Below are 57,671 nucleotides of genomic sequence, written 5' to 3' on the forward strand. Positions count from 1 at the left end.
TTGTTAATTTCTCAACTAACGGATGCTCAGGAGACAAGACCATGAAAGAAGCACCCCACAAGGTATCTGGGCGAGTCGTAAAGACAACAATCTCGTCGCCTGCTTCTGTTGTGAAAGTAACTTGTGCGCCAGTAGACTTGCCGATCCAGTTTGCCTGCATCAACTTCACGCGATCGGGCCAGCCTTTCAGCTTGTCCAAATCGACTAACAATTGTTCGGCATAGTCTGTGATTTTCAAGAACCACTGCCGCAACAATTTCCGCTCGACTTTCGCACCCGATCGCCAAGATCTGCCATCCGCATCGACCTGCTCATTCGCCAAAACGGTTTGGTCGATCGGATCCCAATTGACGGTTGCTTCTTTCTGATAAGCCAAGCCTGCTTTGAAGAATTCTAAGAAAATCCACTGTGTCCAGCGATAATAATCCGGCGAGCAGGTTGCTAATTCTTTTGACCAATCGAAAGAAATGCCTAATTGCTTCAACTGGTCGCGCATCTGATCAATGTTCTGATACGTCCAATTTGCGGGTGCGACATTTCGCTCGATCGCTGCATTTTCCGCAGGCAATCCAAAGGCATCCCATCCCATCGGATTCAAGACGCGATAGCCCTGCATTCGTTTCAAACGGGCAATGACATCGACGATAGTATAGACGCGCACATGCCCCATGTGAAGATTGCCGGATGGGTAAGGAAACATCGACAGAGCGTAGAATTTCGGCTTGTCGCTCTGTTCTGGGGTCTGATCTAGATTCGTCTCTGACCAGACTTTTTGCCACTTTTCCTCAATTTCGGCGGGGGTGTAACGGGACTCCACGAATGCGTCTCCTAGCGATGTTAAAACCTTGTGCCTACTTATTCTAGTTGACGAGATCCCGTCTGTAGCTAGAATAGTTGTAGTATATTCTGTATTATATGGATACGACAAGGCGAGTCAAAATCAGTAAATATTTGAGTAAACATTTGCGACATACGCCGGAGCGTCTTGGAATTACGCTGGCTCCGGGAGGTTGGGTCGAAGTTGAAACGTTACTCAAGGCTTGTGCTGCGGCTCAGTTTTCGATTACTCGCACTGAACTGGATCAGGTTATTGCACTGTGCGATAAACAGCGTTTTGCGTTTGATGAAACTCGAACTCGAATTCGGGCAAATCAGGGACATAGCACGATCGTAGATTTGCAATTAGAACCCCGAATCCCGCCGGATATCCTTTATCACGGCACAGCAGAATCTTCAGTCGAATCAATTCTGCAATCTGGCTTGCTCAAGATGAATCGTCATCATGTGCATTTGTCGGAATCGATCGAGACTGCGAAAAAAGTCGGAATGCGTCACGGTCATCCTGTCGTGTTGAGCGTTGATACGATCGCGATGCAGCAAGCTGGCTTTATGTTCTATCGTTCAGAAAATGGGGTTTGGTTAGTCGATCGAGTTCCGCCTGAATTTTTGTTGCTAGACCATACCTCACAAGGAGTTGCTAAATGACGTTTGGCAAGGCATCAATTTTAACGGAGCCACCCTCAATGGTTTGAATCTGTAATTCGTAGCCTCGTAATAATCGCATTCCAATTAGAGGAACTGTCTCTGACTCGTTGATATAAATTTCGCGGTACTGCCCATTCCAGATGACAGACCCAAGATAAACCTCGAACGTACAGGAAGATCCATCGCCCAATGTTGCGAAATCTCGACCTTCCCAACTCAATCTCAATGTGGAGATGATTTCAGATGGCAAGGTTAGAAAGCCAGAAAATCCTGTATCAATTACGGCATCTATTAGTTGCGTTGTCGTATTGCTTCTGACGACGATCGATAATGTCGCTTCACAATTTTGATTTACCCGTCCCTCCATCATGGCTTCGGTCTCAAACTCCGTGCGCCAAAATGATCAACGGCTGGATGCCCAATGCGCACAAACCAGGTCTGAGCATCTGGTAATCTTGCGGTGAGTTGCTTAGATGCGGTCAGTAAATCATCAGCGACCTCAAAGGCTCCAGTTTCGATGTCGATCGCCACAATCTTGCCGTGATTGCCTTCCTCGACTTGCGATCGCACCTGAGATTCATAAATCTCATCGCCACGTCGAGCAAATTCTTCTTTGGGATAGCGGGGTTGTCGAACTGTCATTGTTTTGACCTCGTTTCAACGACTGCTTTCTAATTTTAACTTGAGCAACCGTAACCTGAAACCTGGAAAACTGTTGCCTCTTTTGCTCTAAAGAGCCTTACTAAATCAGTCTCCTGCTTTCCTTTTAGCGTTCAGAGAATTGGGTTTGGTTAGTAGATCTTCCGCCTGAATTTTTGACCTCACATTGTTTGCTGCAATATCTTTTTCTGCCTGAGCAATGAGGTGATCTAATTTTCCTGATGCTACATCCGTTTCAATTTGCCGATCCCACATCTCATCAAGATAGTTTTGAAGCCACTTTGCCAGATCGCGAACTTCACTCTCTGGCAATTGCTTGATAGCTGATTCAACTTCTAGCCGAGTAGTCATACGACAGTTCACATTTCAAGAGCATCTCTATATTATTGCCAATGATGGCTTTGAAGTCAGTGCCATTGGAACGCCCATTAGACATGCGTTTGATGAAACTCGAACTCGAAATTGACTGGGCTTTGTCTCGATCGAGAACTTGATATCGAAAAGCGATCAGAGAAAAGTTGACCTCAGGTACTCTTCTCCTTGATTAACTGTTTTGTTTGTCGCCGCACAACAGAATCGAAACACAAATGAAAAAGCTCTGTTCACTGCTCCAACAGAATTATCATCCCGCGCTATATGAGAAGAGCTAGTAGACTAAAAGGAGCTAACAGATTTATGAGTCTAACCATTCTTGAGTAAATTCAGCTTTTCTCGCCATTCACTATAGCCAACGCATGGCTCCAGAAATGTTGAACATACTCTAGATCTCTCTACATTCCAGCCCAAGACGCGAAGAATACAACGTTCTAGTGTCCATTTAAGATGGCTCCTAGCGTAAATTACAGCCTCATACTCTTCTCTTTCAAATCTTCCACCATGAATAAGTCTATTTCTAATCTTGGACAACGACGTAGAAACTTCTCCACCTCCCAACGACCATAAATCGCGAAGATCAACGCCATAATCATTACAGAAAGATTTGAATACTGTCCCAAAAGAAACTCTGTTTAATTCCAGTATCTTTTCATACATCAGCTGTCTATTTTCATTTCTACTTCTTACTTCATTACTCTCTTGATCTTTTTCAGCTTTGAAGAAGTCATGGGTTTTGATGAAGTCTTTCAAATCTTTAGAAAACTTTTTCCAAGAATCATTCTCTAGTATGTAGTGAAAGCTAGAAGCATCACGATAACCATTAACCAAATTTTCTAATGCGGAATAATAGCTTAAGTATTCACTTTCTAATGTGGAGCTTTCACGATAAGCAATCTTTCCAATTGCATCAAATAAATGCTCTCTGAACACACAATTCTCTGCGATTGGAGAGACTTGTGAAACAAATTCTTGAAAATCTCGTTTATCTATCAAAGTTTCACTCAATAAATGATCAAAATCCTCTTCAGGAACAAATATGTCTCCTCTATAGAAATCAGTTATTTCACCATCTGAAATTCCTCTGTAGCCGTAGCAAACAATTCTTCTTCGTTCTGCAAAAGAAACTAGCTTGAGAAATTTTTCTATATTGGGCAGAGTTGCTTCTCCAAGATCTTGCCCCGTAACACCAGTAAACTCAGCAGCTAAAATTGACCTTGATGATCGAACATTTTTTCTTTTGGGATCATCATAATGAATGTAGTAATTAACAAAATTGAATTGTAAGCCATTTAAGACTTCAAATCTTTTGGTATCAAATGTATTGATAGTTATATTGCCGTTATGGTGTAACTCGGGATAATAAGCAGGAGCAAGTAAGATGCTTTGAGTTAGCCAAAAATGAAAGCTCTTTTTCTGGCTATCAGCTTGCAGAATTCTCTTGCAAATTTTGAGATCGACTGGCTCTGCTCTCAAAATGCTAACACTTCGATTTGTATCGTAATAAGATGTCGATATTTCTAGCTTATAAACCTTGCTCGCAGAAATATAAATTAGTGGGTTACCCTTTAGGTCAGAAATTGTCGCATTTAATGCAAATATGAAAGGAATTTTTGGCACTGGGGAATCGATTGTATTAAATCGAGCTAATATCAAAACTTTTTCATCTTGCGTTTTTGGAAAAACAACTTCACAATGAATCGATTCAAGTTTTTCCGTCTCGAACGTTATATCAGCATCAAACTTTAGATTCTTTTCTTCCACCGTCTTTTAGCCAAAATATCTTTCGGTACTGAGTATTCTAACAGCAGTTTTGGGGTACTGTCTTACTGCTAACTTTATGGAACTTTTTCGACGCTTATTTCAAGCGGCATCCCTAGAGCACCCACTCTTAAATACTCACCATTAATCTTCCAATAACAAGTGGCAGCCCAAAACTCAAGCGGCATAACTTGTTATTGGATAGAGTTGACCTCTCGTATTCTGTCTATCTTCCGTGAATTGGGAGCTTAGGCAAACAAGGAGCCATATAACATCTCAAATCGGAACAATGTGCAGACAGGAGTCCCTTATAACACTCAAAAATGGAATTTTGTAACGATGTATTTTTTATAACGCCCCAAATCACAATGATATGCGGACAAAAAATTCACATAGCACTCTAAATTGAACGATTAGCAAAGATAGAGATGCGTGTAATATTCTCATACCAGTTTATACAGAATTTCATTTGCATATTAGCCTTATTGCTGGCGACAGGCTCTATTCCTTCAAGTCTCTAGTACCTGAGGTTAAGCACGATCTACATTCCTTTACCTTCAAGCCATTCGACGATATACCAACACGCTCATCGACAATCTAAATCGTCGTTTCGGAAGGTTTGAGCATCATTCCACTCAGCCAGATAGCTCAGCAATTAAGCCGTATACGTTGCACCAAGACCGAGCGCACTTAATCCTTTGCGATATGCGATCGACGTTTGATCCGCCCGAATATGAGATTCAGCCCTCAGTTCAAGGGGCAAATCTTCAGGATATTGAGCTTCGACTACCTCTTGATCTTCTGCGAATACTTGATAGTTAAATTCGTACACAGGTTCAAGAGACATGTCTTTATCGAAGTTCCGACAAATCGGGCAAAAGATGCGAGTTTTTCGGGCTGAAACGGGAGACGCAGCATTCAAAATACAAAGCCGTCCCTCATTCGGAAATAGCACCGTCAACCGCGCCGTAAAAGGTAAAAAGACTTCAAAAATTCGCATCCACTGAAAATCTGCCGGGGCACGATCTTGCATCGCTTTAGGAAAATTGCTGACATTGCTCAAATACTCAGCCCGCAACCCCGTTGGAGTTTTCGTCACTTCATAGTGCGGCACAATCGGATTACTGCGATCGCCAAACGATTTCTGATGTACCCAAGCAAAGTGAGCCACATCCAGAAATCCTTCCATCTGCCGCCCAGCCGCAGCATTGAGATCAACCGCTTCAGGTAAAATTTGCTGATAATCCGAATCGTCCCACTCGTGAAAATCAGGCAGGGGATGATCGCCCCCACCCAGCGAAGTCCAGACTAAACCGTAAGCCTCGATCGCCGGATAAGTCTTCAGACAAAGTTTTGCAGGAATCGAAGCATCAGGATCGGCAGGAACCAAAACACAGCGCCCGTCTGTTGAATAATGAAACCCATGATATTTGCAGATTAAATGATCGCCTTCCACAAAGCCCATACTGAGCGGAATGCCACGATGCAAGCAAATATCATTGGCAACTGAAACGCCTGCTGAAGTTCGCCATACCACCAATCTTTGATCCAAAAGCTTCGCAGCAATCGGCTGATCCGTGACCTCTCGACTAAATGCGATCGGATACCAAAATGGAGCTAACGCATCCCAATCCGAAGGAGCAAAGGTGCAATCTTTCGGATAAACAGTCGATCGAATCGTGCTGACCATTCGCCCCATCCTGAGTTCAAAATATCTAAATGGAATGGTAGCAAGCACACTCAATTGCGTTGTGTCTTGTACTACGAAACTCCATTTAGATTAATTGAGCTAATTTCTCAGGACATTAAAATCCCATTGCCTTCGCAAGAATTCGCAGGCTCACAGAAAATTCCTTCCTGCGATGCCAACATCCGATACGCATGGAGAATCTCTTCATCCGTCACCGCATTAAAACTGCCTTGGCTGGCATCTCGAACCGCGATCGCTTTATGCCAATTCGCCGGACTCCCAATCCGAATCGCAGTTGCCAACGTTTCTGGAGATAACTTGACTTAGTGAATCGCAGGGAAGATGTTAGACCATCGCTACAGGAATCTCAATGACAAACTCTGTGCCTTGTCCGAGTTCGGAGTCAAACTCAATCTTGCCACCGTGCTTCTCAACGATGATTTGTCGCGCGATCGCTAATCCTAAACCCGTCCCTTTACCCACGCCTTTCGTCGTGAACAGGTTATCAAAGACTTTATGCTTGATATCCTGCGACATCCCAATTCCATTATCTTGAATCTTAATGATTGCCCATTGCTGATCAGCCGATAGCTGCGTTGTAATTGTGATGCGATTTGGCTGTTCCTGGATTTCTAAAAAACCTTTCCCTTGATTGGATTCATCCAGAGCATCGATCGCGTTGGCTAGCAAGTTCATGAAAACCTGATTGAGTTGTCCTGGGAAGCAGAGAATGGGAGGTATTTCACCATAGTTCTGGGTAATCTGAATCGCTGGACGTTGGTCATTTGCCTTTAAGCGATGTTTGAGAATGAGTAACGTACTATCCAGCCCTTCATGGAGTTGAAAAGGAACTCGATGTTCTGTATCAGACCGAGAGAAAGTTCTGAGGCTGATGCTAATGCTAGAAATTCGTTTGATACCCTCTTGCATGGACTGCAAGAGTTTTGGCAAGTCTTCTCGTAGATAGTCTAAATCGATAATGTCAATTTTCCCTTTGATCGCTTGACCTGGATGGGGAATTGCTTCCTGGTATAAATCGAGCAACTCAAATAATTCCTTCACATGCTCTTTAGCAGGTTGTAGATTCCCTGATAGGAACCCAACAGGATTATTGATTTCATGAGCGATACCTGCGATCAAATTGCCCAAAGCCGACATTTTTTCCCGCTGGATAAGTTGCAGTTGGGATTGTTGTAATTGCTCTAGGGCTGCTGTGAGTTCAATCGTCTGCAACTCCAGTTTTTGATTCAATTCTTGTAAAGCAATTTCAGCCTGCTTGCGCTCTGTAATGTCTTGGTAGGTGCCCAGAATCCCAATGATTCGGCCATGACCATCATGTAGAGGAGCTTTATTCGTTTCCAGCCATGTCTGCTTGCCTTCACTATTAAACTGAGGTTCAGTAATGCCCAACTCAGCTTTACCGGATAGCATAACCCGACGATCGCATTCTCGATAAAACTCTGTTTCTTCCCTTTTCCAAGGCAGGTCAAAATCTGTTTTGCCGATAATCTCTTCAGGAGAATTTAGCCCAGCATCATCTGCAAAATTTTGGTTACAGCCCAAGTACACTGACTTTCGATCTTTCCAGAAAATCGCTTCAGGTAATGTATCCATCACAAGTTGCAGCATCTGCTGAGAGGCTCTCAAATCAAGCTCGATCTGTTCACGCTGTTGTTTTTCCTGAGCTTGAGCTTGCTTCAAGATTTCAATCTCTGCGCGAGCTTGATTAAGTTCTTGTTCTAAATAAGCAACTGCCTCATTTCGGGAAATAGCTGGTATGCTTGCTTTGTCCATCATCTAGTCTCCAGATAGAAATAGACCGTTTAATCTAGAATTCCCTAGCTAGAATGGCTATCTAACTGGATTATTGGACAGAGTTAGATCGTCAAAATGCTCATCGATCATCTAAATCGTCATTCAATGAAGTTTGATCGTCATATTGGGCAGTTCGATCGTCGTTCGGCAAAGATCGGCACTAGATGAACTTGATTCAGCAAAAATAAAGAGAAGGTTTTCAAGGCTCTCTACGCCCTTTAAACCTTCTCTCAAGCAGAACTTGGTTAAACGGATTGAATCAAGTGATTAAAATCCCATTGCCTTCGCAACTTCCTCCAAACCAGGTTCAATCCCCTGCTTAAAGTTATTCTCGCTAAACTTGATCGCCGAATCTGGATCTTTCAAGCCATTGCCTGTTAAAACACAAACCACGGTCGCACCTTCTGGCACTTGATCCTTCACCTTCAGCAACCCAGCAACCGAAGCCGCACTTGCAGGCTCACAGAAAATTCCTTCCTGCGATGCCAACATCCGATAGGCATGGAGAATTTCTTCATCCGTCACGGCATTAAAACTACTTTGGCTGGCATCTCGAACCGCGATCGCTTTATGCCAATTTGCCGGATTCCCAATCCGAATCGCCGTTGCCAAGGTTTCTGGATATTTAAATGGCTCACCTGTAACTAATGGAGCCGATCCCGCTGCCTGGAATCCCATCATCTTCGGCAATTTCGACGATCGACCTTCTTGGTGATACTGGTTAAATCCCATCCAGTACGCACTAATGTTTCCTGCATTTCCTACAGGAATACATAACCAATCCGGCGCATCACCTAATACATCAACGACTTCAAACGCCGCCGTTTTCTGTCCTTCTAAGCGATAGGGATTCACCGAATTAACCAGCGTCACCGGATAATTCTGAGACATCTCGCGCACAATTTCTAACGCGCGATCGAAATTCCCTTTAATCGCCAGCACTTCTGCCCCATACAGCAACGCTTGCGCCAACTTACCCAACGCCACATAGCCATCCGGAATCAGCACAAACGCTCGCATACCGCCACGCCGCGCATAAGCCGCCGCCGCTGCTGAGGTATTACCTGTACTCGCACAAATGACCGCTTCCGCGCCTGCTTCCTTCGCTTTCGAGATCGCCATCGTCATGCCACGATCCTTAAAGCTGCCCGTCGGATTCAGACCGTCGTATTTCACAAACACCTGCACCTGCCGACCAATCTCCCGCGCGATCGCAGGAACCGGGATGAGCGGCGTATTTCCTTCGTGCAGCGTGATCACGGGCGTTTGATCTGTCACGGGCAAATAGCGACGATAGCCATGAATCAAGCCGCGCCAAGGCTGTACTCTGGGCAATTCTTCGTTCTGAGCGGGGTTTGCGAGAGACAAGCGTAAAGTCACAGGAGTCAAAATGAATCACGATTAGATTTTCAGTTTACTGCGTTTGGTTCATCTCAAAGCAGCGATCGTCAAGGACATTTCGTTACGCTGCCCTCGCTGCCCTCCAAACTCCCGTCCACCTCACTTCATTCCGCTACAAAATTCAACCTTATCCAAAACTTTTGTATCTAATTTTATGTATCTATTTATGTCTGCAATGTGAATAACTCCTGACCGTTTTGCTATGGTAGAATTTCGTCAAATGAAACAAAGGCAAGGATTTTCAGGTAATGTCAGCAACCGCACAAGTTACAGATTCGTCGTTTGACCAGGAAGTGCTTCAGAGTGAAGTCCCAGTTCTCGTAGATTTTTGGGCTCCTTGGTGCGGTCCCTGCCGCATGGTTGCGCCTGTTGTCGATGAGATTGCAGCGCAATACGAAGGCAAGGTCAAAGTCGTTAAACTTAATACCGATGAGAACCCAGGTGTTGCCAGCAGATTTGGAATTCGTAGTATTCCGACGCTGATGATTTTCAAAGGCGGTCAGCGGGTTGATATGGTCGTTGGTGCTGTTCCCAAGACCACCTTATCGAACACTTTAGACAAACACCTCTAAGACCAGTTTCGACAAGTTTCTTGATTCGCCTGGATTCGTCTCATTTGTTAAATTCATTTGTCACAGTGCTGATAACGCCCTAGACTTGAGTGCTAGGGCGTTTTTCAGTGTCGATACGGGCATTCCCAGTGCGCCCTGTCTCGCTAAAATAGAATGCCCCTGTAAGGAAAATCTACATGACTGCTAACCCTTCGGATTTGCCTCAACCTTCTCGATCGATGCTGAATGTCCAGTCTTTACGATCGACGCTCAACGAGCTTCTGGATCATTTGCCTGAGATGCAACATGGCGCGCTGATTGCTCAAGCCCTGGGTCTGATTGCCCGAATTTCTCAGGACGAAATCGATCGCTTAGATTGGAAAATTCTGAATGCGTCGCTTCAGGACATGGAGCGGGCGTTTACCACCTTTTATCCCTATCGGCATATCCGAAAAGTTTCGATCTTTGGGTCAGCGCGGATTAAGCCTGGAACGGAAGAGTATGAGCAGGCGAAAGAGTTTGCGAAATGCGTGACTCAGCAAGGGTACATGGTGATCACGGGTGCTGGCGGCGGCATTATGGCAGCCGGAAACGAAGGGGCTGGCATGGACAAGTCATTTGGCTTGAATATTCAATTGCCGTTTGAGCAGGGCGCGAATCATTTTATTCAAGGCGATCCCAAATTAATTCCGTTCAAGTATTTCTTCACGCGCAAGGTCTTTTTCTTGAAAGAAAGTGATGCGTTAGCGTTGTTTCCAGGTGGGTTTGGCACGCAGGATGAAGCGTTTGAATGTTTGACGCTGACGCAGACGGGCAAATCGGCTCCGGTGCCATTGGTGCTGATTGACAAACCGGGTGGACATTATTGGCACGACTGGTCGGAGTACATTCACAAACAGTTGATGAAACGGGGGTTGATCAGTGCCGATGATCCGAGCCTGTATACCATTACTGATGATCTCGATGTAGCTTGTAACGCGATTTCGAGTTTCTATCAGGTGTATCACTCTAGCCGTTATGTCGGCAGCCAGCTAGTGCTGCGCTTGAAGACAGAATTGAGTGATGCAGCAGTTGATGAGTTGAACGATCGCTTTCGGGACATTTTAGTGACGGGCAGAATCGAGAAGACGAAGCCATTGCCACAAGAAGCCCAAGATGAGAGTTATGGCTTACCCCGATTAATTTTGAATTTTAATCAACGAGATTTAGGGCGACTCTATCAATTGATCGCAGCCGTGAATTTCCTAGGCAATCCACCGCCGGAGGTGTCGGCGCATCCAGAGCGTAAGTGATGGGGAGTGGGGAGTGGGGAGAGTGGGAGCAAAAATTATTTCTAGTCTTCCCCCCACTCCCCACCTCGACCAACTACGAGACCCACTCAACTCCTCCACACACAACTCCTCTCTCCGATAGATGATCCAGCATGTCTGAATCCGTTAGATCTCCAGAGGTTACTGTGAGGAAAGAATTCATGCGTCGATCGCTCAAGTTTCTCGGAGTCCTGATTGCACTCTCAGTCGTTACTATTCAACCGACTATTACACAGGCTCAACCTAGCTCAGAGCTGATCAATCCGGCTGTTCCTTATGTTCCAACGCCGGAAGAAGTTGTGATGGGAATGCTTAGTGATGTAGAAAACTTTTTGCTGTCTCACGATGAGAACGTGGTGACTTTGGAGAATAGAATCCTTTGATTTAAACGATCGCGCTTACTTTGAGAAGCACATGCCGTCGGTGGACTCCGACGTGGCAGAGGCTGAAATCGGGGCAAGGGTTGACCCAAATGACGAAGTTGTTTGAGATAGCGCAAACCAAGTTGCAGAAAACTCAAGCCTCGCTCTGGATGGGAATCGAGCCGTTTGCGTTGACCGCAACGCACGAGCAAAAAGCCTAAAACCAAAGCAATCAGCGTTGCCATATCGAGCAGCATGAACAGACGGGTAAGCCCTGTGGCATCGCGTAAATGAGAGCCAATGATGTCAAAGGCAGCAGATTTGTAGTCTTTAATGTGCGGTTCAATTCCGCCAAAGCGATGACCATAGCGCTCAAACGTCTGTAATGAAGGGGGTTGGCTACTGAGGACAGCCCAAGGCTCTTGTCCCCCTGGCAGTGTAGCAGTGGCGAGATGGCAGGGGATGTCTTCGAGAATTGTCACGTTCGGGAACAAGTAAGCCTGCTCGACTGGAGACAGCAATTGAGCAACAGACTGCGATACACCGGGAGCGAGGGTAATCGTGAGATTGCTTTTAGCCCGAATCAACCAGTCCCATGCGTGTCGATTGCACCACCGCATCAGTTCGCCATGCTCAAAGCCACGGTCTGCCAGCAGCGTCACCCGACAATCAGAGGGCAACAGGCTGAAAACTTGCTCTAAGACAGGAAGATAAGCTTCAAAAGCAACTGTTGCACTGCCATGTTCCAAAACCATCTGAGCTAAGGTGAACGAGCGTCCACCCCAAACAAAGCAGACCCCAATCCAACAGAACTGATCCCACAACACACTGGTATCGAGCGTCAGCAGCAAGTCTGTCCCGGCAAAGGCACAGAGCAATTGCTGCAATAATGGAACATAGAAGGTTTCAGCATTGACCTGCGGATTGGTCAGTAAGTAATTCAAGCGAGCATGGTGACTGCGGGCGGTACAACCGCGATGGCTCAAATAGGGCAACCAATGATTCAAGCAGGCGCTCTCGGATTGTAGAATTGCAGCAACCGCTTCGGATACGCCCTCTAAGTGCCGTTGGTCACGCGGTTGAATCCATTGACGGAATTGGTCGATTAGTTCACGATACAGATGGGGCAGTTGCATGAGATTGTTTTTGTGTAGGAACTTAAGCCTCTCACAATTTGCCCCGCCCAAGCCATTCTTGTCTCACATGAGACTCTCGATAAATCAGACGTTTCAGGACTTTTCTACATCACTAAGGATGGGAATGTTGGAATTAGCCAATGTTGGGCGAGAGGACATCGTTTATGACTTAGGTTCAGGCGATGGCAGATTAGTGATTACTGCGGCTCAGAAATTCGGCGCAAAACGAGGAGTCGGAGTTGAGATTAATCCAGGATTAGTCAATCGCAGTAATGCAAATGCAAGAGAAGCAGGCGTAAGCGATCGTGTTCAATTTATTCAGCAAGACCTCTTCCAAACCAATTTTAGTGAAGCCTCAGTCGTCACCTTGTATCTGTTGCCCAAGATCAATTTACAACTGCGACCGAAGCTATTAAGTGACCTCAAACCAGGCAGCCGTGTTGTTTCTCATGCGTTTGCAATGGGAGATTGGACACCGGATAAACGAGTGCTAGTTAACAATCGATCGGCTTATCTTTGGATCATTCCCGCACCTGTGGAAGGAACTTGGACAGGCACACTCTCTAGTGCTTCCGGACAATCTATCCCTTATACATTGCAGATGAAACAAACCTTTCAAAATGCGAGTGCTACTGGGGAAATTGCGGGAACAACAATGAGCCTGCCTCAGATCAAACTTGTAGGAGATCGTTTCACACTCGAACATCGGCAAAAATTTAAGGGTCAAGACATTCAGGTTCGCATCAATGCTCAAGTCGTTCAGAACACGTTAAAGGGAACTGCTGAAGTGTTAGATGGGACTTCAACTCAGACCTTCACACTGAACGGACAGCGAAGTTAATCGTATGGTCTTCTCAAAGCGCCGCACTGATGCTAGCTGGATTGGGATTGTTTTAGCATTCTACTCGTTTATCGCGATCGGAATTGCAGAAGGTGGATTGGGCGTTCTACTACCTTCGATTTTGAAAACATTTCAACTCAATCCGGCAAGTATCACTTTTTTGTTTCTCAGCCAAATTACAGGCTATGTGATCGCTGCATTGAATAGTGGCGCATTGGTGAGCCATCTCGGTTTAGCTCGCATGATTCTACTGGCAGCCATTTCTCTGACCAGTGCGCTTTCCATTTATGCTTCAACGACTCATTGGAGCATGATGGTCGCATCGGGCACGCTCTTAGGACTCGGAATTGGGCTAATCGATGCTGGTATGAATACGTTCATCGCAAGCAATCAGCAAAATGCGAATCAGATGGGTTTTCTCCATGCGTTCTATGGAATAGGTGCTTTATTAGGACCCGCGATCGCGACAACGCTCCTGGAAGCACAAGTTAATTGGCGCTATGTCTATTTGGTGTTTGCGAGCTTTGCCGGGCTTGTCATTGTTGGAATGATTTGGGCGATTGTGCATCACTATCGCCCTTTAACTCAGAGAATTGAAGCGACTGCATCGACTCGATCGAATCTTCGCATGATTTTTCGGACTCCGACGATCGTACTTTCGGCACTGCTTCTCGCTGTGTATGTGGGAACAGAAGCCTCGATCGGGAATTGGTCGTATACAGTGCAAACGGTCGATCGGGGTACTGTAACTTGGCTTGCAGGCTATAGCGTCAGCGGCTATTGGGCAGGTTTAACACTCGGTCGATTTTCGATGGGTCAGATGGTTCGTTGGTTTGGAGCAATCCGCACGATTATTTATTCACTCGGATTGTTATTGTTCAGTGCGGGAGTTTGGTGGCTTTTTCCAACGCAGCTTTGGAGTTTGTTTGTGATGGGATTTGCTTTGGCTGCAATTTTTCCGACTGTGATCTGGCTCGTTCCGCAGCGCGTGGAAGCTGCATTAGTTCCCTCTGCGATCGGGTTGATGACGAGTACGGCAAGTTTAGGAGCAGCAACCATTCCAACCTTACTCGGCTGGCTAGCTAATCAAACTGGTTTAGGAATTATTCCAATGGTAATCGTTGGATTAGCAGTTTTCATGATTGTTCTGCATCACTGGATCAACCAGTTTTAGCTCTTTAGTATCCAGCAGCAGTACCTTCGCCGCGTGGGTCAGCTGCACCTTCTAACCCGCCATCTGGACGAACGACGATCGCATTCGCATTGCCCCAATTTCCACGCTGATAAATTTGATGTCCTCGACGCTGTAAGTCTGAAATCGTCAAGGGATCAAGTCCCCGTTGTTCTACATTTAATCGATCCGGTTGCCATTGATGATGAATTCGAGGTGCGGCGATCGCTTGGCGGACATCCATCTCGTAAACCAACACATTCAGAATACTTTGCAGCACTGTTGTAATAATCGTGCTTCCGCCTGGTGCGCCTACTGCCATTCGGAGCTTTCCATTCTCAGTAATGATTGTGGGAGTCATGCTCGAAAGTGGCGTTTTGCGAGGCGCGATCGCATTCGCTTGCCCCCCGACTAAACCAAACGCATTCGGAGTATTCGGCGCGATCGCAAAATCATCCATCTCATTGTTCAAAACAATTCCAGTTCCTTTCGCAACAATTCCCGCCCCAAAACCCAGATTGATTGTAAAAGTAAGACTGACTGCATTGCGATCGCGATCGACCACTGTGAGATGACTCGTTTCCGTCGATTCTTTTGAAAGCTTTTGTAAAACTGCTGAATCGCCTGGTTTCACCGAAAGAGCAGCTTTTTTGGGATTAATTTCTGAACGCCGAAGTTTCGCGTAAGCAGGACTGATCAAGGCAGATACCGGAACTTTCACAAAGTCAGGATCGCCAAGATAAGTTGCACGATCGGCGTAAGCGATTCGCATCGATTCAGTCAGAAGATGCAATGAATCTGGATTGCGCCAACCCATTGTTTTAAGATCCGTATCACTCACCAAATTGAGCATCTGAATTAAATGCACTCCACCCGATGAAGGCGGCGGCATGGAGCAGACCCGCGCTTGGCGAAAATCTCCACATACGGGAGTACGCCAGATCGGACGATATTGTTTGAGGTCTTCGAGAGTAATTAGCCCCTTGTTGACTCGCATATCATTGACGATCGCATTGGCAATTTTGCCTTGATAGAAACTGTTTGGATCAACTGCGATCGCGCTTAAAGTGGCTGCTAAATCAGGTTGCTTGAAAATCTCACCCGGCTGGTAAGGCTTGCCCTGATGCGTAAAAATCTTCTGAGCCTCGGCATTTTGAAACTTCCGTGATGTCGTTGCTTCCGTAAACCGATGACTCACCGGAAAACCAGATTGAGCCAAGTTCACAGACGGAGCAACAACCGTCTTCCAAGGTAATTTTCCATATTGCCGATGCGCTTCGTAGAGTCCTGCAATTGTTCCAGGTGTAGCGACTGCTAAGTAACCATTAATGCTACTGTTCGGGCGAACTTTGCCCTGAGCATCTAAATACATGTTTTGAGTTGCTTTCAGGGGCGCACGTTCTCGAAAATCCAGGGCTTTCGTTTCATTTTTCTGCGCTTGGTAAAACATCAGAAAGCCCCCACCACCGATGCCAGCAGAGAACGGCTCTGCAACCGAAATCGCTAAGGTCGTAGCAACCGCAGCATCGATCGCATTTCCTCCCTGTTTGAGAATGCTCAAACCAATCTCGCTGGCGATAGGGTGCGCCGATGTCACCATGCCCTGTTGAGCGCGATCGAGATAAATAGTTTGCGCTTTGACCAGCGACGCATCAATGACAACAACAAGACTAACTGCAACGAGGCTACGAACTTTCATGAGCAATGCCACACTAGAAGCATTCATTATCATAATGCGATCAAGAGCATCTGCACTCTCAAATACAGTTCTAAGTTAGCCTCTTAGATTTTGCAGTTACGATGCCCGAGCAGGTTTGAGAGCATCTAACGCTAAGTTCAGCTTTAATACATTTACTCCGGGTTCACCAAAAATGCCTAAGAAGCGATTCTCAGTATTTTGGGTGATCAAAGCTTCAATCTGATTCGGTTGCAACCCTCGTGCTTTTGCGACTCGATCAATTTGTGCTTTTGCTGCTTCAGGTGTGATATGTGGATCAAGACTTGAACCAGAAGTATAGACTAAATCAGCCGTTGGCTTCACGCCTGCTTTTTGCAATCTGGGAATATCACCGACGATCGTCGTTTTGCCATCTGGATCAGATTGACCTCGAATGCGATCGAGCAAAGCGGGATTACTCGGAGCCAGATTACTTGCACCTGAAACCCCTGTTTTTAATACCCCTAGCGAATCTGCTTTTGGATCGGCAGTACTATAGTTTGTAGTACTAGGGCGACTATTGAAATAGCGATCGCTGGTAAACGGTTGACCAATTAAAGCTGAGCCAATCGGTTGCCCCTGAGCGTTGTTGATCAAACTGCCATTGGCTTGAAATGGAAAGGCAATTTGTCCGATCGCAATCATCACAAATGGATAAATCAAAGCAGTCAGAACCCAAAGAACGAAAGTAGAACGAACGGCTCTACCTGCCTCACGTACAAAGCTCATTTTAGAATTTCTCCGGCGCAAACATCACAAAAAACAAGTAGACAGACAACGCAACGATTAATAAACCGAGTAGTCCCAGTGACCAAGCTTGGGAGCGAGAAAGCTGAGAACTACTAGCAGCATAGACCACAGGTGCAAGAACAAGATTAAAACAAAGTGCCAAGAACAAATACAGAGGCAGTTTTCTTCTGCGCCATGCTAAAAGCATTTCGATCGTATCTTCAAACACTGGAGTGAGATTGTGAGGTAAATTGAATTTCATAGCGATTTACTAGGATAACGGCAAAATCAGGTCGATCGCTTTAATCGCAATAAAAGGTGCAACAATGCCACCCAAGCCATAGACCAACATATTGCGCTTGAGCAATTGATCGGCAGTGAGCGGACGAAATTGCACACCTTTTAGAGCTAATGGAATCAGTACAGGAATGATCAGCGCATTGTAGATTAAGGCAGATACGATCGCGGATTCTGCACTCTTTAAACCCATAATGTTCAATGCACCAATTCCAGCAGCAGCAAAGATAGTAGGAATGATTGCAAAATACTTCGCAATGTCATTCGCGATCGAGAATGTGGTCAATGCTCCTCGGGTAATGAGAAGCTGTTTGCCAATCGTCACTAAGTCAATCAGTTTAGTCGGATCAGAATCTAGATCGACCATATTGGCAGCTTCTTTCGCAGCCTGTGTGCCAGAGTTCATTGCTAAACCGACATTGGCTTGAGCAAGAGCAGGCGCATCATTGGTTCCATCACCCGTCATCGCAACGAGCTTACCTTCAGATTGTTCGCGGCGAATCACGTCAATCTTGTCTTCAGGAGTCGCTTCTGCAATAAAATCATCCACCCCTGCTTCTTGAGCAATGACTGAAGCTGTGATGCGATTATCTCCGGTTAGCATAATCGTCTTGACTCCCATGCGACGGAGTTGATCAAATCGTTCGCGAAGTCCCGGTTTTACAATGTCTTTAAGGTAGATCACGCCGTACATATCACTGCCTTGGCAGACCGCAAGCGGCGTTCCTCCGAATCGAGAGACACGCTCATATGCTTCGTCGAGTGCAGCAGGAACCTGTCCACCTCGAGATCGCACAAAGCCTTTCACAGCATCCACTGCTCCCTTACGATACTCAATGCCTTCAATATCTGTCCCACTCAGGCGAGTTCGAGCTGAAAATTCAACCCCTTCAGCCGCTTTTCCATTTAAGGCAAAATTCGCACCTAAATTTTGAGCGAGCTGGACAATTGATCGTCCTTCTGGAGTTTCATCGAATAAACTAGCGGCAAGACAAATATCAGCCATCTCTACGAGTGAATGGTCATTCACTGGAATAAACTCGTCAGCGAGACGGTTCCCAAGCGTGATCGTTCCAGTTTTATCAAGCACGAGTGTATTGACATCTCCACAAGCTTCAACAGCTCGTCCAGAAGTCGCAATCACATTGAACTGCGCCACTCGATCCATTCCCGCAATCCCGATCGCGCTCAACAAGCCCCCGATTGTCGTCGGAATTAATGCCACGAGCAGCGAAATTAAAATCGCGATGCTGGCTCCCGAGCGGAAGCTATTTGCGACCTCTCCTCCGAGCGTTGTTTCTAAAAAGTTTGCAACATGGTTTGCAATTGGGGAAACGGTCGCAACCACAATCAAAAACACCTGGGTCAGAACTGCAAGCAACACAGTTAAAGCAATTTCGTTCGGCGTTTTCGTGCGTGCTGCGCCTTCGACGAGGGCAATCATCCGATCGATAAAGCCTTGCCCCGGATCTTGAGTAATTTTGAGTAACAATTGGTCAGAAATAATGCGAGTCCCACCCGTAACCGAACTCATAATGTCTGTGCCGGGTTGCTTCAGCACCGGAGCCGATTCTCCAGTGATTGCAGATTCATCTACAGAAGCAATGCCTTCGATCACTTCCCCATCAGCTGGAATCATGTCTCCAGCTACGACTCGAACCAGATCACCCCGCCGTAGTGCAGTAGAACTTACTTTCTGAGTTGTACCATCGGGAAAAACTTTTAAAGCAGAAGTATCCGATCGCGTCGATCGCAGTGAATCTGCTTGAGCTTTTCCACGTCCTTCTGCAACTGCCTCTGCAAAATTCGCAAAAACAACTGTAAAAAATAGAATCAACGTAATGATGCCATTGAGCAGGCGTTGTTGATTCACATCAGCTTGCACGGTTCCAAATAAGTTTGGCTCCAGCGTGACGAGCAAAGTCACGATCGTACCGAGCCAAACCACAAACATCACCGGATTTTTAACGACAATCCGTGGGTCAAGTTTAACAAATGCCTCTTTGACGGCTTTTTGATACAAGCCATCCAGCTTGACTTTAGCGGTATGTTTGCGATTGTCACGAGATCCCTGAGGCAATTTTCCTGAATGAGACGGCATAGATTTCATAACAGTTGAAATGTTATCCTGAAGTAAATAACTCTAGTCGTTGATCAAACTAACCGCCTCTAGCAATTTGAAAGGCTTCAGCGATCGGTCCAAGTGCCAAGACAGGGAAGAATGTGAGTGCGCCGAGAATTAAAATCACACCTGCTGTCACACCAATGAATAATCCGGTATCAGTTCTCAATGTTCCACTCGTTAAAGGCACAGGCTGTTTGCGGGACATGCTATCAGCAAGCAACAGCAGTGAAACCATTGGAATATAACGACCTGCTAGTAGACTAAAGCAGCAACTCAAGTTCCACCACAATGCAGAGGATGCAGGTTGACTATCGAATAATCCTTCAAATCCAGATCCATTGTTTGCAGCAGCAGACGCATACTCATACAGGAGTTGAGTCATGCCATGAAAGCCAGGATTAGTAATACCGTTAAAAAAGCCTTGAGCCGTCGCACCATCGGGCGCACTGGGTAAAGATAATGCGATCGCACTAGGCAGGAGAATCGCGATCGGATGCACCAGCAAAATCAGAAAACTCGCTAGCACGACTTCCCGCTTTTCGATCTTGCGTCCCAAAAATTCTGGCGTTCTACCAACCATCAATCCTGTGACAAACACTGCCAGAAGCAAGTAAGCAAAAAGGTAAGCTGTTCCCGTTCCTTGTCCACCCCAGACAATTTGCAGCAGCATGTTGGAGAGCGTGACAAAGCCACCATTGGGCATAAACGAGTCGTGCAAGCTATTGACGGCTCCAGTCATGGTTCCAGTCGTCATCGTGGCATAAAGTGCCGATTGTGCCCAACCAAAGCGGACTTCTTTTCCTTCTAGATTCGGAGCCTGACCGCCAAGCAGTGTGTTAACTGCGGGATTGCCATTGTACTCCCCAATCCCATTGATAATGACGAAGCCAATAAATAGGAACATGACTAGCCCATAGACGAGCCAAGCTTGCTTACGATTGTTTGCAATCACACCATAGGCGTAGATGAAAGAAGCAGGTAAAGCAACCATGCTCATAATCTGGATGAGATTCGTGAGCGGATTGGGATTCTCAAATGGGTGTGCTGAGTTAATCGCAAAGAATCCACCCCCGTTTTCCCCAAGTTCCTTCATTGCCTCAAAGTGAGCGATCGGTCCGCGTGCGATCGCTTGACTGATTGCTGGATTTTCTAAAGTCGGAACGACAATAGGACTTCCGAGGGTTTCCGGAGTTCCAGCAGCAATAAGAACAATCGTGATCAAGATTGCGATCGGCAAATGAATCCGCGTAATCGTCCGAATCAGATCCACATAAAAATTACCAAGCGGTCTACCTGTCAGCCCTCGGATAAAAGCAGCACCCACTGCCATCCCTGTTGCTGCTGAGACAAAGAACATATAGCCTAAACCAGCAACCTGAGCAAAATAGCTATAGGTCGTTTCGCCAGAATAATGCTGCTGATTAGTATTCGTAATAAATGAAATGATTGTATGTAAATTCGTATCCCAAGTTGGCGAACTGAGATAAGTCGGATTCAACGGAAGCCAGCCTTGACCAAACAAAATAAAAGCCAGCAGCAATGACATCGCCACATTGCTAAACAATACGGCTCTAGCATACTGCCAGCCCGTCATGTTTTCCTGTGCTTGACAGCCACTCAAGCGATAAATTCTCGACTCGATCGCATTGAGCACGGGGTCAAGTAACGATCGCTGACCCAAGTAGACGCGCGCCATATACCCACCTAAAAAAGGGGTAATCACTACTACAATCAGCAGCGTTAACGCAATTTGAAACCATCCTTCCAGCATAATTTATCTCGAACTCCAACAGAAAAATTGAAGTAGTTGTTTTTGCTCAAACTTGATAGCGTGATGCAGCGAACACGCGAAGCATTTGAATCGTCTCTGAGAACTATCATGAACGATTTTGTCGATCTGACAAGGTATAACTTTGAAACGGGTCTCGTCTATATCTTCCACTGAGTCGTGTTTAGGAAAGCGCTATCAGCATAGATATAGATTGCATCTAAACGCGAATTGAAACATCCTTTTTCTCAAGCAGATCGCTTAAACTTTGAGAAAGGACTCCTCCGGATCAGCCCAATGTCACTCTTCAAGCTGTTTGTTAGTTCTAAAGATTGGCATCTTCACGCATTCTGGCTCATCGTATTTCTGTTCGCGATCGTATTTGTCCTAGAATATGCCACGCCTTCTGCCTATGTATTTGGCTATCTATACATTGGTCCTATTCTGATTGCGAGTCATCATTTGAGCCGACGCGCCGTTTTTACACTGACGGCGATCGCTTGCATTCTGACCATGCTCAACGTTTGGCTGCCCAATTTTGAGATCATCAATGCTGCAATGATCTCAAATCGAATCATCGCAACAATCGCGATCGTAGTAACAGGGATGTTGAGCGATCGCAATCGGTCATATCAGCAAACTGTCTTACAACAGCAGAGTCAATTAAAATCCCAAGAACAACTTGCACGTCTTCGAGAAGATTTTGCTTCTACTTTGACACATGATCTGAAAACTCCGTTACTGGGAGCAATTGAAACATTAAAAGCATTTCAACAGGGTAGTTTTGGCGAGGTGCAGTCTGCCCAACAACCTGTTCTAGCAATGATGATGAGAAGTCATCGAACCACCTTACAGATCGTTGAAACATTATTAGATGTCTACCGCAACGATAATGAGGGCATTCAACTCAATGCAGTTCCTGTCGATCTCGTAAAACTGACAGAAGAAGTCACAACCACTCTAAGAGAACTTGCAGCCAGTCGTCGCATTCATATTTCCCTGAATTATGGCACTTCTGATTTTCGCAAATTTCTCTGGGTCAAAGGTGATCCGCTACAGCTTCAGCGGGTGATTGCAAATTTGCTGACCAATGCCATTCATCATTCTTCTCGCGGTGGCAAAGTTGAAATTGCGCTAGAACCTGGCTCAATTTATCAAACGGTAAAAGTAATCGATACCGGGGCAGGCGTGCAGTCTGAAGAAATTCTGCATCTATTTGAGCGATTTTATCAGGGACAGAGCGATCGCCAAACCAAAGGGTCTGGACTCGGACTCTATCTCTCTCGTCAAATTATCGAGGCACATGGCGGTACAATTTGGGCAGAAAATGGTCAGGCAGGAGGAGCAGTATTTGCATTTCGCCTGCCAACTCTCCCTCACTCCCCTGTCGTGTAAGATGGCATCTCCACCGCTAAAAATTCTTCTTGTTGAAGATGATGAACTATTCCGTCTCGGTTTGCGAGTTCGTCTCGATCGAGAACCAAACTTAGAGGTTGTCGCAGAAGCAGAAGATGGAGAAACAGCACTCGATCTAGTTAAGTCGCAAGCGCTCGACATTGTTGTCTTAGATATTGGGCTATCAGGGCTTGGAGGAATTGAAACTTGTCGGCAAATTCGGCAGTGTGTACCGACACTACCTGTGCTAGTTCTCACGTCTCATACTCAAAAAGCGATCGTCAATCGGATGATCGAAGCTGGGGCACAAGGATATTGTCTGAAAGGATGCCCTTCTCAACTTTTGATTCTGGCGATTCAGTCAGTAGCAGCAGGTGCATCATGGTGGGATGCGACCGCGACGACTGAAATTCGAGCTGCTTTTGAACATCAAGGAACTTCTGATCCGGATCATCCTAAAGTGGCTCTGACTCAACGAGAGCAAGAAATTTTGGCATGGATCGCACGCGGAAAAACGAATCAAGAAATCGCTGAAATACTATACATTACACCCGGAACGGTGCGAGTTCATGTCCATGCTATCTTGCAGAAGCTAGAAGTTCGCGATCGCACTCAAGCCGCAGTTCTCGCGATGAAGCAAAAACTCATTGCTCCTGATGAATTTCCCAACTCAGAAGAATTGTTATAAGCCCATAAAATTGAGGTTTAAGCTGCAAAAACTGCTAGCCGAACGTGCTGGAGCAACAGTAAACATGCGATCGCTAACCAACTCAAAAAACAAACCCGCGTCAAACTGAGCGCTTGATAAATCGTATCAACTGTGATCTCTTGTAAAGGCTCTCCGAGCAGAGGTTTATGTTTTTCGACTCCTTGATAGTAATTCACACCACCGACTTGCACCTTCAAGATAGCTGCATAAATACATTCACTCCATCCAGAATTAGGACTTGGATCTTGAGGTGCATCTCGCTGGCAAAGCTTCCATACCTCAAACGGTCTGCCGGATATTAAACCCAATGTCAACACAGTCAATCGACAAGGAAACCAAGTCAAAACATCATCAGTTTTAGCACTAAACCAACCAAGATCCGTGAAAGGCGGTGCCTGATATCCAATCATTGAATCGAGCGTACTAACAGCTTTGTACGCGATCGCAAACGCAACACTTCCCACAGGCGTAAATGCCCCAATCAAGGCATAAAACAATGGAGCCATCACTCCATCGACTGAATTCTCGGTGACAGTTTCCAGAACTGCCCTAAGAATCTGAGGTTTTGACAAATGCTCTGTGTCACGCCCGACGTAAAGCCGAAGTTGCGATCGCGCTTCATCTAAATGATCCAATCTTGCAATCACATCTTCTGCTGCTCGTCTCAAACTCCGTCCAGCAAAACAGCTTGCAAGTAAAACGACCGCGATCGCACTTCCTAAAATCGGATGCAGTACCGTTCCAAGCTGAATCAACCCCCAACTGATACCAGCACTTCCAAATCCTAATCCAATCGTTAAAATCACGCCTGCAATTCGCAGCGCGATCGCATTTTTAGTAAGCCGAAAAGTAACTTGCTTAAAGTGCTCGATCACCCAACCCATCACCTGCACTGGATGCAACCAATTCCACGGATCACCAATCCAGAAATCAAGCAGTGCTGAGCAAATTAAAATTAAGGCAGACATTGTTTCAAATCATCGGGAGTATTGCAATTAAACAAGATTTGACGATCGGATACTACTAACTCTTGGACAACTTCAGCATCTAACCAATGCTGAAACGACCTCTGACCTTGTGCAATGTAGCGTTGCAAGCTTGGTAGACAATCGCGGCGGTAAAATCCACATAAAGGTTCCCATCTCTGCTCAGTTTTTGCAACTACGATCGATACTTCTGCGAGTTGAGTTGTCCACTGTTTCAACGTCTCACCCCGCAATCGAGGCAAATCGCAAGCGAGTAGTAAAACCCACTCAGTCGCAACCTGTTCAAGTGCTGCTGCAAAACCAACAATCGGCGATCGCGGACTGGATTCTTCAATCCATTGCACGTCAGACACCATTGGCTCATAGCGATTGCGCCACGAAGTCACAATATAAATCAAATCAGTACAGTGTCTTGCTGCATCACAAGTTCGTTTGAGCAGAGGAACTCCATCAATCTCAAGTAGAGCTTTGTCTTGCCCCATTCGAGAACTATTTCCACCCGCTAATACGATCGCACTCAGATTCATTAGAAATTACACTCTTTGGGTTCAGAATCCTCTGTCCAATTTTCCAGATTCATCGGTTTGAGCGTTGTTCTAAATTCTTGATTATTCTTCACACCTCTGCCTGTGAGCAAATTCACATCACAAGTGCCACCCACTGCAAGATCAAGCGTGTCGTGATAAGAGTAGGTATACCCTGCCACAACAAACTCTCCGTTTTCATACATCGCTGTGATCTTTTTGCTCCAGCGATCGCGACCAATCGCATCATTTGCAGAATTGATGACGAGAGAACCTTGAGGGTTTACGGACAGCGAAGGCTGTGTGCCATACATTGCACCACGCCAAGCAACATTTCGCTTACTCAGAGCAAGTCTAGACTTTTGAGACTGATCTGAAAGATAGATCAGCAGATCCGTCTCCGTAGCATCGGCTTCTGAAACAGTTAAGATTGCGCGATCGGCGATACTATCTCCATTCCAATCTGCTTTAACCGCGCTGATCACTTTATCTTGAGGAATATCCGGCATCGCAATTTCAGACGAGGCAGAAGTTTTTGAGGATGGGACAGACTGAGATTTGGGCTTTACTTCTGCTGTTGGTTGGGTACTAGCTGGAGCCTCGGTTTTTTCGGATTGAGCGCCTGCACTCTCCGATGAATTTGGGGTCTGCTTGGGTTGAGCTTCTGCGGTCGGGGTTGATCCGCTCTGTCCTGGTGGCGCAGAAGATGGAGTAGAACTTGCACAGCCGACCATTGTCAAGTTCATGTGACCGATGAGAAGCGCGCTCATCACAACACGGAGATTGGATCGTTGAAGCATCTGCAACCACCTAAACGGTAAAAATAGGATGTAGTCTTGCCATCCCAAAAGCATCGAGCCGAGATTTGAATTCTAGCTCAAATTCCAATTTTTTCATTTCTCAAATCCATTCAAAATCGAGATTATCCGCCTACGTGAATTCTAGGACGCTGTTGAGGGTCGCGTTCTGCTTTCCGCAATACCTCACGGGTCAACACTGGAATATCACCCTCACCAAATAGAATAAATCGTGCCAAATACTTCACGGGATTACCTTCTGCCCATCCAAAATAGACATGGGGCAGCTTACCCGTTTCGTTGCGCAAGTAAAGCAAAATCGCAGCGATCGCGTTTGGGACTGCGGCACTCCGGGCACGCAAAATTCGATATTCTCCCACTTCAACGCCTTGAATTTGAATCGTTTCGGAAAATTCCGACGCATCCGAGATCTCAACTTCTAAAAATAGAATCGGCTCTGCATCTGGAATATGGTTATCTTCACGAACTTGTTGTTCTTTGAGAAAATATTCTTGCCAATCCCCTGCCTGTTTACGATTCGCAATCAGTCGAATCATATGAGCACGTTCATCGTTGATCAACTGACGGGCACTTGCATCTAGATCAATTCGCTCAACTCGCAATTCGGTCGATCGCCAAATCCGAGAAATCAGTGACGTAATCACGATCGTGGCAATAAACAAAGCCGCAATCCGAATGCCCTCAGGACGTTCAATAATGTTAACAACAGTGGTATAAACAAAAACTAACGTAATTAAGCCAAAGAGCAAAATACTGCGGGTAGCTCTACGGCGATAAGCAGAGAGTGTCACCGCAAATGCTGCCGAACTCATTAACACTAATACGCCAGTTGCATAAGCACCCCCTTGAGCTTCCACATCTGCTTGAAAAACTACCGTCACCGTAAACGCGATCGCAATATAAACCAACACCAGCGGTCGGGCAGCTCTTGCCCAATTGGGAGCCATGCCATAGCGCGGCAGATAACGCGGCACAATATTGAGCAGTCCTGCCATTGCAGACGCTCCAGCAAACCATAGAATCGAAATTGTGCTGAGGTCGTAAAGTGTTCCAAATCCACTTCCCAAGTAGCGATGAGCGAGATATGCTAGGGCTCGCCCATTTGCTGCACCCCCAGGTTGAAATTCTGCAACTGGAATCAAGAGCGTCGTCACCAGACTACTCGCAATTAAGAAAACGCTCATCGTCACAGCCGCAGTCAGCAGCAATTTGTGAGTATTGCGAATTCTGCCACGCGGTTTTGGTTCCGTATCGTTTCCACTTCCTTGCACGAGTGGCATCACTGCCACGCCCGTTTCAAACCCAGATAGCCCTAATGCAAGCTTGGGAAAGAGTAAAGCAGCCGATGCCAGTAAAAGAACGGGATTACTGCGATCGGCAAAGAGAGCCGCTTGCCAATCTGTAATCACGCTCGGTTGATTCAAAATGTGCAGGGCACTCACTGAGATCGTGATTAAATTCAAAGCAAGATAAGCAAATACCAGCACTACAGCAAGCCCGATCGCTTCTCGAAATCCTCGCAAAAACACAATTCCGAGTAATGTAATCAGCATCAGCGTAATACCCACTGTCTGACTGTGCAGAAATTCCGGAACCATCGGATTCTCTACAATATGTGCAGTGGCATCTGCGGCAGAGAGTGTAATCGTAATGATAAAATCGGTCGCGACAAAGCCGAGGAGACAGAGTACGAAAAACTTGCCCTGCCACCATGCTAGTAAATGTTCGAGCATCGCGATCGAGCCTTCTCCATGCGGACTATTCATTGCAATTCGCCGATAGATCGGTAAGGCTCCAAACAAAGTGAGTAAGACTAAGATAAATGTCGCGATCGGAGATAAAGCCCCTGCAGCCAAGGCAGCAATCCCAGGCTGATATCCCAGCGTTGAAAAATAATCCACCCCCGTCAAGCACATCACTTGCCACCAAGGGTACTTCCGCTCAGTCTGTGCTTTGTGATAGGGTCCTTCTCGCTCGTGATGTTCTTCTTCTAGCAGCCAATTGAGAAAAGGACTGCGGTGTTGACTAGGAGGATTCGGCTTGACCATTTTTTAAGCACATTCAAGAAAATGCGATCGCATTCAATACTTCTACCACAAGCCCATCAAGGAAATTAGAAAGCGCCCTGCTCACTTAGAGAACTATAGTCAGTGTTTCCTCTACCTGAGACTAACAGGAAATATTCAACCTATACAATCTGTCTATCAGTAGGTGCGGACGATTGAGAACGCTCAATGCAAGTCATGGCTCGATCATGGCTAAGTCTTAAGCGGCAGGCGAAGTGTAAAAATACTCCCTTTCCCGAATTGGCTTTGAACTTTAAGACTTCCCTTGTGAAGCTCCACAATCGCTTGAGCGATCGCCAGTCCCAATCCTGCCCCGCCCGTCTGCCGAGAGCGGTCTTGGTTCACACGATAAAATCGGTCAAAAATTCGAGCCTGCTCCGCTGTCTCGATTCCAACCCCTGTATCTTCAACTTGAATGATGGCAGTCGAGTCTTCTTTGAGCAATCGCAACATTACAGTCCCACCAGGATACGAATATTGGATGGCATTCGTAATCAGGTTCATGACTAAACGGTAGAGCTGTTCTTCATCTCCAACAACATAGAGATCTTGAGCCTGGATTGAGAGTTCTAAGGAAACTTTAGCGGAGATCGCGAAAGCAGCAAATTCTTCAACTAAATCGTGCAATAAATCATCTAAACAACAGTTCTGATGTTTAGTCGGTAAGACTTTCAGATCCATCCGAGACAGCATCAGCAGATCTTGAACGAGTTGAGCCAGCCTCTGATTCTGACGAGTAATCGTTTGCAGAGTCGTCTGAGCTTCAATCAAGTTCAGATTTTCTGTACCTAAGGTTGTCTCAACCGTCGCTTGAATTGCAGCAAGAGGCGTTCTCAGTTCATGGGCAGCATCTGCGGTGAATTGCTGGATTTGTCGATACGAATTATACACAGGCTGCATCGCTAATCCGGCTAGCCACCAGCTTGCTCCCCCAATTGACACCATTGCTATCGGTAAGCCAATCAGCAGAAACACTTTCAGCGAGGCAAGATATCGTTGATATCCAGAGAGCGATCGTCCAACTTGAATATAGCCCCAAGGCTGCCCTGCTGAAGTCGTCAACACCATTGAGAATTGATGATAGCGTCGTCCTTCCTCGTCTGTGAGGATTTGCCAATTTTTGCCTTGAGCAGCAGAATCTGGCGGTGGGGGAGTGTTGACTGTTGCTAATGTTTGGAAGGATAGGTTTGTGAATCTCACATAGTAGGGATCTTGGTAATCGGCTCCTAAAACATGAATATGTGATGTTTTAACCGGGCGGCAAAGCTGACCTCCAACACAAAGTCCGGGAAGAATCTGCCTGACACGCGGATGCAGTTCGCCCGGTTTTTCGAGCATCGGTTCAATGCTGTCATGTAAAGACCCTACTAAGGTTTGAATTTCGCCAGCGATCGCTTCAAAATGAGTTTCTGCTAGATGTAAATAAACCGCAACGCCACAAACACCCAAAATCGCTCCCATAACTCCTGCATACCAAGCTGCAAGCTGTAGTCGCGTTCGATTAAACAGTCGATTTTGGTGCATAAGCTCTACATAAGCCTTATGTGGGAAGATTCAATCGATATCCTAGTCCATAAACTGTTTCGATCGCGTGACCCAGGTCTTGTTCTGCCAACTTTCGACGCAGTAGGCGCACTTGTGCCGCAACAACATTACTCACCGAGTCTGAGTTGAGTGTCCAAAGCTGATTGCGGATTTGCTCAGTACTGACGATTTGATTCGTATGCTTCATCAAATACTCTAGAAGTTGAAATTCCTTCGCAGTCAGCAGGACTTTTGCCTCTGATGCTTGAAGCTTCACACAAGAGGAACCATAGTCTAAGATAAGCGAGCCAACCTGAAGAGTCTGAGCTTGAACTTGAGGGGATCGACGCTGCAGCGCTCGCAGTCGGGCAAGCAATTCTGCCATGCCAAACGGTTTAACCAGATAGTCATCCGCGCCTGCATCTAATCCAGTCACACGATCGCTGATACTATCTCGTGCAGTTAGGAGCAGCACAGGCAATGATTTTCTTTGTGCCCGAAGCCGATTGCAGATTTCAATCCCAGACAAACCAGGCAACATCCAATCAATCACAGCCAGCATATACTGCGCTTGGGATTGAGTGAGATACTCCCAAGCTTCATTACCATTTTTTGTCCAATCGACAATGTAACGTTCGCGCGTTAGCGCTTTCTCGATCGCACTCCCTAAGTCTGGCTCATCCTCAACAAGAAGAATTCGCATAGCGTTCGCACTTTCTACCTAAAATCGATCACTCTAGCTGCTATTTGCATTATTAGCAGATAAGGATGAAATCAAGATGAAATGTCGCAACTTAAAGCAATATTTCTAAATGTTATTTTCTCTGATCCTTGGAAAAGTTCTGGAGAATTTCATCACAAAAAATTTCATCCTTATTTCACTCTTTGTTGTTAGAGTCAGGATAAGGGTGCGCAAAGCAATTTCAGACAACAATACCGTCGTATCATCCAAAATGTAGAAATCTGCCCAACATCCTTGCAAAGTTTTAGCTGTTTGTTCTAAAAGTCTAATTAGGCAAAAACTTCAAGATGAGCTTTCACTAATTAGAAACAATTAGTCCGAGCAGAAGATAAGCATTATGTAGTTCACATTGTTCAGTTATTTTCAGAAGTAAAAAGTCAGCTTACCTTACTATCAAAAATATGAATTTGCCCCAGTTGTTTAGCACACAAAAGGTATTAGTCACAGGCGCGTCTGGCTTCATTGGAGAACATCTTTGCCGACAGCTTCTTTGCTCTGGAGCAGAGGTTTATGGAATCTCTCGACTGAAGCGATCATCGCCTCATGCCGCAATGCAGTGGCTTCAGGGGGATGTGAAAAATTTTGATGAGCTGCGGCAAATTTGGAAGAGCATTAAGCCTGATATTGTCTTTCACTTAGCGAGCTATGTATCAGGTTCACGTAGCATGGATGCTGTACGATCGACTCTAGAAAATAATTTGGTGAGCACGGTCAATCTGCTAACGCTGATGGCTGAATTTGGCGGACAGAGGATTGTCTTAGCCGGATCATTAGAAGAGCCAAATGCGGGTGATGTTCCCATTCCATCCTCGCCCTATGCTGCCGCAAAATGGGCAAGCAGTGCCTATGCCCAGATGTTCTATCAGCTCTATCAAGTCCCGATCGTCAATGCTCGTATCTTTATGGTGTATGGACCAGCCCAGAAAGATATCAAGAAGCTGATTCCTTACGTGACTCTTTCATTATTAGAAGGAAAAGCGCCACAGTTAAGCAGTGGTCAACGTCAGGTCGATTGGGTTTACGTAGATGATGTTGTGGATGGCTTAATCGCAGCCGCTCACGTGCCCAATATAGAAGGGTGTACTTTCGAGCTAGGGTCAAGTAGCTTGACTCCTATTTCAGAGATTGTTCAAAACCTGAATCGCTTGATCGATCCGAGTATTCAGCCTCTATTTGGTGCATTACCCGATCGACCCATGGAGCAAGTTCGTGTAGCAAACTTGGACAATACTCGGTCAATACTCGGTTGGATGCCGAAAACTGCTCTAAAACAGGGACTGATGAATACTGTGCAGTGGTACTCTGCTCATCGAGATTTATATTTGCCTCATGCACTAAACTTAGCGCTCTGAGCAAGCAAGCTGCATTTTGAACAGCATCCTTTGAAATCAGAAGACTCAGAGCCATTAGAAGCTCGAATCCAGATCAAGACAAATCGTATGATTTAAGTCTTAATTTCAAGCTTGAAATTAAGACTTAAATTTCATAGTGCCAAGCTTCCGATTCTCGCAAGACAATGCGACGCAGCGATCGCTCAATCACGCCTTGTTCCTCAAATTGTCCAAGAATCCGCGTCACTGTCACGCGCGTTGTTCCCAACACATCCGCAATATCTTGATGGGTGAGCTTCAGATCAATTAAATTTCCAGCTTCTACTTCTCGTCCGAATCGCTTTGCTAACCAATTCAGCAGCTTAATCATCATGGCATCGACTTTTCGATGACTGCGAATCACAGCTAATTGCTCCATCTGTTGGAGATGAGACAGCAGCAACGCTGCATCAGGTTGCCATTGTTCTGAGGATAGCGGCGTTGCGGTTACTTTTGTGAGGCATTCCACTTGATAAGGATCTACACAAGAAAGCGCCTGACCCACAATGTCCCCGGCACCCCAAATGCCAAGTGTGATGATCGTTCCGTCTTCTAGCCAAGTGAGCGATCGCGCGACTCCCGATTCAATCCGCCAAAGTTTGAACCTTGGATCGAGCAACGATCGCAATCCAAAGTCGTGAGAGTGAACCGCAGACGAGAAAGGTGAAGAGAATAAACTGGTCATTACATAAATCCTATTTATCTATAGGATTACCGGAGTATTTCAATATCGTAGATCGCCAAGTGCAAATTGTCACGATCTTGAACATGATGAATTTGTTAAGGCTGCCGCAACCCGAGAAGGGTTTGATCATCTACGGCATTTGAGTGTACTCACTGAATGATTAAATTCAGTCATCTAGATGTCACAGACGCAATAGACCAAAAAAGACTTCTGACGCAGATTCATAGAAACGCGCACGCTGACTCCTCTACAAGCCTTAAAACAATCCTAATCTCAAGTAATCCGATCAAAAAATGGGGGTATTTTCTTGCGCTTTATCTCTTTCTCCGATACGATTGAAAGCTGAAAAGAACGGTAATCCTACAATATTACCGTAGATTAGGAGAACAATTCATGAAGTTGAAGCAAAACAGACCGCTATTTAATTTACGATCGCTGAAAAAATTCGTTTCACTCTTTGTGCTCGGCACCACCCTAAGTGTCGCTATCGCCTCCTGCGGCGGCAACACCGCTTCAACTTCTTCTAGTCCCAATAGCGCTAGCCCCGTTGCCAACGCCGCTAAAGAGGTCGAACTCACCCTCGTCGGCTATGCCGTCCCCAAAGCCGCCCACGATGCCATCATTCCTAAGTTCGTCGAAAAATGGCAAAAAGAAAAAGGTCAAACCGTCACCTTCAAACAAAGCTACGGTGGCTCAGGCTCTCAAACTCGCGCCATTATTGATGGTCTTGAAGCCGATGTCGCCAACTTAGCGATCGCCGCAGATACCGAAAAGCTCGTCAAAGCCGGATTTGTCAATTCTGACTGGACGACCAAAACCCCGAATAATGGCATTGTCGCCAAAACGGTCGCTGCGGTGATTGTCCGTCCCGGTAATCCCAAAAATATCAAAACCTTTGATGATTTGACCCGTCCCGATGTCAAATGGGTCACGGCAGACCCGAAAACCTCGGGGGGCGCTCGCTGGAACTTCCTCGCCCTCTGGGATCATGCTTTGAGAGCCAACAATAAGGATGAAGCTAAAGCGACCGAGTTTGTTACCAAAGCGTTTGCGAATGTGGCGGTGCTGGCAAAAGATGCCCGCGAATCGACTGACGCATTCTCCAAGCAGGGACAAGGCGATGCCTTGATCAACTATGAGAATGAGGTGATTCTGGCACAGCAAAAGGGGGAAAAGCTGGAATATGTCGTGCCGGATCCGAATGTGTCGATCGATATTCCGATTTCGGTGATTGATAAGAACGTGGATAAGCATGGCACGCGGGAAGTTGCAGAGGCATTTGTGCAGTATTTGTACACCCCGGAAGCACAAGCTGAATTCGTCAAGTTAGGCTTCCGCCCGTTGGATGGTGCCCCGGTGAAGACGAAAGAAAATACGGACAAGTACCCGGCGGTGAAGACCTTGGGCACGATTCAGGAGTATGGCGGGTGGAGCGAAGCACAGAAGAAGTTCTTTGACGATGGAGCGGTCTTCGACCAAGTCCAAGCTTCGATCAAACGTTAGGCATGACGCGTAGTTTGCCACTTTAATTTTGCGGAGTGGGGAGATGGGGAGCAGCAACTCTGAGTGCAGATCTTCTCTCTATCCTCCTATCTCTCGATCTGATTTACTGATGGTGAACTACTAGACCCGTAGAAATCGAACTATCTCGCTGCGGCTTTAAACTGTCTGGAGTACTCCGAAGTACTTTCCATCGTCCCTAAGACTTCGACAATACCCTTTGATTGTGAGAATCTAGGCAATGAGCAGAACAGCGATCGCATTGAATTTAGCTCATTTCTGGTGCTAAAGGACGGCGACGAGTTGCTTTCTCACGAGCATTTGCTTTTGTAAATAGCTTTCCGGCTTCTTTGAGATCGATGTTACCCCCGCTAATGATTACGCCAATTTTGGCATCGGGGAAAGAGACGATTCCTTCGAGTAATGCAGCGGCAGCAAGCACACCTGTCGGTTCCACTACGATTTTCAGCCGTTCCCATAGAAAGAACATCGTGCGAAGAATTGCCGCTTCGGAAACTGTGACCATTTCATCTACTCGTTCCAAAATGATTGGAAAGGTCAGTTGTCCGAGAGCAGGCGTTCTTGCACCATCTGCGATCGTATTCGGATTGTTCACGGTTTGCAGCGTTCGACTATAGAACGATCGCTTCGCATCATCTGCTTGTCTCGGTTCAACCCCAATGATTTGACAGTTTGGTGCGAGATGTTTTGTGGCGATCGCACATCCTGAAAGCAATCCTCCGCCTCCACAGCAAACGAGCAAAACATCCAGTTCACCCACTTCTTCGATCAATTCTTTTGCCGCAGTGCCTTGTCCGGCGATCACAGGCTCATAATCAAATGGAGGAATTAAAATACGATCGCTCAAAATGGATTGAGCCACGTCTTCTCGTTTCTGCAACGCTCGGTTATAGGTAATTACTTCTGCACCATAACTTTCAGTTGCAGCCTTTTTCACCACAGGCGCATCACTAGGCATCACGATCGTAACCGGAATGTCTAAAAGCCCACCTGCTAAAGCAAGAGCTTGCCCATGATTGCCCGATGAATAAGCAAGAACGCCTCGCTGCTTCTGTTCATCGGACAATTGAGCCATCGCGTTGTATGCTCCCCGAAACTTAAACGATCCCGATCGCTGGAAATTCTCACACTTGAAAAACACCTGTGCTCCAGTTCGATGATTCACCAGTCTGGAGGTGATCACAGGGGTTTTGTGAGCGATTCCAGCCAGACGATCGGCAGCCGCTAAAATATCCGAGTAAGCAACCATTATTTGTTGTAAAAGAAAGCGATTTCTTTATCTTTCAATGGTGCAAATCCAGCCGCCTCTAGCATTTGGTTGAGATCAGCTTGAGGAATATGTTTTGCTCCAATCCGCACAATTCTCGATCGCATCGTATTCGATACTCCACTGCGTTGCCGTCCCGCTTCAAGTGCCATGACTTTGTTATAAAGGTCGAGCTTTTCAGTGGGGATCGGAGAACCATCAAAGTCAATTCCTTTTGCGATCGCAACATCGATCGCATCGGCGCCTGTCGTATTTTCGGTACTCATAAAACGAATCAAATCTATTCTTGTACAAGAGCGATTGTACCAGGAAGCCTAGATCTGATAACGAATTAACTTAGCTGCAATTAGTTTTACCGAATTATCGGGAGATTTGATCTGAACCTTGGTCGCTTTTCATTCATGACTGTTGGGCATCTTGCCATGTTGATGAGCTTTAGCGTGACCATATAGAGGACATTCCATCGATTGGCTCGCAGTGAAGATCCATCTCTACTCAACTATTTCCACATGAACTTGATGCACTCTCAAAGATCTGACGTTGATGCAGTAGGATACTCAGGACTGACGAGCAATTCTAAATTCACCCTCTTGAATCATCACACTATCAAGCCGTCTTCGTTCACAAGTTGTTAATTATTGAACATTTTCACTCCTGACAATCACAAAACTGTCGTAACGAGTAAACAAGCTGTCACGAGAAATGCAACAACTGTCGTAACGAATAGACAAGCTGTCACGAGAAATGCAACAACTGTCGTAACGAATAGACAAGCTGTCACGAGAAATGCAACAACTGTCGTAACGAATAGACAAGCTGTCGTTACGACAGCTTCTAGTTTTGTGATTTGATCAGTGACTTACACAGAGACAGCATGTAAATTTGCGGAGACAAAATCGATCGCGGTAGAGAAATCACTTGCATTATCAAAGCAACTTTATAAAATCCTTACATTCTTTCTGCGTTTTCTGCTGAACCAGAAGTCAGGCTGAGTAAGCCAAGCTGGTCGCATAAATCTGTAGAGGAGAGAAAAATGTCTCGTAAAAAGCGTACCTCGCGAATTTTAGAAAAGGCTGAGATCCGCATCTCAGGGCTAAAAGCTGTTGATCCGGCGATGGATTTTGGTGAGTCTCGCAGTGTGGTGCATATGAGCGTGCAAATTGATCGATTACGCAGTCATATTGAAGACTATAATCGCGCGCTCACATTCCTCGACTCTTCTAAAAAACAAATTGAGGAACTTGAAAAAAGCTTAGGTGATCTCAGCGATCGCATGTTAACTGGAGTCGCATTCAAATACGGCAAAGATAGCCGAGAGTATGAGATGGCAGGTGGAACGCGGAAAAGCGATCGCATTCGTAAAAGCAGCATCGCCCGAATTAAAGCGACAAAAGGAGCAAAAATTACGCCTGAAACTGAGACTGAGCAAAGTGCATAAGTTAATTTTGCTCTAATGAGCAAAGAAATCGATACAGAGGGCTATCAACCTGGGAATGCTGAAGCATAGCCCTCTTAAATTCGACAGAGTCAATAGGTTTTATCCACGATCGTCATAACCGAAAAATTGTTGCGTGCATCCGTACATCCCGCGATCATGCTTCACAATTTCTTCTCGAAAAATCTGCGAAATTACTGCTTTGTAATTCCAGGTGAATGTCCTAAGGCGCGGATTGGGAAATCTACCCATTGAGCAAACTAGAACCCTCGTCCTACCTGGAGAAGAATATGGACTTCGCGAGATTACCCCAATGGAATCGTCAATCTCCACTTGAAACCAGCACAATTCCATCGATCGCAGTTTCGCAAAATGATTTCAGTCCAACTTGGTCATCGCTTCAGGGCAAATCGTCTTTGATTGTGATCGATTCGAGCGTTCCAAACTACCAGGAATTAGTTGCAGGGATTCAAGGCGATGCTCATATTTTAATTCTCGATCCCGTCAAAGATGCGATCGCACAAATTACTTCAGCACTCTTAGAAGAGAGTGGGATTTCGAGCTTGCACCTTATCTCGCACGGAGCGAGTGGTGCGCTCAAACTAGGTGAAACTTGGCTCGATCGAGCAACACTCGTTCGCTATCAGTCAGAATTTAAGCTGTGGAGCCAGTCCCTCACCGCAGATGCAGACATTTTGATCTACGGTTGTGATGTCGCTCAAGGAGAGATTGGACAAAGCTTTATTCAGCACTTCAGCCTGTTAACTGGCGCAGATATTGCTGCGTCGAACAATTTAACTGGCAATGTTAACCTGAATGGAGATTGGACGCTGGAAGTGCAAACCGGAGCAATCGAATCCGCGATCGCATTCAATGCTGATATTCAGGCTAATTACCAATCAATTCTGCCTGTCGATCTGATTTCAGTGAGCAATCCTACACTTGTAAAAGGCAGCGTGGGACTCGACAACATTGGGCAAAACGCAGTCAGTGGAGATGGACGCTATGTTGTCTTTGCGAGCAGCGCTTCGAGCTTGGGAGCCAATGATAGTAACGGCGCATCGGATGTATTTCTATACGATCGACAAACCGATTCCGTCACCCTGATTAGCCAGAACTTTAGCAAAAGTGGCAGTGCAACGGGCGCATCCCTCAATCCCGTCATTAGCTTCGATGGCAACTTTGTTGCATTCATTAGCAATGCCAACAATCTTGTTGGATCAATGGCAAGCAATACAGATTCTATTAACAATATTTTTGTGTGGGAGCGGACTACAGGCAACATTTCACTAGTCAGCCGAGATGACACAGGCAAGAGTGGAAGCCGTGCCTCATCTGCTCCTAGTATCAGCGATGATGGCAGCCGAATTGCATTTCAAACTCAATCTCAACTTTTACCCACCGATAGTTCAGCTCGCCCAGATGTGTATGTTTGGACACGATCGACAGGCGCTTTAACACATCTAAGTCGAAATCGGATCGGCACAATCAGCCGAACCGTTGGAGCCGATGCGCCTGTGATCAGTGGCGATGGGAAATATGTAGCATTTGCCAGCCTCTATTCCAATCTGGCAGCATCTGATACAAATGGCGTACAAGATATCTTTCTGTGGCAGCAAGAAACCGATACGGTTATTAACTTAACGACTTCTGGTAATGCAGCATCATCTAGCCCGGTTATCAGTCGCGATGGAAGCCGGGTAGCATTTGTCAGTGATGCGACCAATTTCGCAACCGATACGAACGGAGTGCGAGATGTCTTTGTCTGGACGCGATCGCCCGAAAACCCGTTAGCCGGAACCATTCAGCTTGCCAGTGTGAATGCGACAAATACAAACAGCGGGAATACAATACCTGGCGCGATCGGGTTAAATCTAGGCTCGCAAAATCCGGTACTCAGTCGAGACGGGCAAACCCTCGCTTTTACAAGTGCTTCAACCGATCTCGTCGCAGGCGATACGAACAATAAAGTAGATGTATTCGCTCGGGATTTAACCGCTAATACAAATCAGACTGTTTTGGTCAGTCAGAGCAGCACAGGAACTCTATCAGATGGGGACTCTGGCAATATTACGCTGAGCGCAGATGGCAAGCGGATCGCTTTTACAAGCCTGGGCACAAATTTAGTCAGTGGAGACACGAACGGGCTGCAAGATATTTTTGTCCGGGATATTTCGACCGGACAGCCAGATTCGGGTAAGACATTCCTAAGCAGCCGTACTCCGACCGGAGAGGTTGGCAATAATAGTTCTGGAACTACTTCAACTGGGATTGAGCCTTCGATTTCTGTCCCTATCATTACCAGTGATGGTACGAGAGTTGTGTTTGTCAGTCAGGCAAGCAATCTAAACGCAGAGGATGCTAATTCTAACTTTGATGGATACATCATTCCGGTCGCAACTGGAGCAGCGACCCTGATCAGTCGTCGCAGTTCTGACCCCAATACAAGCTCACGGACAGGCAGTGGAGACTCAACGCTGTCGGACAATTCACTCAGCGAAACGGGACGTTATATCGTCTTTACGAGTGATGCTTCTGAGATCGTCGCAGGTGACACCAATGGGGTCGCAGATGTCTTCTTGCGCGATCGTCAAACTGGAACGACAACGCTGATCAGCAAGGGTGCAACGATCGCCAATGGCGCTTCAGGAAATGCCAGCATTAGCGCGGATGGTCGCTATGTCGTCTTTACGAGTGAAGCGACAAATTTAGGTAGTGTCGATAATAATAATGCGATCGACATTTTCTGGGTCGATGTGCAAACGCAGCAATTGCGATTAGTCAGCCGGGCAGTGGGTGGAGCAAGCAGTGCAGATGCAGCTTCACTCAATCCAGTACTGAGTGCAAATGGTCGCTATGTTGCCTTTACGAGTAGCGCAACCAATCTTGTCGCTGGCGACACGAATGGACTGCAAGATGTATTTGTTTGGGATAGTCAGGATAATTCGATTCTGAATATCACTCAAGGTGCAACAGGTGGCATCTCAGAGCAGCCTGTTATTAGCCCCGATGGACGATATGTTGCTTTTGTCAGTGCTGCATCGAATCTTGCGGTTGGTGATACGAATGGACTCAGAGATGTCTTCGTCTGGGATCGTACAAACAGCAGTATTACACTCGTGAGCCGAGCAACGGGAGCAAGTGGTGCAATTTCAGATGGCGATTCGTACCAAGTCAGTATGAGCCAGGATGGAAGAACAATCGCGTTTACAAGTACTGCCAAGAACCTTGCAGGCACACCCGATGGCGACAATGACGAAGATGTCTTTGTTCGCAACTTAGATACAAACACAACGGTACACGTCAGTGTGAATCAAGCAGGCGGATATAGCGTCAGCAGCGAATTCACGCCCCTAAGAGCATTCAGCCCGAGACTGAGTGGCGATGGTAAATTCGTCGCGTTTACTAGCACCTTTACTGATTTAGTTGCCACAGACACAAATGGAACCAGTGATGTCTTCTTACGAGATCTAACCACGAATGTCACGAAATTGATTAGCGTCAATCTGGCAGGTTCAGACAGTGGGAATAATGCAACGGGTGCAGATGGCGGCACTGGCAGCGGCACTGGCACTGGCTCTTTTGCGACTGGAATTAGCAACGACGGGCGCTATGTTGTCTTTAATAGCTTCTCAAGTAATCTTGTCGGTAACGATACGAATACTGCACTGGATGCGTTTGTCCGAGATGTCACTCAGAATCTCACACTTCTAGCGAGCCAAATTCCTGCTGAGACAAATAGTGGTCAAGGCGCTTCTTTCAATCCTGTCATTAGTAACAATGGCGGTTATGTTGCTTTCACTAGTCTTGCTACAGATTTAACGCCACGAGATTTGAACGGAAAATATGATGTCTTTGGCTTGAATCTATCCACGACCGTGAGTTTGTCACTGAGCAAAAACACGATCGCAGAAGCCACACCGACGAATTCAGTTCAATACACGATTCGGCGCAATCAAACCGCAGGTTCGTTAACGGTGAAGTTAGCGATCGACAACACAAGCACCGTTTCTGCCAGCGATTACACTTTCACTGCTGGCTCAGGCATTACCTTAACTGAAAATGGTTCAGAACTTACGATCGAGTTTGCAAACGGAGTGAATGAAGGCATTCTCACTTTAAGCGCGATCGATGACACTGCACTTGAAGACGAAGAAGTATTGAATCTCAGTGTTGTAGCAAGCCCAGATTATGCGATCGCAGATAGTTTTGGAACTACTTCGCTGAAGTTTATCGATAACGAGATCCCAATCTTTGTCTCCATTACCAATACCACTCAGGACATCAAAGAAGGGAATTCGGGCGAAAAAGCGTTTACCTTCCAAGTCAAACTGGCAACTCCTGCGACAACAGACCCTGTGACGGTTCGATATACAGTTCAGCCTGGAACGGCTGATGCTAATGACTTGACCGTAACAACAGGCATCCTCACATTTAACGTCGGAGAGGCAGATACTCAAACCATCACCGTTCAAGTCAAAGGCGATACCCAGTTTGAGCCAGATGAAACCTTCACAGTTGAACTGAGCGATGCGAGTGCAAATGCGAGATTACAAACTGGCTCTGCAACTGCAACGATCGAGAATGACGACATTGCACCTACGATCGAGATCGTAGGTCTCGATTCAATCACGGAAGGACAATCCAGCACACAGACTTATGCGCTAACCGTTCAACTCAATCAAACTAGCAGCACCCCGATCACAGTAGATTATGCAGCCGTTGATTTAGGTGCAGCGAATGGCAAAGATTATGTGCTCGCACCGGGTCAATTAACGTTTGCAGCAGGTGAACAAACTAAAACGATTAATGTCACTGTCAATGGCGATAGTATTTTTGAAGCCGATGAACAGTTCAAAATTCAGCTTTCCAATGCTGTCGGTGCAATCTTACCTGAAGCTCAAGCCGCAAAAACAGTCACGATCACCAATGATGACACTGCACCCACTCTCAGCATTGAGACAGTTGCTGAACAATCCGAGGGCACAACGCCTTATAACTTTGTCGTGAAACTCACAGGCGAGACAGAAGTGCCCGTGACTGTGAAATACGCAACAGTTCCTGGAACAGCAACAGTTGAAGACTTCACAAACGTATCTGATAGTTTAACTTTCGCAGCAGGAGAAACTCAGAAAACAATTGCGATCGCGATCGCCGATGATACTCAACGCGAACGCAATGAATCTTTCTCTGTTCAACTTTCTGAGCCAACCAACGCAACAATTACCACTGCATCCGCAACTGGAACCATCACCGATAACGATCCCATTCCAACCGTATCGATCACCAACGTTACCAAGTCAGAAGGCAACGGTGGAAATACGCCATTCGAGTTTGAAGTCAGCTTATCCAATGCGAGCGATCAAGAAATTGTCCTCAACTACACCACCGAAGACGGAACGGCACTCGTCTCAGACAACGACTATCAAACAGCAAGCGGAACAATTCGATTTGCACCCGGAACAACCAAGCAAACGATTACAGTGAATGCTACAGGAGATACCCGACGGGAACAAGATGAAACGTTCTCTGTGAAGCTGAACACGACAACTCCAAGCTTAGTAACGATTCCAACAGATGCGATCGGTCTTGGAACCATTCAAAACGATGATTTAACCTTCCCATCGATTAGCGTCTCGCCTGCAACTGTGAATGAAGGTGGAGTTCTTTCCTTTGAAGTGTCGCTTTCAGATACCAGTAGTGATGAAATCCGCATTGATGTTGCGACTAGTGACGGAACCGCATTACTCAGCGATTCTGATTACACTCGTCTGACTCAGACCCTAATTTTTGCTCCAAATGAGCGTACAAAAACCGTCACAGTTCAAACAACAAACGACAACAAGCTGGAAGACGACGAAACGATCACGCTCACCTTATCGAATCCAGTCAATACGACGATCGCCGGAACTGGAAACGCGGTCGGAACCATCAAAAACGACGACCAGCGACCCACGATCGGGATTGCAAGCACACCTTTAAGCGAAGATGACCCAACGGCTGCCGCTTATCCTTTCACAATCCGTCTCTCGAATCCGACCACTCAAACCGTCACGGTGAAATACCGAACGATCGATGACACTGCAACCGTTGCTGACAATGATTATGTGGCAACAAATGGAACCATCACCTTTAATCCTGGTGAAACCGAGAAGACCATTACAGTTCAAGCTATTGCCGATCGTAAATTCGAGCCAACCGAACGGTTTATTGTCCGTTTAGAAGATGCAGTTAATGCAGATCTCTCTCCCACCGCAACGGACGGACTGGGTGTATTGAACAACGACGACGCAGCACCGCAGTTATCGATTTCCTCTCGCACTGGAGCACAAGCCGAAGGCGATTCTGGCACAACTCCGTTTGTCTTCGTGGTCACGCTGAACAATCCGAGTAGCGAAGAAATCCGCGTCAACTACACAACTGCTAACGGCACTGCGACTTCTCCCGCAGATTTTGCCGCTACAAATGGAACCTTAATTTTTGCACCTGGACAAACCGAGCAAACGATCACGGTTAATGTTGCAACGGATTCTGGAATCGACGGAATTGAACCAGATGAAACTTTCTTTGTTCGCTTAAGCGACCCAATTGGAGCAACGCTCTCTAGCAACAGCGAAGCACAAGGAACCATTCTCAATGATGACAATGCTCCAACTCCGACGATCCGAATTGATGATGTCATTGCTAGCGAAGGCAACGGCAACACAACCTACACCTTCAAAGTTAAGCTGCTACAACCTACAACCAATACGGTCACCGTCCAATATCGCACCCTAGACGGCACAGCAACCGTCGCAGATGGAGACTATACAGGACTCACAGCCCCTGGAACACTGACTTTTGCACCTCGCGAAACCGAAAAAGAAATCTCGATCGTGGTTCGAGGAGATACAAAATTTGAGCCGAATGAAGATTTCTTTGTAGAACTCTTCAATCCCACCAATGCAACCCTATCGTCGCTATCAACAGCAAAAGGCGTAATCAATAACGATGATGCTCGCCCGACAATTAGCATTGGCAATGTCGTTGTCTCAGAAGGCAATGTAGACGGAGCATTCACCGATGCAATCTTCACCGTTGCTCTCTCAAATCCAAGCAGTGAAGCAATTACCGTCGATTTCACAACGGTTGATGGCACAGCACTGGTCAGCGATAACGACTATCAAGCTGCATCAGGTAAGCTCACTTTTACTTCAGGTGTAACCAGCCAGCAAATCACCGTCAAAGTCCGAGGCGATCGCAAATTTGAACTCGATGAAGCTTTCTCAATTCGTCTTTCTGCTCCAACAAACGCCGATCTATTCACGGCTCCAAATCAAGGCATCGGAACAATTCTCAGCGATGATTTCCGCCCAACCATTACGATCGACGATGCCACCCCAGTGTTAGAAGGCAACTCTGGCACAACCCCGATTCAATTCAAAGTTCGTCTCTCGAATCCCAGTAGCGAGACTGTAACCGTGAAGTATGTTATGAAGAACGGCACAGCAGATGGGAATGATTTTGCAACGGTATCGACTCCCACAACTGTCACCTTTGCGCCTGGACAAACTGAGCAGACTATCACCGTTCAAGCGATCGGAGATACCCAGTTTGAACTCGATGAAACCTTTACCGTTGAATTGAGCGAACCTAGCAATGCTCAAATTGCAGATGGCAGTGCAACGGGAACAATCATCAACGATGAAGCATTGCCACGGTTATCGATCGCAGCAGTTCCACCTAGTCTTGCAGAAGGCAATAGCGGTATCACTCCCTTTACGTTTGAGGTGAGTCTCAGTGAAGCCAGCCCAGTTCCTATTACAGTCCGTTACAGCACTGTAGATGGAACCGCAACGATTACAGGCAACGATTATGTTGCTGCATCAGGAACGCTAACATTTGCAGCCAATGAGACGAAAAAGACAATCACTGTGAACACTTTGGGTGATACACAGTTTGAAGGTAATGAAACTTTCCAAGTCGCACTCAGCAATGCATCTGGTGCAACCATTCAGACAGGTTCAGCCACCGCAACGATCACCGAAGATGATACTCCTCCGGGCGGTGACACAACGGATTCGCCATATGACATTCTCTGGCGCAATCAGCGAACTGGAGAAAACATGCTCTGGCTTCCATCTGGCAGTTTATTAGAGCGCGAGATTCCCTTCTTCACCGTACCAGACCCGCGTTGGCAAATCGCTGGTTCAGCCGATTTCGATGGCGATGGCGACACAGATCTCCTCTGGCGCAACCCTAGCACTGGAGAAACTGCAATTTGGCAAATGGCTCCTGATCTCTCATTCAGAGGAAGTCTGCTGCCGACCACCGATAGTAGTTGGGAAGTCAAGGGAATTGCAGATTTTAACCGCGATCGCAAACCAGACATCCTCTTCCGCAATGTCAGCACAGGTGAGAATGCGATCTGGTTCATGCGTGATACAGCGTTGAGTTCATCATCTTTCATTACGAGAGTTGCAGACACAAGCTGGCAAATTGATGTTGTTGCTGACTTTGACAACGATGGCAACGCAGACATTTTCTGGTCAAATACGCGCACCGGAGACACAGCTCTATGGTTCATGAACGGAACCAATATCAAATCGAGCCAGTTCTTGCAGAAAGTTCCAGATATTGCTTGGCGACCGATCACGTCGGGCGACTTTAATCGAGATGGATTTGTCGATTTGTTCTGGCGCAATCAGCGAACAGGTGAGAACGCAATCTGGTTCCTACGAAATGGCGAACTCCAAAGCAGTTCTTTTATTCAATCTGTTCCACCGACGAGTTGGCAGCTTGAGCAAGTTTACGATTTCAATGGAGATCAGAGTTTAGATCTGTTGTGGCGCAATACTGTGACACAAGAAATGGCAATTTGGTACATGGCGCGTGAGGTATTTGGAGCGTATGCGCTCTTGCCGAGCCTACCCGATCGCAATTGGGCAATCGAAGGGGTCGGTTTGATCGGCAACCAAAGAAAAGGTGAGATTATTCTGCGGAACTATCAAACGGGTGAAAACCGCATCTGGCGAGTGAATCAAGATGTGTTTAATCGCACGACTATGTTAGAAACCTTAAGCCGCGATTGGGAGATTCAAGGAACGGGAGACTTCGATCGCAATGGCGATGCTGACATTGTTTGGCGGAATTTGCGAACCCGCGAATTGTCGATTTGGCTGACACAGAATGGGCAAGTTCGTGAGAAAGTTACTGTTCCGTTAGGATGGGATGTCCCGACCACTTGGAAGATTTTGGCAGTCGATGATTTTAGTGGTGATGGCACTCCCGATCTAGTGTGGCGAAACGACGAAACGGGTGAAACCGCATTCTGGACATTCAATGGGACTCAGTTTTCTTCGAGCAGTTCAATTCTGCCTGCGATGGATACTAACTGGCGGTTAGAAGGGGTTGCCGATATGAATAACGATCGCAGTCTTGATTTAATCTGGCGCAATCCGACGACAGGTGAAATTGCATATTGGTTGTTCGATCGCACTCGATTAACTCGTGGCGTAATCAATCCTGCAATCGATTTAAATTGGCAAATTAGAGGTTTTGCAGACTTTAATCGCGATGGTCAAACGGATATCGTTTGGCGCAATCTGGTGACGGGTGAAAATGGCATTTGGATTATGAATGGAATCCAATTGAGTCGAAGCATCAAGTTGGAAAATGCGTTGCCAACTTGGGATATTGTTGGCATTGGAGAATATAACCAAGATAATCAGCTTGATTTATTGTGGCGCGATCGCTTGACTGGCTCGAATGCAGTTTGGTATCTCAACAACGGCAATTTCGTACTCGGAGCTTACATTCCATCGCTTCCTGATCCTGCTTGGACTGTGGAGGGAATTGACGATTTCTAAGTTAGGAGCTGCTCAGACTAGCACCAATTTAAGAAGAATTCTGGGCTGTTGCTCTCGCTTCTTAAACTATGGTGCAGAGCCTATAGCATTCCTGTTTGGTTTGTAAGATCTTGCAAGTTGGGGAATGGGGAAATTGCTCTCCATTCCCCTATTTCACAGCCGATTTAGGACTGCTGTAGTCGCGGCTAGAGAAATTGCTTGTATCTCCTCTCGGCTCTGCTCAACGCTCTAATACCAAATCTCCAAAATATGACTACAGATGATATAACTCAGATGTAGCATTCCGTCAGCGACGATGGCAGGCGTTTACAAGCTAGAGATTCAAGAAAGCGCTGAAGAACTGAAACAACTACTCAGGGCACAAACCACGGCGACAGGTAAAGAACGGCTCCAGGTGCTGTATCTGTTGCAAACGAAGCAAGCGAAGACCGTACAAGCAGCGGCTGAATTGATTGGGCGCAATCGTGTGACGGTTCAAGGCTGGTTGCAGCACTATCGAAGTGGCGGCATTGCGGCGCTGTTGATGAGCAGAAAGCAAACCGGGCGACCGCGCAACCTACCGCAATGGGCAGAACAAGCGCTCTTCAAGCGGTTACAAGAGCCAGAGGGATTTGAGAGCTATCAAGCCATCTGCGACTGGCTAGAGACCACGCTGGGTCTGAGTGTTCCCTACAAGACCGTGCATAAACTGGTCTATCAACGACTAGGAGGATTGCCTAAAGTTCCTCGCCCCCAGAGCATCAAGCAATCCAAAGAGCAGCTAGAGGCATATAAAAAAACTTAGGCGCAAACTTGGCAATGTTGGTGTGGTTCAGCCTCAATGTCCTCGGTATCAAACGCCGAGTGCGCTTCTTCTGCCAAGATGAAACGCGCTTTGGACTCAAAACGGTGAGTGGGCGAAAGATCACTGCCAAAGGAGTCAAACCAATCGGCAAGGTGCAATGGCAGTTCAAGGCAACCTATCTCTATGGCATCGTCGAACCGCAAACCGGAGCCTCCTTTTTCTATGAGTTCTCCCATCTCAATACTGATTGCTTCCAAATCTTTCTTAACTTGGTCGCTGCACAATTCCCAGAAGACTGGCTGATTGTGCAACTCGATAATGGCGCGTTTCATAAAGCCAAACGCCTGCAAGTGCCTGACAACATTGTGTTGCTGTTTCAACCGCCGCATTGTCCTGAGTTAAACCCGATTGAGCAGGTTTGGCAATATCTCAAGCGGCGGTTTCGCTGGCATCTGCCCAAGACTTTAGAGGAGTTGCGACAGTGGATGACTCAGAAAATTCAGGCATTGTCTCCGGAGACGATCGCATCAATCACAGGGCGAGCATCCATTCTAGAGGCACTATCTGTAGCCGGAATTTAGAGATTTGGTATAAGATCTAAGTTTTTTGTGAGTTGAGTGCAGCCGAAGCTCAAAGCCAATCAAGAATTCAGCACACTTTTCTTGAAGCACAAACTCTTACCAGATTTGGGAACTCGGAAAAGCAAAGAATTGAGATGATGGCAGATCAAACGTCGTATGTAGCTGTCAGCGATCGCCCAATCATCAAGCCCGCAGAATAAAGGGTTTCTCAAATCAGCAAAGCGCTGGAAATAATTCATACGAAAAAGCCCCCCATTTCTGGAGGGCTTCATTTTGCTCAAATCAGTTAAAAATTAACCGTTGATTGCAGGTGCGCTCATTGCAACAGGTGCAACTTCACCAGCAGCCAAGTCGAGCGGGAAGTTGTGAGCGTTACGCTCGTGCATTACTTCCATACCCAGGTTCGCACGGTTGATTACGTCAGACCAGGTGCTCACCACACGACCTTGCGAGTCGATGATCGATTGGTTGAAGTTAAATCCGTTCAGGTTGAACGCCATCGTGGACACGCCCAATGCGGTGAACCAGATGCCGACGACCGGCCATGCACCCAAGAAGAAGTGCAGTGCGCGAGAGTTGTTGAACGATGCGTATTGGAAGATCAACCGTCCGAAGTAGCCGTGTGCTGCAACGATGTTGTAGGTCTCTTCTTCTTGTCCAAACTTGTAACCGTAGTTTTGGCTCTCAACTTCAGTGGTCTCACGTACCAACGAAGAAGTTACCAACGAACCGTGCATTGCCGAGAACAAGCTACCACCGAATACACCAGCTACGCCCAACATGTGGAACGGGTGCATCAAGATGTTGTGCTCTGCTTGGAAGACCAACATGAAGTTGAAGGTTCCAGAGATTCCGAGGGGCATACCGTCGGAGAACGATCCTTGCCCAATCGGGTAGATCAAGAAGACTGCGGTTGCTGCTGCAACAGGTGCAGAGTATGCAACACAGATCCAAGGACGCATGCCGAGACGGTAGGAGAGTTCCCACTCACGTCCCATGTAGCAGAAGACGCCGATCAAGAAGTGGAATACGACGAGTTGGTAAGGACCACCGTTGTACAACCACTCATCTAAGGATGCTGCTTCCCAAATTGGGTAGAAGTGCAAGCCAATTGCGTTCGAGGAAGGAACAACTGCACCAGAGATGATGTTGTTGCCGTAGAGCAAGGAACCTGCAACAGGTTCACGGATGCCGTCGATGTCCACAGGAGGAGCAGCGATGAAGGCGATGATGTAGCAGATGGTTGCAGCCAGCAAGGTGGGGATCATCAATACGCCGAACCAGCCTACATACAGGCGGTTTTCGGTGGAGGTGACCCAGTTGCAGAACTGCGCCCACAGGTTTGCGCTTTCGCGTCTCTGTAAGGTCGTTGTCATGGTTTGATAATTACGTTTGAGAAGATGTATGAAGTGGTTGTGTTAACCACACTTTACATATTAAGGGGAAGATTGAGATTTGTAAAGAGTGTTAACAATTATTTCAGAATTTTCTTTCCGAAGGCACGCCGATCGCATGAAAAAACCGCCTGTTTGGGGCTGGAAACCCTGATACAGGCGGAGAATTTGGGGAATGAAATCAGTTTGAAGCGCTCGCTGAAGTGTCGAAACGCTGGCGGTGCAGGTTTGCACGAGTCGATAAGCCCATCTGTTTTAATAGGCGATTAATATGTCGATCGCTAATCGCGACTCCGGTTTCTTGTAACAAATGTTTTCTGAGCCACTGGGCTGTCCAGCGATCGAACGGATAGCCGAACTGTTTTGGGCTATGACTGACTAATTCTTTTAAGCGATCTAAATATTGATCATTGATCGTCTTTGGACGACCGACAGGCTGATTAATCCAATCGTCTTGCTCAATTCGCTGCAAACTTTTTGTCATGGAACACACTCCCTAACAGGTTGTTCCGCCTTCATCGACGGAGAGTCAAACTCGATCAACGATCGATATGCGTTAGGTAGATTGCCCTGATGATGATGCTATTTAACAGTGAGTAGATATCAGATGTGAAGTGGTGAAACTACTATTATTTCGTCTGCACTTGTGTCCAAAAAAGCACTTTCTAAATAGGAGGTAATTCTATTCCTGAATATGACGATCTGAAGATCAAACCAGCTTCTAGAGATTCGATCGATATCAGGAAGAATCTTAGCTGATGGATTAAAGTTTTAGCACGAAGCTTTCTCGAAGATGGAAGTCTGCTTCGGTTCCACAGTGCTGAAGTGCCCAATATGTAATATTTTGAGGCGATGTTTCAATGACTGTAGTAATTGAAACATCAAGAGGTTGATCGGGCTGGATGATCGAATTAAGATCAAGTTCAATTGTGAGTGAAACTTGCTTGGCTTTCACATTTATCTCAAAGGGAAGTGATGTAAATTTGAGTTCTTCTTGCATTCCTGTTCGATAATTTTCAAAGCGATAGATATTCCAATCGCCGCTTGGAGAAAGGTTAAATTCCCAATATTGTGGGGAGTTCTGGACACCGAGAAAAAATTCAAAGCAGGTGGTTTGCCATAGATTATTCTGACGGGTTGGCGATTTTGCAGCTGGAATTAACACTTGAGAGCGTTCGTCGAATAGATCGTAAGTCAGGCACAATCGATTGTTCGATCGAGAAATGCTCCCTGACAGTTTGAGATCCGAGTCTGCATCAAAAGGGTGGAGAGTAAAGTTCTTCATCTCAAGCCCTCCACGATCGCAGAAATGGCTGCTTCTTGAGATTCAATGCTCTCTACTAACTTGAACTGCACCAAGGCACGCACTAAGTTATGGTCTGGATAGTTCACCTTGAAGTAACGATCGCCCATGAGATAGTCGGTGAAGAATCTTAGCCCTAATTCAAATGTGATTAAGCGAATGGCATCAAACAAATAGGCATAGTCCTGTTCTGTGAGAAACGTTTTTGCAATCCTGACATAGCCTCGTAAAATTCCCTCGCATAGATCAGGTTCAAATCTTACCGTCTCCCAAGCTTGGGTTTCTTCGCCGATCGCATTACAGCCTGAGCGCAGACAATCGCCAATATCGTAGTGAATCAAGCCAGGTTTTACAGTGTCGAGGTCAATCACACTCACGGCTTGGTTTGTTTGGGTGTCGAACATGATGTTATTGATCTTAGGATCGCCATGCATCAGTCGCAGTTTTAATTTTCCTGAGTGTTTCGCATTTTCTAAAACCTGTGCCCAAGCTTGGCGATCTCTGACGAATTTCAAGCAGTAGTTAACTTCTGGCGTGCGAGAAACGGTGGAATTTGATAATGCTCGATCGTACTGGTGCAAATAAAGCGGCGTGATGTGAAATCCTTCTAGCGTATCCAAGAGCTTTTCAGGAGGTAAATCACTGACTAAACAATGAAACAGTCCTAAAGCATAACCAATCTCTTCGGCTTGATTGAGATTCTGAATGGTGTCATACGATCGAGAATTTTCAATAAAACTAATGGCTCTCCAAAACGAGTCTTCTTCTAAATAATGGTCTTGCTTCTCGTTGGTGAAAATCACTTGTGGCGTTTCCCAACGTCGATCTAGATTCAGCGTGGGAAGTCGATCGCAAATGTGTTGAGTGCAGACACACATATTCTGCATCACCCATTCAGGCTGGCGAAAGACTTGCGTATTCATTCGCTGCAAGACAAATTGCGACGTTTCCAGTGCAACTAAAAAGGTATCGTTAATATTGCCGTTTCCCAATGCTCGAACTTCGCGAATCGATTGCGATGTGAATTTCTGTGCAATCTTGAGCAGATGTTCGGGGGAGTAATGATTTACCATTCTGAGAGCATTGAGAAGATTTCCTCGACATTCTACTATGACGATCGAACCTATAACCGCCCCAGACGTTCACCCGATTCAGGAGGTCTTGAATCAGGTTCATGAGAAGTATCGATCGCTCAATTTAGGAACTCCAGCGACCTATATTCCTGAACTGGCAAAAACAGACCCAAAGTTGTTTGGAATTTGCATTGTCACTGTGGATGGAGAGCAGTTTTCGGTAGGCGATGCTGAGCAATTGTTTACCATTCAATCAATCTCTAAGGTATTTGTGCATGGGCTAGCACTCGAAGATCATGGGAGAGAACAGGTACTTTCTAAAGTTGGAGTAGAACCCACGGGCGATGCTTTTAACGCGATCGTGCTAGATGAACAGTCGAAACGCCCCTACAATCCGATGGTAAATGCAGGCGCGATCGCGACGACGAGTTTGATTAAAGGTCAGGGTGCATCAGAACGTCTCAATCGAATGTTGGCAATGTTTGAGCGCTATATCGGACATGAGAGCTACATTGATATGCCAACGTTTATGTCTGAGCGAACGACTGGATTTCGGAATCGCGCGATGGCTTATCTAATGCGGAACTTTGGCATGATTGACGATCGCATTGATGAGTCTTTGGATCTCTACTTTCAGCAATGCTCTTTGATGGTGAATTGCTGTGATTTAGCTACGATGGCAGCGACTCTAGCAAATCAGGGAAAAAATCCGCGCACTGGAGTTCAAGCTGTGCCGTCTCGCTATGTTCGGGATATGCTCAGCGTGATGTATATGTGTGGAATGTACAACTATTCCGGAGAGTGGGCATATCGAGTTGGATTGCCTGCCAAAAGTGGGGTAAGCGGTGGATTGATGGTGGTCGTTCCGGGGAGGTTAGGGCTTGGGATTTTTTCGCCCCCGTTAGATGAGCGGGGAAATAGTGTGCGGGGAGTTAAGGTGTGTGAGGATCTTTCTGAGCAGTTTGGATTACACTTGTTTGAGTGTGAAGAGAGATCGTAGAGTCTACAGAAAATCTATATGAATTGCCCAATTGCTACTTTGGAAGGAGATCAAAACAAAGCCTCTAATGAGATCGCTTGTGCAGATTGCATTTGCCCATAGCTAAACACATAGGGAACATCAGATGGTAACTGTGGAATAAAACGATCGAGGACATAAGGACTGCCATAAACTACGATCGCATAAAGTTGATCAGTATTGAGCAAGTAAGTGAACCAATCTTGTGCTGCTTGTGTTAGTCCAGCAATCCCTCGAAATGGATTGCCTCGGATGAATAGCTGCAAGACAGTTGGACTTGCATCGCGAGTACTTAAATCAATGTACGGCGTATGTCGATCGATAATCTGAGTCTGAGTGAATCCGAACTGAGAAGGAACTGCGATCGCGGGAGCTGTTCGACCTAAGAACTCACAATCGAGAATGCTATCTACGACTACAATGTTTTGCCCCACACCTGACAAAGTTACTAATCGCGATGGATTCGGCTGATAGACTCGCATCGAATCTCGAAGTAACTGAGCATTAGTTGCTAGCATCTCAGGCTGAGCAATCTTTTGAGTCAGATCATTCGTCTCTAAAGGCAATGAAGCAAGATTTTCCCAAGCATGACCTTCTTCAGACGGAATCTCTGGGATACAAGCTTTCTGCTTCGCTCGCCAGATCCTTTCAACAGATGCACGAATTCGATCGCGATCAATCCGCCCTGCTTCGACTGCTTCACAAACAGCATCGATCGCTTTTTCTGGCTCTAATGGCATCAGCATAATATCGGCTCCAGCTTCGACGGCTAAAACGCAAGCTTCTGCTGTTCCATAACGATTCGCGATCGCACCCATAACTAAAGCATCTGTGACAATCACACCTTCAAATCCTAAATTCTGCCGCAATTCATCTGTGAGAACTTTGGGCGAAAGTGTAGCAGGATAGTTCGGATCGAGTGCGGGAACCTGTAAGTGAGCACTCATCACAACATCGACACCCGCAGAGATTGCATTTCTAAACGGTGGAAATTCAATCGCTTCTAATCTTGCTCGATCGTGCGGAATCAGTGGCAGTTCGAGATGCGAATCAACAGCAGTATCTCCATGGCCCGGAAAATGCTTTGCAGTCGTCAGAATCGGATGCTGATGTGCGCCTCGAATAAATGCTTTTGCTAATTCACTCACAATCTCAGGCGTTTCACCAAATGCCCGCACATTGATTACTGGATTATTTGGATTGTTATTGACATCGACTGTAGGAGATAGCAGCCAATTTAAGCCAATCGCTAAACTTTCCTCTGCGGTGATTCTTCCCATCTGTTCGGCATAGTGACAGGCGAGTGGAAGATCGCGTTTGGCAATTTCAGCGATCGACATGGGGGGCGGAAACCAAGTTGCGCCTGAGAACCGCTGTCCGACTCCTTCTTCTACATCGGCACAAATCAGTAATGGCGTTGATGCCCAGTTTTGAAGCTGCTGAGTTCTAAGAGCAATTTCTCCAGCACTCGCACCCAATAAGATCACACCTCCTACACCCAAATCTTTGACCCAGTGTTCTAGCGTAGCAGCGGGGGGTTCCCAGATTGGATATTGGATTTGGTGATCAAATAGAAATCCGGATGCTCTGACAACTACCATCTGAGCAACTTGCTGAGGCAGGGTAAGTGTGTCGAGATTGGAAAGAAAAGAAGCCATGATTTCGCTCTTTCTGAAAATTCAGCTAGTCACTAAGCTTACAAGAGTTTGCTTCCGTTCTGTCTCAAATGGTTGAGCGCGATCGCAGGGCATTCCTTGATCATCATCCCTGAAGAGTTTGGACTGAATCAAAGCCGAGCGTGTCGATACACATCACTCGCAGCACGATGCACGATCGAATGTCGGTAAACCAAAGCATCCATATCCTCAGCATATCCACCTCCAATCACACAAGCGACCGGATAGCCTCGCCCTACACAAGTCGTTAAGACCTGCATTTCCCGGCGATACAATCCAGAATCCGTCAGGGCTAGCTTGCCTAATCGATCTCCGAAATGCGGATCAACACCTGCATCATAAAAAACTAAATCCGGCTTCACTTCAGAAAGTAAATCAGGAAGATACTGATCCAAAATTTGCAAATATTCATCGTCTTCCATGCCTTCTTTTAGAGGAACATCTAAATCACTCTGCTGCTTCGTTCCAGGAAAGTTAATTTCACAATGCATCGAGAACGTAAATACACTCGGATCAGATTGAAAAATAAATGCCGTTCCATCTCCTTGATGCACATCGAGATCAACAATCAAAATTTTTTCAACGAGTTCTAATTTCTGCAAAACGCGAGACGCGATCGCTAAATCATTAAAGATACAAAATCCCGATCCATAGCTCGGAAATGCGTGATGAGTTCCCCCCGCCGTATTGCAAGCAAGCCCGCATTTCAAAGCAAGCTGCGCTGTCAAAATTGTTCCACCGACTGCAGTGCAAGTTCGATTCACCAATTCTGAACTCCAAGGCAAGCCAATTCGTCTTCGAGCCTTTGCATCCAGCGTTCCAGAACAATACGCATTCACATAATCGGCAGTATGAACAAGCTCGATCCAATCTTGAGCAGGACGATCGGGAACATGAAACTGATCGAGATCAGCCACTCGATCGCTTAACAATAGCTCGTAAAGTTTCTTAAATTTCTCCATGGGGAAGCGATGACCCAGTGGAAGAGGTGCAACGTAATTAGGGTGGTAAATTAGCGGCAAATCCATCAATCTTTTAATCTGATTACTGTCTGTAGTTTTGTGAATAAAGGCGCTTGAATATTGCTATTTGTAAGACTTTCTAGAGGATTACACCCCTCATCCTTTAGACTGATTCGAGACTTAAGAAACCCGCTGACATCGCACTATGGCTCATTCCACTTGGCACGAATATCTCAATCTTGCTTCATTCTTCGCAAGTGTTGCTGGACTTTATCTTTTGTTGAATCAGAAAAAGGCGCAGACTCAGCAAGAAGATAATGAAGTTGCCGATCAAGTTTTGTTTTCAATGGCATTTGCCTACTGGATTGTACATTGCATTGCAGTGGGAGCACAGAAGTGGGTTTGTCCGGATTGGACGACCTGTATGTTAAGCCTCAAATGGACAGCCGTGATTTCTTACCTCCTCACTTTCTCCTGCGCATTAAGCTTGCCCCTGCACCGTATTGCTTCCACTCAGCAGCCTGTTGAGTAATTCAGAAGGCGAGTCCGAGCTTCGATCAGCTCGCCTCATTTCAAAAGTTGAGCGATCGCGCTTTCAAGTTGCTCCTGTGCCAGTGTCGTCAGAATAAACACTTCTTGCACGGTTTTGCCTTGACGCGCGATCGCTTTAAATCCGCCTCGAATCGGCACAGAAATTTTTAGCTTAAATTTGGGTGAATGAGCGCGCACAGAGCCAATGACTCCGGGCGTGATCGTCTGAATCCCCTCAACTTTAACCAGCTTTTCAAGCAGGGCAATCAGCCCTGGAATATGGGTGGAATGATTGAGAACCAGTCTTCCTTGCTCATTTTTCATGCTTGCTCCAAGGGAGCCATCGTTAAGCCCTCCATGCCAAGCTGCATGTGATAAAGCTCCGCCTGCTCTAGCGGTCCCGTCCAAACGATCGCCTGTCCCTCAAAATGTACCTGATTCGTCAATTTCCAAGCTAGGTCAGCAGTCATCTTCGGAATGTACTGCATCAGACACCGGGCAACATGCTCAAACGTATTGAAATCGTCATCAAGCACAATGACTTTGTAATTCGGGTAGGTTTGGCGGGTTGTCTGACTTGTTTTCTCAGGAGTGGTCACACTTCCAGCCATTGAAATAGCACTGATAGAAACGCGCTTCATGATGCTGGCAAAATCTACAAAATTTCCTAACAAATTCTAATTCACTCTTCGCCAAGTCGGGCAGTTCTCAGTATAGTAATCTTGTACGATAGCATGTAGACGAAGATCTCTGCTTAAATTACGGGTGCAGCACTGAAATTCAGACGATGCGAAGAAGAAACCGCCAAAAACGAGAAGGCAGCAGCGTGTTTAAAAACTTAAGTTTAATGTTGGCGGGGAGTGGATTGCTACTCGGGGTAGTTCTGCTGGTTGGGTTTGCACGATCGGGCAATCAGTTCTTTGATCACTTGCGATCGCTCATTGCCTCAAACTCACCGGAACCGAAGGTCGAAACGCGCTCGGTTGTGATTCAACAAGTTCGCCAAGCCAGCGAACTGACTACAGCGGTTTTTACAATGGAGGCGGTCGTTCCCACTCAGCAAGATGCTGCGATCGCAGGGGTCGTCATTGGGACAACCAAGCTTTTATATATTGCGCGGGGAGAAGTGCGAGCAGGCGTCGATCTCAGCACGCTGAAGCCTGACAATGTGCAAATTGTCGGGGATACAATCCGATTGCAACTGCCCGCACCAAAAATTTTAGACAAGAAAATCGATGTGACGCGTTCGAGTGTCTACGACTACAATCGCGGCCCGCTTGGGTTAGGCCCTGATGTTGCACCAAATTTACAGAAACTCGCTCAAGACGAAGCTTTAAAGAAAATTCAACTAGCTGCGTGTTCAGATGGCATTTTAGACAAGGCAAACGATCGAGCAAAACTAGTCGTTACGTCTTTAATTCGGGTGTCTGGTATCAAAGACGTAATTGTCGAACCGCAACCCGGAAACCCTCAACAGTGTCTTGCCTCTTAAGCATTTAAGTAATAGAAAAAACGCTGAAACTTGAGAGAAAAATCAAGCGTTCTATTACTAAAGTTGTAAACTCAGCTTCAAAAACTTCGTTTGCCGCCTTCAAATCACAATTTAATTTGAGATTAATTTATAAACAGCGTAAAGTCGTATGGAGAGGCGGGATCACCCTACGGATAGGTGATCCCCAAGTTGAAGAAATTTAAAATAAAAATGAATTCTGAACACACTCAGCATGTTTGCTGTCCATAATAGAATCAGATTCTTCTCAATGATTTGAGAAATTTAGTAACGGTAGATACAAAATTCCATCAGCGCAATATTTGTTCAGAACTACCTAATGTTCGCTCTTTAAATTGTTTGAATTTAGTGCCAAGATTGAGGATTTTTAAGATGCAAGTTGTTCAAACCGTTCATTGTCCCAATTGCGGTAGCCATGCAGAACGATATCGAATTGAACCAGGAGCCTTGACTCGGACGCAATGCCCGGAATGTGATTATCTAATGATCACCTGCTCAAAGTCTGGTCGTGTCATCGAAGCATATGCGCCTGGAATTTATGTTCGTCGATAATCTGTAGCCGTGTTTCGGCTGCGCTCAACTCAAGGATATCGGTTCTTCAAGTTGAGCGCAGCTTAAAACCCAAACTCCACAATCAACTTCCAGCAAACGATGCGCGTAACTGCCCGCAAGCCGCATCCGCTTCCAATCCGCGCGTCCGCCGCACACTCACCGCGATTCTCCGATCTTTCAACGCCTTCACAAACCCATCAATCCGA

51 protein-coding genes (2 of these 51 only partly in view) are annotated in these 57,671 nt (G+C 46.3%); 18 read left to right on the forward strand and 33 right to left on the reverse strand.

Annotated elements, in window-relative coordinates:
- On the reverse strand, nt 1-817 hold the 5' end (the start) of the coding sequence (gene leuS / locus ACMUEV_RS30535) for a leucine--tRNA ligase (protein ID WP_190652244.1). The gene continues 1,751 nt to the left of window position 1, outside the view; the window shows 817 of its 2,568 coding nt (coding positions 1-817); it begins with the start codon at nt 815-817; the stop codon falls past the left edge of the window.
- Between the two features lie 98 nt (nt 818-915).
- On the opposite strand from leuS, the gene ACMUEV_RS30540 reads away from it, so the two are divergent.
- Entirely contained in the window at nt 916-1,485 is a 570-nt protein-coding gene (locus tag ACMUEV_RS30540; RefSeq protein WP_190652245.1) for an RNA 2'-phosphotransferase, read from the forward strand.
- Here the strand turns inward: ACMUEV_RS30540 and ACMUEV_RS30545 are convergent.
- From ACMUEV_RS30545 to thrC, 8 genes are all read right to left on the reverse strand, one after another.
- Nucleotides 1,478-1,855, reverse strand: coding sequence for a clan AA aspartic protease (locus ACMUEV_RS30545; RefSeq protein WP_190652246.1), 378 nt, complete (start codon nt 1,853-1,855; stop codon nt 1,478-1,480). The two genes, ACMUEV_RS30540 and ACMUEV_RS30545, sit on opposite strands and share 8 nt — an antisense overlap.
- Nucleotides 1,852-2,127, reverse strand: coding sequence for a hypothetical protein (locus ACMUEV_RS30550; protein ID WP_190652247.1), 276 nt, complete (start codon nt 2,125-2,127; stop codon nt 1,852-1,854). Before ACMUEV_RS30550 ends, ACMUEV_RS30545 begins: the two co-directional genes overlap by 4 nt.
- A 105-nt stretch (nt 2,128-2,232) precedes the next feature.
- The gene (locus ACMUEV_RS30555) at nt 2,233-2,496 is read right to left on the reverse strand and encodes a hypothetical protein (RefSeq protein WP_199329606.1); all 264 of its coding nucleotides are present in this window, start codon (nt 2,494-2,496) and stop codon (nt 2,233-2,235) included.
- A 330-nt stretch (nt 2,497-2,826) separates the two neighbouring features.
- Nucleotides 2,827-4,281: a hypothetical protein gene (locus ACMUEV_RS30560; protein WP_190652248.1), complete on the reverse strand. Its 1,455-nt coding sequence runs from the start codon at nt 4,279-4,281 to the stop codon at nt 2,827-2,829.
- 652 nt (nt 4,282-4,933) lie between these two features.
- Nucleotides 4,934-5,968: a Rieske 2Fe-2S domain-containing protein gene (locus tag ACMUEV_RS30565; protein ID WP_242044594.1), complete on the reverse strand. Its 1,035-nt coding sequence runs from the start codon at nt 5,966-5,968 to the stop codon at nt 4,934-4,936.
- Nucleotides 5,969-6,075: 107 nt separating this feature from the next.
- Entirely contained in the window at nt 6,076-6,270 is a 195-nt protein-coding gene (locus tag ACMUEV_RS30570; protein ID WP_415354723.1) for a hypothetical protein, read from the reverse strand.
- 43 nt (nt 6,271-6,313) lie between these two features.
- Nucleotides 6,314-7,765: an ATP-binding protein gene (locus ACMUEV_RS30575; protein WP_190652250.1), complete on the reverse strand. Its 1,452-nt coding sequence runs from the start codon at nt 7,763-7,765 to the stop codon at nt 6,314-6,316.
- 285 nt (nt 7,766-8,050) lie between these two features.
- The gene (gene thrC / locus ACMUEV_RS30580) at nt 8,051-9,151 is read right to left on the reverse strand and encodes a threonine synthase (protein ID WP_199329620.1); all 1,101 of its coding nucleotides are present in this window, start codon (nt 9,149-9,151) and stop codon (nt 8,051-8,053) included.
- Between the two features lie 281 nt (nt 9,152-9,432).
- On the opposite strand from thrC, the gene trxA reads away from it, so the two are divergent.
- The 3 genes from trxA (at nt 9,433) to ACMUEV_RS30595 (ending at nt 11,428) form a co-directional block, all read left to right on the forward strand.
- Complete coding sequence (gene trxA, locus ACMUEV_RS30585) at nt 9,433-9,756, forward strand: thioredoxin (protein WP_017291454.1); 324 nt, start codon at nt 9,433-9,435, stop codon at nt 9,754-9,756.
- Nucleotides 9,757-9,932: 176 nt separating this feature from the next.
- Nucleotides 9,933-11,027: an LOG family protein gene (locus ACMUEV_RS30590; RefSeq protein WP_017291453.1), complete on the forward strand. Its 1,095-nt coding sequence runs from the start codon at nt 9,933-9,935 to the stop codon at nt 11,025-11,027.
- A gap of 179 nt (nt 11,028-11,206) precedes the next feature.
- Nucleotides 11,207-11,428: a hypothetical protein gene (locus ACMUEV_RS30595; protein ID WP_190652251.1), complete on the forward strand. Its 222-nt coding sequence runs from the start codon at nt 11,207-11,209 to the stop codon at nt 11,426-11,428.
- On the opposite strand, the gene ACMUEV_RS30600 is transcribed toward ACMUEV_RS30595, so the two are convergent.
- Nucleotides 11,386-12,543: a transposase gene (locus tag ACMUEV_RS30600; RefSeq protein WP_415354608.1), complete on the reverse strand. Its 1,158-nt coding sequence runs from the start codon at nt 12,541-12,543 to the stop codon at nt 11,386-11,388. The two genes, ACMUEV_RS30595 and ACMUEV_RS30600, sit on opposite strands and share 43 nt — an antisense overlap.
- 118 nt (nt 12,544-12,661) lie before the next feature.
- Between ACMUEV_RS30600 and ACMUEV_RS30605 the strand changes: the two genes are divergently transcribed.
- Complete coding sequence (locus tag ACMUEV_RS30605; RefSeq protein ID WP_277880205.1) at nt 12,662-13,384, forward strand: SAM-dependent methyltransferase; 723 nt, start codon at nt 12,662-12,664, stop codon at nt 13,382-13,384.
- 4 nt (nt 13,385-13,388) lie between these two features.
- Entirely contained in the window at nt 13,389-14,558 is a 1,170-nt protein-coding gene (locus tag ACMUEV_RS30610) for an MFS transporter (RefSeq protein ID WP_190648682.1), read from the forward strand.
- A 4-nt stretch (nt 14,559-14,562) separates the two neighbouring features.
- On the opposite strand, the gene ggt is transcribed toward ACMUEV_RS30610, so the two are convergent.
- The 5 genes from ggt to kdpA all read right to left on the reverse strand — a co-directional run bounded on the left by ggt (nt 14,563) and on the right by kdpA (nt 21,194).
- A complete protein-coding gene (gene ggt / locus ACMUEV_RS30615) occupies nt 14,563-16,254 on the reverse strand; it encodes a gamma-glutamyltransferase (RefSeq protein ID WP_242044276.1) in 1,692 nt (563 codons plus the stop codon).
- Nucleotides 16,255-16,350: 96 nt separating this feature from the next.
- Nucleotides 16,351-17,001 carry a K(+)-transporting ATPase subunit C gene (gene kdpC, locus ACMUEV_RS30620; RefSeq protein WP_190648688.1) on the reverse strand — a complete coding sequence of 217 codons (651 nt, stop codon included), beginning with the start codon at nt 16,999-17,001 and terminating at the stop codon, nt 16,351-16,353.
- A gap of 1 nt (nt 17,002) precedes the next feature.
- Nucleotides 17,003-17,263, reverse strand: coding sequence for a potassium-transporting ATPase subunit F (locus tag ACMUEV_RS30625; protein ID WP_199329315.1), 261 nt, complete (start codon nt 17,261-17,263; stop codon nt 17,003-17,005).
- 9 nt (nt 17,264-17,272) lie between these two features.
- Complete coding sequence (gene kdpB, locus ACMUEV_RS30630; RefSeq protein ID WP_199329317.1) at nt 17,273-19,399, reverse strand: potassium-transporting ATPase subunit KdpB; 2,127 nt, start codon at nt 19,397-19,399, stop codon at nt 17,273-17,275.
- 58 nt (nt 19,400-19,457) lie between these two features.
- Nucleotides 19,458-21,194 (reverse strand): potassium-transporting ATPase subunit KdpA, encoded by a 1,737-nt coding sequence (gene kdpA, locus ACMUEV_RS30635; protein WP_190648696.1) that lies wholly within the window; start codon nt 21,192-21,194, stop codon nt 19,458-19,460.
- A gap of 294 nt (nt 21,195-21,488) precedes the next feature.
- Between kdpA and ACMUEV_RS30640 the strand changes: the two genes are divergently transcribed.
- Nucleotides 21,489-22,586 carry a sensor histidine kinase gene (locus ACMUEV_RS30640; RefSeq protein WP_190648699.1) on the forward strand — a complete coding sequence of 366 codons (1,098 nt, stop codon included), beginning with the start codon at nt 21,489-21,491 and terminating at the stop codon, nt 22,584-22,586.
- Between the two features lies 1 nt (nt 22,587).
- Nucleotides 22,588-23,274, forward strand: coding sequence for a response regulator (locus tag ACMUEV_RS30645; RefSeq protein ID WP_190648702.1), 687 nt, complete (start codon nt 22,588-22,590; stop codon nt 23,272-23,274).
- 17 nt (nt 23,275-23,291) lie between these two features.
- On the opposite strand, the gene cbiB is transcribed toward ACMUEV_RS30645, so the two are convergent.
- The 6 genes from cbiB to rppA form a co-directional block, all read right to left on the reverse strand.
- A complete protein-coding gene (gene cbiB, locus ACMUEV_RS30650) occupies nt 23,292-24,263 on the reverse strand; it encodes an adenosylcobinamide-phosphate synthase CbiB (RefSeq protein WP_190648705.1) in 972 nt (323 codons plus the stop codon).
- Nucleotides 24,251-24,808 (reverse strand): molybdenum cofactor guanylyltransferase, encoded by a 558-nt coding sequence (locus ACMUEV_RS30655; RefSeq protein WP_190648708.1) that lies wholly within the window; start codon nt 24,806-24,808, stop codon nt 24,251-24,253. Before ACMUEV_RS30655 ends, cbiB begins: the two co-directional genes overlap by 13 nt.
- The gene (locus ACMUEV_RS30660) at nt 24,808-25,605 is read right to left on the reverse strand and encodes a hypothetical protein (protein WP_190648711.1); all 798 of its coding nucleotides are present in this window, start codon (nt 25,603-25,605) and stop codon (nt 24,808-24,810) included. The genes ACMUEV_RS30655 and ACMUEV_RS30660 overlap by 1 nt, the downstream gene beginning before the upstream one ends.
- 122 nt (nt 25,606-25,727) lie before the next feature.
- Nucleotides 25,728-27,671 (reverse strand): APC family permease, encoded by a 1,944-nt coding sequence (locus tag ACMUEV_RS30665; protein ID WP_017291440.1) that lies wholly within the window; start codon nt 27,669-27,671, stop codon nt 25,728-25,730.
- 210 nt (nt 27,672-27,881) lie between these two features.
- Complete coding sequence (gene rppB, locus ACMUEV_RS30670; protein WP_190648714.1) at nt 27,882-29,213, reverse strand: two-component system sensor histidine kinase RppB; 1,332 nt, start codon at nt 29,211-29,213, stop codon at nt 27,882-27,884.
- Nucleotides 29,214-29,229: 16 nt separating this feature from the next.
- Complete coding sequence (gene rppA / locus ACMUEV_RS30675) at nt 29,230-29,916, reverse strand: two-component system response regulator RppA (RefSeq protein WP_017291438.1); 687 nt, start codon at nt 29,914-29,916, stop codon at nt 29,230-29,232.
- 440 nt (nt 29,917-30,356) lie between these two features.
- On the opposite strand from rppA, the gene ACMUEV_RS30680 reads away from it, so the two are divergent.
- Nucleotides 30,357-31,307: an NAD-dependent epimerase/dehydratase family protein gene (locus ACMUEV_RS30680; RefSeq protein WP_190648717.1), complete on the forward strand. Its 951-nt coding sequence runs from the start codon at nt 30,357-30,359 to the stop codon at nt 31,305-31,307.
- Between the two features lie 124 nt (nt 31,308-31,431).
- On the opposite strand, the gene ACMUEV_RS30685 is transcribed toward ACMUEV_RS30680, so the two are convergent.
- The gene (locus ACMUEV_RS30685) at nt 31,432-32,010 is read right to left on the reverse strand and encodes a Crp/Fnr family transcriptional regulator (RefSeq protein ID WP_017291436.1); all 579 of its coding nucleotides are present in this window, start codon (nt 32,008-32,010) and stop codon (nt 31,432-31,434) included.
- A gap of 393 nt (nt 32,011-32,403) precedes the next feature.
- On the opposite strand from ACMUEV_RS30685, the gene ACMUEV_RS30690 reads away from it, so the two are divergent.
- On the forward strand, nt 32,404-33,513 hold the full coding sequence (locus ACMUEV_RS30690) for a sulfate ABC transporter substrate-binding protein (protein ID WP_415354724.1): 1,110 nt from the start codon (nt 32,404-32,406) through the stop codon (nt 33,511-33,513).
- Nucleotides 33,514-33,778: 265 nt separating this feature from the next.
- On the opposite strand, the gene ACMUEV_RS30695 is transcribed toward ACMUEV_RS30690, so the two are convergent.
- Both ACMUEV_RS30695 and ACMUEV_RS30700 read right to left on the reverse strand, forming a co-directional pair.
- Nucleotides 33,779-34,780, reverse strand: a complete 1,002-nt coding sequence (locus tag ACMUEV_RS30695) for a threo-3-hydroxy-L-aspartate ammonia-lyase (protein ID WP_190650364.1) — start codon at nt 34,778-34,780, stop codon at nt 33,779-33,781.
- Nucleotides 34,780-35,064: a DUF4090 family protein gene (locus tag ACMUEV_RS30700; RefSeq protein ID WP_017291433.1), complete on the reverse strand. Its 285-nt coding sequence runs from the start codon at nt 35,062-35,064 to the stop codon at nt 34,780-34,782. Before ACMUEV_RS30700 ends, ACMUEV_RS30695 begins: the two co-directional genes overlap by 1 nt.
- Before the next feature lie 767 nt (nt 35,065-35,831).
- Here ACMUEV_RS30700 and ACMUEV_RS30705 point away from each other — a divergent pair.
- From ACMUEV_RS30705 to ACMUEV_RS30720, 4 genes are all read left to right on the forward strand, one after another.
- Entirely contained in the window at nt 35,832-36,236 is a 405-nt protein-coding gene (locus ACMUEV_RS30705; protein ID WP_017291431.1) for a hypothetical protein, read from the forward strand.
- Between the two features lie 287 nt (nt 36,237-36,523).
- Nucleotides 36,524-46,081 carry a Calx-beta domain-containing protein gene (locus ACMUEV_RS30710; RefSeq protein ID WP_190650366.1) on the forward strand — a complete coding sequence of 3,186 codons (9,558 nt, stop codon included), beginning with the start codon at nt 36,524-36,526 and terminating at the stop codon, nt 46,079-46,081.
- Between the two features lie 295 nt (nt 46,082-46,376).
- Complete coding sequence (locus tag ACMUEV_RS30715) at nt 46,377-46,865, forward strand: helix-turn-helix domain-containing protein (protein ID WP_316425929.1); 489 nt, start codon at nt 46,377-46,379, stop codon at nt 46,863-46,865.
- A gap of 14 nt (nt 46,866-46,879) precedes the next feature.
- Nucleotides 46,880-47,446, forward strand: coding sequence for an IS630 family transposase (locus ACMUEV_RS30720; RefSeq protein WP_415354619.1), 567 nt, complete (start codon nt 46,880-46,882; stop codon nt 47,444-47,446).
- 293 nt (nt 47,447-47,739) lie between these two features.
- Here the strand turns inward: ACMUEV_RS30720 and psbA are convergent, their stop codons facing one another.
- From psbA to ACMUEV_RS30740, 4 genes are all read right to left on the reverse strand, one after another.
- Complete coding sequence (psbA, locus tag ACMUEV_RS30725; RefSeq protein ID WP_017288020.1) at nt 47,740-48,822, reverse strand: photosystem II q(b) protein; 1,083 nt, start codon at nt 48,820-48,822, stop codon at nt 47,740-47,742.
- A 199-nt stretch (nt 48,823-49,021) separates the two neighbouring features.
- On the reverse strand, nt 49,022-49,324 hold the full coding sequence (locus ACMUEV_RS30730) for a helix-turn-helix domain-containing protein (RefSeq protein ID WP_017291428.1): 303 nt from the start codon (nt 49,322-49,324) through the stop codon (nt 49,022-49,024).
- A 279-nt stretch (nt 49,325-49,603) separates the two neighbouring features.
- Entirely contained in the window at nt 49,604-50,125 is a 522-nt protein-coding gene (locus ACMUEV_RS30735) for a DOMON-like domain-containing protein (RefSeq protein WP_190652512.1), read from the reverse strand.
- Entirely contained in the window at nt 50,122-51,216 is a 1,095-nt protein-coding gene (locus ACMUEV_RS30740; RefSeq protein ID WP_190652513.1) for a phosphotransferase enzyme family protein, read from the reverse strand. The genes ACMUEV_RS30735 and ACMUEV_RS30740 overlap by 4 nt, the downstream gene beginning before the upstream one ends.
- Before the next feature lie 37 nt (nt 51,217-51,253).
- Between ACMUEV_RS30740 and glsA the strand changes: the two genes are divergently transcribed.
- A complete protein-coding gene (gene glsA / locus ACMUEV_RS30745) occupies nt 51,254-52,216 on the forward strand; it encodes a glutaminase A (protein ID WP_017291425.1) in 963 nt (320 codons plus the stop codon).
- 50 nt (nt 52,217-52,266) lie between these two features.
- Here glsA and ACMUEV_RS30750 read toward each other — a convergent pair whose 3' ends face one another.
- Together ACMUEV_RS30750 and ACMUEV_RS30755 are read right to left on the reverse strand one after the other, a co-directional pair.
- A complete protein-coding gene (locus ACMUEV_RS30750) occupies nt 52,267-53,892 on the reverse strand; it encodes a glycoside hydrolase family 3 protein (RefSeq protein ID WP_190652514.1) in 1,626 nt (541 codons plus the stop codon).
- Nucleotides 53,893-54,020: 128 nt separating this feature from the next.
- Complete coding sequence (locus ACMUEV_RS30755) at nt 54,021-54,938, reverse strand: histone deacetylase (protein WP_190652515.1); 918 nt, start codon at nt 54,936-54,938, stop codon at nt 54,021-54,023.
- A gap of 139 nt (nt 54,939-55,077) precedes the next feature.
- On the opposite strand from ACMUEV_RS30755, the gene ACMUEV_RS30760 reads away from it, so the two are divergent.
- The gene (locus tag ACMUEV_RS30760) at nt 55,078-55,404 is read left to right on the forward strand and encodes a hypothetical protein (RefSeq protein WP_190652516.1); all 327 of its coding nucleotides are present in this window, start codon (nt 55,078-55,080) and stop codon (nt 55,402-55,404) included.
- 35 nt (nt 55,405-55,439) lie between these two features.
- On the opposite strand, the gene ACMUEV_RS30765 is transcribed toward ACMUEV_RS30760, so the two are convergent.
- Entirely contained in the window at nt 55,440-55,727 is a 288-nt protein-coding gene (locus ACMUEV_RS30765) for a DUF2103 domain-containing protein (RefSeq protein WP_190652517.1), read from the reverse strand.
- Complete coding sequence (gene clpS / locus ACMUEV_RS30770) at nt 55,724-56,044, reverse strand: ATP-dependent Clp protease adapter ClpS (protein ID WP_144056301.1); 321 nt, start codon at nt 56,042-56,044, stop codon at nt 55,724-55,726. The genes ACMUEV_RS30765 and clpS overlap by 4 nt, the downstream gene beginning before the upstream one ends.
- Nucleotides 56,045-56,190: 146 nt before the next feature.
- Here clpS and ACMUEV_RS30775 point away from each other — a divergent pair, with 146 nt between their 5' ends.
- Nucleotides 56,191-56,895, forward strand: coding sequence for a DUF4230 domain-containing protein (locus tag ACMUEV_RS30775; protein WP_190652518.1), 705 nt, complete (start codon nt 56,191-56,193; stop codon nt 56,893-56,895).
- A 390-nt stretch (nt 56,896-57,285) separates the two neighbouring features.
- On the forward strand, nt 57,286-57,465 hold the full coding sequence (locus ACMUEV_RS30780; protein WP_017291418.1) for a hypothetical protein: 180 nt from the start codon (nt 57,286-57,288) through the stop codon (nt 57,463-57,465).
- Between the two features lie 82 nt (nt 57,466-57,547).
- Here ACMUEV_RS30780 and rlmN read toward each other — a convergent pair whose 3' ends face one another.
- Nucleotides 57,548-57,671, reverse strand: the 3' end of a protein-coding gene (gene rlmN / locus ACMUEV_RS30785; protein WP_190652519.1) for a 23S rRNA (adenine(2503)-C(2))-methyltransferase RlmN. The gene runs 893 nt beyond the window's last position; only the last 124 of its 1,017 coding nucleotides appear in the window; the start codon falls outside the window, past its right edge — the gene reads right to left on this strand; it ends in the stop codon at nt 57,548-57,550.

Origin of the sequence: Leptolyngbya sp. FACHB-1624 (assembly GCF_047649235.1) — a bacterium.
Taxonomy (GTDB): Bacteria; Cyanobacteriota; Cyanobacteriia; order Leptolyngbyales; family Leptolyngbyaceae; genus Leptolyngbya; species Leptolyngbya boryana.

Bases quoted from the DNA above. Each gene is read 5' to 3' on its own strand.
- ACMUEV_RS30540 (WP_190652245.1), top strand. From the start codon at position 916: ATGGATACGACAAGGCGAGTCAAAATCAGTAAATATTTGAGTAAACAT.
- ACMUEV_RS30545 (WP_190652246.1), bottom strand. From the start codon at position 1,855: ATGATGGAGGGACGGGTAAATCAAAATTGTGAAGCGACATTATCGATC.
- ACMUEV_RS30550 (WP_190652247.1), bottom strand. From the start codon at position 2,127: ATGACAGTTCGACAACCCCGCTATCCCAAAGAAGAATTTGCTCGACGT.
- ACMUEV_RS30555 (WP_199329606.1), bottom strand. From the start codon at position 2,496: ATGACTACTCGGCTAGAAGTTGAATCAGCTATCAAGCAATTGCCAGAG.
- ACMUEV_RS30565 (WP_242044594.1), bottom strand. From the start codon at position 5,968: ATGGTCAGCACGATTCGATCGACTGTTTATCCGAAAGATTGCACCTTT.
- ACMUEV_RS30575 (WP_190652250.1), bottom strand. From the start codon at position 7,765: ATGATGGACAAAGCAAGCATACCAGCTATTTCCCGAAATGAGGCAGTT.
- trxA (WP_017291454.1), top strand. From the start codon at position 9,433: ATGTCAGCAACCGCACAAGTTACAGATTCGTCGTTTGACCAGGAAGTG.
- ACMUEV_RS30590 (WP_017291453.1), top strand. From the start codon at position 9,933: ATGACTGCTAACCCTTCGGATTTGCCTCAACCTTCTCGATCGATGCTG.
- ACMUEV_RS30595 (WP_190652251.1), top strand. From the start codon at position 11,207: ATGCGTCGATCGCTCAAGTTTCTCGGAGTCCTGATTGCACTCTCAGTC.
- ACMUEV_RS30600 (WP_415354608.1), bottom strand. From the start codon at position 12,543: ATGCAACTGCCCCATCTGTATCGTGAACTAATCGACCAATTCCGTCAA.
- ACMUEV_RS30605 (WP_277880205.1), top strand. From the start codon at position 12,662: ATGGGAATGTTGGAATTAGCCAATGTTGGGCGAGAGGACATCGTTTAT.
- ACMUEV_RS30610 (WP_190648682.1), top strand. From the start codon at position 13,389: ATGGTCTTCTCAAAGCGCCGCACTGATGCTAGCTGGATTGGGATTGTT.
- ggt (WP_242044276.1), bottom strand. From the start codon at position 16,254: ATGAAAGTTCGTAGCCTCGTTGCAGTTAGTCTTGTTGTTGTCATTGAT.
- kdpC (WP_190648688.1), bottom strand. From the start codon at position 17,001: ATGAGCTTTGTACGTGAGGCAGGTAGAGCCGTTCGTTCTACTTTCGTT.
- ACMUEV_RS30625 (WP_199329315.1), bottom strand. From the start codon at position 17,263: ATGAAATTCAATTTACCTCACAATCTCACTCCAGTGTTTGAAGATACG.
- kdpB (WP_199329317.1), bottom strand. From the start codon at position 19,399: ATGCCGTCTCATTCAGGAAAATTGCCTCAGGGATCTCGTGACAATCGC.
- kdpA (WP_190648696.1), bottom strand. From the start codon at position 21,194: ATGCTGGAAGGATGGTTTCAAATTGCGTTAACGCTGCTGATTGTAGTA.
- ACMUEV_RS30640 (WP_190648699.1), top strand. From the start codon at position 21,489: ATGTCACTCTTCAAGCTGTTTGTTAGTTCTAAAGATTGGCATCTTCAC.
- ACMUEV_RS30645 (WP_190648702.1), top strand. From the start codon at position 22,588: ATGGCATCTCCACCGCTAAAAATTCTTCTTGTTGAAGATGATGAACTA.
- cbiB (WP_190648705.1), bottom strand. From the start codon at position 24,263: ATGTCTGCCTTAATTTTAATTTGCTCAGCACTGCTTGATTTCTGGATT.
- ACMUEV_RS30655 (WP_190648708.1), bottom strand. From the start codon at position 24,808: ATGAATCTGAGTGCGATCGTATTAGCGGGTGGAAATAGTTCTCGAATG.
- ACMUEV_RS30660 (WP_190648711.1), bottom strand. From the start codon at position 25,605: ATGCTTCAACGATCCAATCTCCGTGTTGTGATGAGCGCGCTTCTCATC.
- ACMUEV_RS30665 (WP_017291440.1), bottom strand. From the start codon at position 27,671: ATGGTCAAGCCGAATCCTCCTAGTCAACACCGCAGTCCTTTTCTCAAT.
- rppB (WP_190648714.1), bottom strand. From the start codon at position 29,213: ATGCACCAAAATCGACTGTTTAATCGAACGCGACTACAGCTTGCAGCT.
- rppA (WP_017291438.1), bottom strand. From the start codon at position 29,916: ATGCGAATTCTTCTTGTTGAGGATGAGCCAGACTTAGGGAGTGCGATC.
- ACMUEV_RS30680 (WP_190648717.1), top strand. From the start codon at position 30,357: ATGAATTTGCCCCAGTTGTTTAGCACACAAAAGGTATTAGTCACAGGC.
- ACMUEV_RS30685 (WP_017291436.1), bottom strand. From the start codon at position 32,010: ATGACCAGTTTATTCTCTTCACCTTTCTCGTCTGCGGTTCACTCTCAC.
- ACMUEV_RS30690 (WP_415354724.1), top strand. From the start codon at position 32,404: ATGAAGTTGAAGCAAAACAGACCGCTATTTAATTTACGATCGCTGAAA.
- ACMUEV_RS30695 (WP_190650364.1), bottom strand. From the start codon at position 34,780: ATGGTTGCTTACTCGGATATTTTAGCGGCTGCCGATCGTCTGGCTGGA.
- ACMUEV_RS30700 (WP_017291433.1), bottom strand. From the start codon at position 35,064: ATGAGTACCGAAAATACGACAGGCGCCGATGCGATCGATGTTGCGATC.
- ACMUEV_RS30705 (WP_017291431.1), top strand. From the start codon at position 35,832: ATGTCTCGTAAAAAGCGTACCTCGCGAATTTTAGAAAAGGCTGAGATC.
- ACMUEV_RS30710 (WP_190650366.1), top strand. From the start codon at position 36,524: ATGGACTTCGCGAGATTACCCCAATGGAATCGTCAATCTCCACTTGAA.
- ACMUEV_RS30715 (WP_316425929.1), top strand. From the start codon at position 46,377: ATGGCAGGCGTTTACAAGCTAGAGATTCAAGAAAGCGCTGAAGAACTG.
- ACMUEV_RS30720 (WP_415354619.1), top strand. From the start codon at position 46,880: ATGTTGGTGTGGTTCAGCCTCAATGTCCTCGGTATCAAACGCCGAGTG.
- psbA (WP_017288020.1), bottom strand. From the start codon at position 48,822: ATGACAACGACCTTACAGAGACGCGAAAGCGCAAACCTGTGGGCGCAG.
- ACMUEV_RS30730 (WP_017291428.1), bottom strand. From the start codon at position 49,324: ATGACAAAAAGTTTGCAGCGAATTGAGCAAGACGATTGGATTAATCAG.
- ACMUEV_RS30735 (WP_190652512.1), bottom strand. From the start codon at position 50,125: ATGAAGAACTTTACTCTCCACCCTTTTGATGCAGACTCGGATCTCAAA.
- ACMUEV_RS30740 (WP_190652513.1), bottom strand. From the start codon at position 51,216: ATGGTAAATCATTACTCCCCCGAACATCTGCTCAAGATTGCACAGAAA.
- glsA (WP_017291425.1), top strand. From the start codon at position 51,254: ATGACGATCGAACCTATAACCGCCCCAGACGTTCACCCGATTCAGGAG.
- ACMUEV_RS30750 (WP_190652514.1), bottom strand. From the start codon at position 53,892: ATGGCTTCTTTTCTTTCCAATCTCGACACACTTACCCTGCCTCAGCAA.
- ACMUEV_RS30755 (WP_190652515.1), bottom strand. From the start codon at position 54,938: ATGGATTTGCCGCTAATTTACCACCCTAATTACGTTGCACCTCTTCCA.
- ACMUEV_RS30760 (WP_190652516.1), top strand. From the start codon at position 55,078: ATGGCTCATTCCACTTGGCACGAATATCTCAATCTTGCTTCATTCTTC.
- ACMUEV_RS30765 (WP_190652517.1), bottom strand. From the start codon at position 55,727: ATGAAAAATGAGCAAGGAAGACTGGTTCTCAATCATTCCACCCATATT.
- clpS (WP_144056301.1), bottom strand. From the start codon at position 56,044: ATGAAGCGCGTTTCTATCAGTGCTATTTCAATGGCTGGAAGTGTGACC.
- ACMUEV_RS30775 (WP_190652518.1), top strand. From the start codon at position 56,191: ATGCGAAGAAGAAACCGCCAAAAACGAGAAGGCAGCAGCGTGTTTAAA.
- ACMUEV_RS30780 (WP_017291418.1), top strand. From the start codon at position 57,286: ATGCAAGTTGTTCAAACCGTTCATTGTCCCAATTGCGGTAGCCATGCA.